Genomic DNA, 54201 nt, shown 5'->3' with positions numbered 1-54201 from the left:
ACGGAGCGTTTCGGTGAGTCACGTCGTGTGACGGCTCTGTGTCGTGTTCTCAGGCCGACATCCGGCCCAGAACACCCCGCGGGGTCAGGGGGGAGGCAGTTCTCCCGACCCCCTGGGGATGAGCCTGGTCGGCAGCTCGACGTGCTCGGCGGGACCGGGGTCGCCCTGGATGCGGCGGAAGAGCAGCTCGGCCGCGGTCCTGCCGAGCCCGGCCGGGTCCTGGGCGACCACGCTCACCCCCGGCACCAGCAGGTCGGCCAGTTCGAAGTCGTCGAAGCCCACCATGGGCAACCGGTGCCCGGTGCGCAGCACGGCCAGCGTCACCCGGCCGTTGCCGGTGAACAGCGCCGTCGGCGGGGTCCGCTCCGAGAGCATCCTGGCCAGTGCCGCCCCCGCCCGCTCGGGGGGACCCGTCGCGATGAGGGAGTCGTCGGCGGGCAGACCGGCCTCGGCCAGGGCCCGCCGGTAACCGCGCAGGCGCTCCGCGGCGGTGAAGATGGACGCGCTGTCGCCGATGAAGGCGACGCGGCGGTGACCGTACCTGATCAGGTGGGTCACGCCGGAGCACGCGCCGCCCGCGTTGTCGCAGATGACGGTGTCGGCCTCCAGGCCTCCCGGCCGGTCGGCGAAGACGGCGGGCGTGCCCGCCTCCAACTCCGGCCTGAGGTACTCGTGGTCGGCTCCGGCGGGCACGATGATCAGTCCGTCGACCCGCCGGGAGCAGAAGGTGAGGACGAGCTCGCGCTCCCGCCGGGGGTCCTCCCCCGAGGAACCGCTGAGCAGCAGCGAGCCGTACCCGAGGGCGACGTCCTCGACCGCCCGGCTGACACCGGAGTAGAACGGGTCGGCCACGTCCTCGATCACCAGGCCGACACTCGACGTACGGCCGCCGCGCAGCCCTCTGGCGCTCTCGTCGCGACGGTAGCCGAGCCGTTCGATGGCCGAGCGCACCCGTTCGGCGGTCACCGCGTTGACCCCGCGTTCGCCGTTGACGACACGGGAGACGGTCTTGAGCGCCACCCCGGCGGACGCGGCGACGTCCTTCATGGTGGGACGGCCTCGGGAACCGCCCGTGGCGGGACGGCGATGGGGGCGGTCGGTCACGGCCCGATCATCGCCCAGACCCATTTTTTCGACAATGTCGTCCCGCAACGGACACCCCCGCCCCCTGTGTCTAGATTATGGCTGTTATGGCCTGTCCGTGTGGGCGCGTAGCGCCCGGTTGACGAACGCCTCGGCCGATCCGAGATAGCCGGTCGGGTCAAGGGCTGCGTCCACCTCGCCGGGGGTCAGGGCGATCTCCGGATCGGCCAGCAGCGTCTCGCGCAGCGTGCCGCCTTCGTCGGAGGCCCTGGCGCACGCGGCGTCGACCAGCGTCCTGGCCCTCGGGGTGCCGCCGAGCCTGACGACGACGTGCTCGGCCATCATCAGCCCCCGCGTCGCGCCCAGGTTGGCCCGCATCCGCCCGGTGTCCACGGTCATCCCCTCAAGCGCCTCACGCAGCCAGGCCGCGGCGCTCCCGGTCAGCCTGAGCAGGTCGCTCAGCGTCTCCCACTCGGCCTGCCACGGCCCGGCCGCCCGCTCGTGCTCGTGGAGCATGCCGCCGAGCGCGGTGGCGACCAGCCCGGGGACGCGTTGTGCGCAGGCCAGAACCGACATCGCGGCGACCGGGTTGCGCTTGTGCGGCATCGCGCTCGAACCGCCCCGGCCCGGCGACGACGGCTCGGCCGCCTCGGCGATCTCCGGCTGGGACAGTAGCTTCACATCGGTGGCGATCTTCCCCAGCGTCCCGGCCACGGTGCCGAGGGCGCAGGCCAGCCGGGCGATCGGGGTGCGGTCGGTGTGCCAGGGCAGGACCGGCTCGGCCAGCCCGAGCTCCGCCGCGAGGTACGGCAGCACCTCGTGACCGCGTCCACGCAGCACGGCCAGGGTTCCGGCGGCTCCGCCGTACTGGACGGGCAGGCGCAGGTCGGTCAGCGCGGCCAGGCCCTGGTTCAACGCGTTCAGCCAGCCCGCCGCCTTCAGCCCGAAGGTGATCGGCACGGCGTGCTGCAGGATCGTGCGTCCGGCCATCACGGTGTCCCGGTGCTCGACGGCCAGCCGGGCGCACGCGCTCGCGCACGCCGACAGGTCGGCGGTGAGCGGTGCCAGGGCACGCGAGGCGACCAGCATCGAGGCCGTGTCGTTGATGTCCTGGCTGGTCGCGCCGTAGTGCACGAACCGCCGGACCTCCGGCTCGACCCGTTCGCGCAGGGCCGCGACCATGGGAATCACCGGATTCCCCGTCGGTACGGCCGCGCGGCCGAGCTCGGCCAGGTCGAACCGCTCGGGCTCGCAGGCCTCCCGTACGGCGGAGGCCGCCTCCCACGGCACCAGCCCCGCCTTCGCCTGCGCGGCGGCCAGCGCCGCCTCGACGTCCAGCATCGCGGCCAGCCACGCCGCGTCCGACACCTCGGGCGCCGCGCCGCCCCTGGAGAACATCCCCGAGAACAGTCCATGGCGCGCTGACGAGGTCATGGTCACCTCTAGAAATGTCATGGCGACAGCCTGTCACGCTCCGGAGGAGGCGTAGGGACAAATAGAGAAGACCTCTTTGACGGGGAAGTGCCTTCCTTCCCGGATGTCGGCACCCGGTGTGGTTTCGGGCTGTTGCTTTCGGGTGGTTCAGGAAGGATGTCGGCATGGATTGCCTGGAGATCCTCATCGGCAGGGCCGAGCGTCTCGACCATGTACTGATCCGGGTCCCCGGCCGGGCGTTCCCCGGTCACGACGTGGCGCGGGCCGCCCTGCTCGGGTCACGCTGAGGCGGTGCCGAGGATGGAGGCGATCACGGCCGGGGTGTCGGACAGGTCGGTGAGGACCAGTTCGGCTCCCACCTCGCGCAGCGCGGCCTCGTCGCTCGCCCCCGTGGCGACCGCAACGACCCTGGCGCCGCCGTGGTGCCCGGCCAGGACGTCGTGCGGGGTGTCGCCGACCAGGACGGTGCTGTGCTCGTCGAACCGCTCGCCGTACTTCTCGGCCGCCCGTAGTTGCGCGAGCCGTACCAGGGGCGGGCGGTCGCCGTGGTCGAGGCCGTAGGCGCCGACCTCGAAGTCCACGTACTCGTCCAGGGAGAACGCCGCGAGCTTGCTGACCGCGATGGGCCGCATGTTCCCGGTGAGCACCGACTGCACCACGTCGGTACGGCAGGCCAGGGCCTTGAGCGCCTCCCTGGCGCCGGGCAGGACACGGCCGTGTTCGCGGATCTCGTGGATGCGTGCGTCGAAGCCGGTGGCGAACTCGTGGCACAGGCGCTGGAGCAGCGGCTCAGACGTCTCGATGCCGTGCGTCAGCAGTGTCTCGGTGATGATGGCCCGGTCGGTCCTCCCGGCGAAGGAGGGCAGTCCGTGCGCGGCCAGGACCCGGCCCGTCACGGTGGTGAACGCGTTCTCGTAGATCGTTCTGGTCAACGGTCCGACGGCGAGCAGTGTGTGATCGATGTCCCACAGAACGAGAGTGCGCACGAATCACATCGTATGAGGTGCTATGCCCCATTGAAGAGAAGACCGTGGTCAGCATGCGTCCTGTATGTGTAAGTTCGTTCTGCGGACGAATGTTCATTTTTGAACATCCCGCCCACCACCATGTCGCGACGACAGGGAGACGACCCCATGACGCTGATGGACGCAAAAACATGGACGGGACTGGTCTACGGGGACGGCTGGACCACCCCGCGCGGCGGAGACGCCGCGGTGGTGGAACCCGCGACCGGTGCCGAACTGGGGCGGGTCGGCATGGCGAACGCGCAGGACGTGGCGGAGGCGGCCGCGCTGGCCGTACGGGCTCAGCGGGAGTGGGCGGCCACCTCCTTCGAGGAGCGGGCGGCGGTGCTGCGGCGGGCCGGGCGGCTGTTCGAGGAGCACGAGCGGGAGATCCAGGACTGGCTGGTCCGTGAGGCCGGGTCCGTCCGCCCGAAGACGGGCGTCGAGACGCACATCGCGGCCCAGGAGTGCTACGAGGCCGCCGCGCTGGCCTCCCAGCCGCTGGGAGAGATCCTGCCGACCGCGAAGAAGCGGCTCAGCATGGCCCGCCGCGTCCCCGTCGGGGTCGTCGGAGTGATCTCACCGTTCAACTTCCCGCTGATCCTCGCCATCCGCTCGGTCGCCCCCGCGCTCGCGCTGGGCAACGCGGTGATCCTCAAGCCGGACCCGCGCACCGCGGTCTCCGGCGGCTTCTCGATCGCCCGCGTCTTCGAGGAGGCGGGGCTGCCCAAGGGCCTGCTCCACGTGCTTCCCGGCGGCGTCGAGGCGGGCCAGGCACTGGTCGGCCACCCGCTGGTACCGGTGATCTCCTTCACCGGATCGACCGCGGCAGGACGCAGGATCGGCGAGGAGTGCGGGCGGCTGCTCAAGCGCGCCCACCTGGAACTCGGCGGCAACTCCGCGCTGATCGTGCTTGAGGACGCCGACCTCGACCGGGCCGTCTCCGCGGCGGCGTGGGGCTCCTTCCTGCACCAGGGGCAGATCTGCATGACGACCGGTCGTCACATCGTGCACTCCTCGATCGCGGAGGAGTACGTCGCGCGACTGGCGGAGAAGGCCGAGCGCCTGACGGTCGGCGACCCGGCGGGCGGACGGGTCGCGCTCGGCCCGCTGATCGACGCCGGGCAGCGCGACAAGGTCCACGCCCTGGTCACCGGTAGCGTCGAGGCCGGAGCGAGACTGGCGGCCGGAGGCACCTACGAGGGACTGTTCTACCGGCCGACGGTGCTCGCCGACCTTCCCGAGGGCGCCCCCGCCTACGCCCAGGAGGTCTTCGGCCCGGTCGCGCCGGTCGTGCCGTTCTCCACGGCCGAGGAGGCCGCCGCGCTGGCCGCCGACAGCGAGTACGGCCTGTCCCTGGGCATCCTCACCGGGGACGCGATGCGGGGCCTGGCGCTGGCCGACCTCATCCCCACCGGGATCGTCCACGTCAACGACCAGACGGTCGACGACGAGGCCGTCGCGCCGTTCGGCGGGCTGGGCGCCTCGGGCACCGGCTCACGCTTCGGCGGGGGCAGGGCCAACGCCGAGGCGTTCACCGAGACCCGCTGGGTGACGGTGCAGGGCGAGATCGCGGGCTACCCCTTCTGAACGTGACCGAGCGGCCGCCGGCGCGTTCAGTCGCAGAGGGCGCGGGCGGCCGCCGCGGTGACGGTTGAGGTGTCGGCGGCGTCGCGTGGCCGGTTGCCCGGCAGCAGGATGATCCTTGTGGAGGGGCCGTACGGGCCGCACGCCTCCTGAGCGCCGAGGGCCGTCTTCCGGGTTCTTCTGGGCGCCGGGGGTACGGACCCCGCGCGGGCGGTCCCTCAAGGCGGCGGACAGGGCTATGGGGGCACCGGCGCCGCCTCGCGCGGGGACATGGCCTCTCCATTCGGGTGATCGGGGAGTGGGCGGGTCGCCCCCGGCAGAACAGCGCCTCGCCTGTCCTCGGACAAGGGAGAAGGCGGTCGATCGAACAGCCGTCGACCGGCCTCGGACCACGTCTCGGCCATCGGCCGGAGTCCCGTGCGGACACCTGTGCGTGTGGTCCCGGTCGTGTCCCCGGCACCCGGCGGCCACCTTTCCGTCCTACCGTTCAGATCATGATCCGCAGGCTCTCGGCCGCCACGCTGGCCGTCCTCGTCACCGGTACCGCCGTGGCCCTGCTGCAGCAGCCCAGGCCCGCGGCGGCGGAACACCGGGACCGGAATCCCGTCGTCATCGGCCACCGCGGCGCCAGCGCCCACCGGCCGGAACACACCCTGCTCTCCTACGAGACCGCGATCGCGCTCGGCGCCGACTACATCGAGCCCGACCTGGTCTCCACCAAGGACCACGTGCTGGTCGCCAGGCACGAGAACGAGATCTCCGGGACCACCGACGTGGAGAGCCATCCCGAGTTCGCCGGACGCCGTACGACCAAGACCGTCGACGGGCGGGCCGTCACGGGATGGTTCACCGAGGACTTCACCCTGGCCGAGCTGAAGACGCTCAGGGCCAAGGAGCGCATCCCCGACCTGCGCCCGGAGAACACCGCCTTCGACGGGCTCGCCGAGATCCCGACCTTCGAGGAGGTCGTACGGCTGGCGCGCCGCAGCGGCGTCGGGGTCTACCCGGAGACCAAGCACCCCACCTACTTCGACTCCATCGGCCTGTCGCTTGAGGAGCCGCTGCTTGAGGTGCTCGGCCGGTACGGCTGGCGCGGGCGGCGTGACCCGGTGTTCGTCCAGTCGTTCGAGACCGCGAACCTGCGGGAGCTGCGGGGACGGACCAGGCTGCGGCTGGTCCAGCTGGTCAACGCCACCGGCGCGCCGTACGACTGGACGGCGGCGGGGGACCCGCGCACCTACGACACCATGCTCACCCCGGCGGGGCTGCGGGAGGTGGCGGGCTACGCGGACGGCGTCGGCGTGGACACCCGGCGGGTCGTCCCCCTCGACGCGGAGGGGCGAACCCGGCAGCCCACAACGCTCGTCCAGGACGCGCACCGGGCCGGGCTGCAGGTGCACGCCTGGACGGTCAGGCCGGAGAACTCCCAACTCCCGGTGGACTTCCGGGCGGGAAACCCGGCCAGTCCCGTCTACCCGCGCGCGACGGGTGACGTGGCCGGGTGGCTTGAGCGGCTCTACCGGCTCGGGCTCGACGGCGTCTTCTCCGACGACCCCGGCGTGGCCAGGGCGGTCAGGGACCGGGTCCGGTGAGAACGGGAACCGCCGGCCACCCGCCCCTTGGGTGACCGGCGGTGATCCTGGGGCGATCCTGGAGTGATCCCGGCGCCTCCTATGCGACGGCGACCTCGCCGTTCTCCGCGAGGTCGTCCATCGGGCGCAGCTCGTCGGCGTAGCTCACCGAGACACGGCGCATCACCCCGGTGTCGCTGATCGAGTACTGGCCCAGGCGCCACAGCGGCGGCGAGTAGGCGTGGATCGAGACGCTGCCGTTCACGGCCCCGGTCAGCCGGTGGATGTGGTCGGGCCCGAAGGAGAACGACTCACCCGCCGAGACCACCGTCTCCAGGTGCTCGCCGCCGATACGGGGATTGCACTCAAGCAGCGTGCCGGTCACCACGCGGACCGCGCCGGAGGAGATGTCGTGGTCGTGCCAGCCGGTGTCGTCCTCGGGGCGCCAGCACAGCAGCCAGACGTCCACGTAGGCGTCCCGGTAGAGGGAGGCGTAGTGGCGGCCCCCCTCCTCGGGGAAGGCCACCTGGTCCTCCCAGCGTGACGGGTCCGCCGCCAGCGCGTCGACCAGGTCGCGGAGCTCACGCCGGTCGAGGGCGCGCTCCGGCAGGGCGTCGAAGCTCATCGGATGCCTCCCAGGAGACGGCAGCGCCCGCTGCCCTGGGACTGATTCACGTTCACTTGCGCGACTCCTTTCGGTTCAACAGACGGCTGGGGTTGGTGACCGCGATGGCGTGCCCGGCGGCCTCGCCGAGCGCGGGGTCGGGTGCGGTCGCGTACGGCTGGTCGGAGCCGTTGACCACGACGTCGATACCGAGTTCGCGGATGACGGCGTCGATGGCCCGGGGACCGTAGGAGGAGGTCTCAAGGAAGGCGCCGGGGTCCACCTGGCCCCGGCTCTGGCCGCCCCGGCTGATCAGGCGCTCGGAGTGCAGCGGCGCGAGCCCGGCCAGCAGGGCGAAGCAGACCCGCAGGTCGGGGTGGCGGGTACGGCCGAAGGCGGCGAAGGCGTACCAGGAGGCGTGCATCTGCTGGACGTACGGCACGACGGCGGGCCACCAGCCGGGGCCGGTGGGCGTCCCGGCGGGGCCGGGGTGCACGAAGAGCGGCAGGTCGCGTTCGGCGAGCACGTCGAGCAGGGGCGCGACCCCGGCCAGCCCCGCCTCGTCGCCGATGGCCGTCGCGGGCAGCTGGAGCCCGGCGAGCCCCAGGTCGAGGGCCTTGGCGAGCCTGGCCGGGTCGACGTCGGAGAGGCAGGCCGCCGCCCACGCGCCGAAGGGGGCGGGCAGCGCCAGGGCGTCCTCGTGGTAGGCGTCGATGAGGGGCCAGGCCTCCTCGGGCGGCAGCGTCTCGATGCCGAGCGGGCTGGACAGCGAGACCAGCGCCAGCTCCAGGTCCTCGTTGCGCGCCAGCCGTACGGCGAGGTCGTGGTCGGCCGGGTCGACCTCGTAGGGGGGCTCGCCGTCCAGGTGCAGGGTCCAGCCGTCCAGGCGGGGAGGAGCCGTACGGCGGCGCAGCGCGTCCACGAACGCGGGCGCCCACAGGTGCTGGTGCACGTCGACGGCCATTTTTCTCCCCTTCCTTTCGTGGTATTCCCTACCTAGAATATAGGTAACAGCTCTGACCTTACTACGTCTCCCGGTGACACGGTTCAGTGAACCGATTCAGTGAATCGGTTCACCTTATGGGGGGCGATGCCCCGAACCATCCGGATGTACGGCATACCCCTGTTCAGACGGGGGTTCCGGCATAGGGTGGACAAGTGCCCCAGCCACGGAAACGAGCGACTATACGTGAGGTGGCGAAGGCCACCGGTCTCTCCCCGGCGTCGGTCTCCTACGCCCTGCGCGGCCTGCAGGTGTCGGAGGAGACCATCGAGCGGGTCCGGCGCGTGGCCGCCGAACTCGGCTACGAGGCCGATCCGATCGCCCGCGCGCTGGCCAGCGGCAGGACAGGGACGATCGGACTGCTCTGCGGCTCGCTTGAGGACCTCTGGCAGCAGGCCCTGGCGGTCGGCATCGGCAGGTCGCTGAAGGACAACGACCGGTACGCGCTGATCCTGGACGCCGCGGGCGATCCCTACCGGGAACGGACCCTGGCCAGGCAGCTGCGCGACCAGCGGGTGGACGCCCTGATCGTGCAGCCGGTCGACCCGGCGGCCGAGGTGTGGCCGGAACTGTGTGAGAGCCTGCCGGTCGTCTCGATCGGCGACGGCCTGGCGGGCGCGCGGACCGCCGGGGAGGTCGTCTTCGACAACCGGGCGGGGGTCACGCTGGCGCTCGAACACATGCGGGACCGGGGACACGGGCGCATCGCCGTACTCACCCCGACCAGGGCGAGCACCCCGGACCGCCCGGCGGACGTGCACGTGCTCGCGGAGGCGGGACGGCTGGGCCTGGACATCGAGGTGGTCACCGCGCCGCAGGCGCTCACCGCGGCGACCGGGGTGGCCGACGCGATGCTCGCGGACGGGCACCGGGCGTTCTTCTGCTTCGCGGACTCGATCGCCTACGGCGTCTACGCCGCCTCGACGGAACGGGGGCTGCGCATCCCCGCCGACGTGTCGGTGATGGGCTACGACGACCACCCGATGTCGGGGCTGCTCACCCCGGGGCTCACCACGGTCGACTGGGACATCGACGGCATCATCCGCGCCGCCGTGCGCACGGTGGTGGCCGCGGCCGACGGCAACACCCGCCGCCGGCGTATCGTCCAGGCCCCCGAGCTGCGCGAGCGCGGCTCGGTCGGCAGGGGGACGGCCGCGCCCGGCGCCTTCTGAACGCGGCGTCCGACACGCGAAAGGCCCGGCACCGTGGTTCGGTGCCGGGCCTTCCTGCCGAGCGGACGGCCCTGTCGGGAGGCCGTCCGCTCATTGGCCGGTCCGTGGGTCCTCACGCGGGCAGGCGCCGTCGAGGGGACCCGGGATGGCCCGGTGTCAGACGCGCTGCCAGAGGGCCGGGACGTTCGGCGGCTCCCAGCCGGGCATCGCGGTGTGGCCCTGGAGGCAACGGTAGGTCGAGCCGCCGTAGGTCACGGTCGCGCCCGCGCTGTAGGCGGTGCCGGCGGCCCAGGTGCCACCGGGGTTCTGGGTCGAGGTCGAGGTCGGCGTCGGGTTCGGGCCACCGTTGCTGGTGACCAGGGTGAGGCCGTTCGCCTGCAGGATCTCGCCGACCGGCTGGAAGTAGGTCGTGCCGCCGGAGGAGCAGTTACCCGTTCCGCCGGAGGTGACGCCCTGGGCCTGGTCGCCGGAGATGAACGAACCACCGGAGTCGCCGGGCTCGGCGCAGACGCTGGTCCGGGTCACCTCGTAGACGGTGCCCTCCTGGTAGGAGACACTGCTGTTGAGCTGCTGGACGGTGCCGCAGTGCCAGCCGGTGGTCGAGCCGGAACGGCAGACCGAGGAACCGACCTGGGCGACGGTCGAGCCGTTCACCGGGATCGTGGCACCGTTCTGGACCACGACGCCACGCGGGGTCCAGTTGGAGTTGGTGGCGATCCAGGAGTAGTCGCTGCCCGGGAAGACGGAGTTCTGGAAGGTGCCCTGCGCGACCCGGTTGGAGCCGCTGGTGGAGCTGCCGGTGCTGCCGCAGTGACCCGCGGAGACGAAGCCGCTCTGGCCGCCACGGGTGGCGGAGAAGCCGATCGAACAGCGGCTGCCGCTGCCGATGTAGTAGGCGTCGCCGCCGCGCAGGTCGTAGAACGTCCTGGCCTTCTCGCTCGACTGCTCGACCTTGACCAGCGCCTTGTCCACGCCGCTGGCCGCGACGAAGGACTGGCCCGCGGCGACGTCGGAGGCCAGCACGACCACCGAGTTGTTGCGGACGTCGAGGTACCAGGCGTTCACCGAGGAGGGGGAGGACTCCTTGGCCTGCCGGTTGAGGCCCTCCTGGGCCGCGGTGAGCGCGGCCAGCGAGTGCTTGACCAGCTTGGCCTGGGCGCCGGTCTTGAGGATGGCGGTCAGCTGCTTGGAGTCGCTGGTGGCGACCACAAGGTCGGAGGTCGGGCCGGTGACCCAGGTGCCGCCGTAGGCGACGCCGAGCTGCTTGGCGACGACGGGCTCGACCTTGGAGGCCGCGCTCTCGTTGACCAGACGGGTCGAGGCCTGCTCACCGGTGATGCCGAGGTCGCGGGTGAGCGCGGAGACCAGTTCGGGGGCGGGCTTGACGACGGCGGCGGCCTGGGCCTTCGCCTGAGCATAAAGGGGATCGGCGGAGGCTGCGCCGGTGGTTACGGAGGCGAGGGCGGGGGTCGCTACCAACGCGGCGGCGAGCGTGACGCCCACTGCCACGGCATTTCTGCGGAGCATGTGATCTCTCCTCGTGTCGGGGGGTGCGCCGTCAACGTAACGGTTAGGACACAAGGAGCGGCTCTCTCAGAACGGCCCTATCACTGTGCTATGAAGATTTAACCGACATGACTTGATAAAGGGTGACACCGTTAGTCAACTCCGTCATCCCTATCTGGTACGTAGGGCGGAGGACGTCGGTTCAACGGGGCCGCGTCCATTGTGGGCGCCCCATCAGATTCTTTCGAGGGGGCGGTCGCCTTTAGGTGACGGGAGAACCGGGAGCGGGAGGGCCGCCGAGACCCGAGCGTGCATTGACCCGCCTGGTCTGCGCATCGCGGATGTCCTTCCTGGTTTTGTCGGTGCCGGCCGATACCGTGACGGTGTCGTTGCCGAACGTGATGGGGGTGGGGTGTGCGCAGGTCGTTCACGTTCCTGTTGCGCCTCACCCGTCACCAGGAGATCGCGCTGGCGGCGTGCCTGGACGATCACCGGGTCCTGTACAACGCCGCGTTGGAGCACCGACGCACGGCTTACCGCAAGGCGGGCGTCACGATCCGCTACGGCGAGCAGTCGGCCGACCTGAAGCACATCCGGGCGCACCGGCACCGGCCGGTCAAGGGCCGAGTGAAGACGATCGGGGTCAAGCGGGAGGGCTCCCGCTGGTACGTGATCCTGTCGTGCGACGACGTGCCCGCCGAACCACTTCCCGCCACGGGCGCGGTGGCGGGTATCGACATGGGGGTCGCCTCGCTGGTGACCACCTCCGGCGGTGAGCACGTCGCCAACCCGCGCTATTTCGCTGTGACCGCTGATCGTCTCGCAGCGGCGCAGCGGGCCCTGGCCCATAAGAAGCGCGGCTCGCGGCGGCGCCGTAAGGCCGTGGCACGGGTCGCCGCCCTACACGGCAAGGTCCGCCGCTAGAGCCTCGACCACGGGCACAAGGCCGCGCTCGCCCTGGTCCGCGCCTATGACGTGATCGTGCACGAGGATCTGCGGATCGCGAACATGACCCGCAGCGCCTCCGGCACGGTCGAGCGGCCCGCAGGGAGCGGAGGAGTCACGTCATGGTGCGTTACCCGGGTCGTTCCCAGCGGGGGAACGGCCGTCCGCCGTTCCCCCGGCCCTGGTTCCGGCCTTCGGGCGCGGGTCGTCAGTCGCCGAGGACCAGGTCGAGCAGCCAGCTCACCAGACCGACGATGATCGCGCCCCAGAAGGCGGCGCCGAAGCCCTCCACATGGAACGACAGGCGGAGCTGCTCGGCGATCCAGCTCGTGAGCAGCAGCAGGCCGGCGTTCACCACCAGGGCGAACAGGCCCAGCGTGAGCACGTAGAAGGCGCAGCCGAGGACCTTGATGATCGGCTTGAGTACCGCGTTGACGACACCGAAGACCAGGGCGACCGCGATCAGGGTGACGATCTGACTGCTGGTGGACGTCGCGGACACCGTGATGCCGCTCACAAGCTGTGTCGCCGCCCACAGGGCGGCCGCCACAACCAGGATCTTGATGATGATTCTCACGTTCGGGCATCCTCGCATGGGGGTCGGACGGGCATACCTGGACACTAAACAGTCTGGGACGCGTCGGCGCGGCTGTTCGGTCACGGATTCGGGGTCACGCCGTCGCGGCGTGGTGGCGCACATGCATGGGCGATGCCGTACGCGGGCAGAACATGAATGATCGACGCGATCTGGGGGCAGAAGGGCGCGTGAGGGGGTGAGGAAGTTGGAGACGGACCAGCTTGAGGCGCTGTCGGCCCAGGAACTGCATGATCGGGCGGTCCGCTACGCCGTGCACCACGGAGACTTCGCCTTCCTGTGGGAACTGCTCAAGGTGATTCCCGCCGCGGAGGCGTCAACCGGGAACGAGGACGAGACGGCCAATGATCTGAGCCGGGTCTCGGCACTGCTCAGCGACGCCATGGCGTCCGGTGAGGGGGAGCTCGGCGACGCGCTCCGTCCCTTCTACATCGAGTACCTGTCGCAGCACCCCGACGCCTGAGACGCCCGCCCGTGCCGGGCGCCCGCCGTACCGGCCGCCTGGGTAGGGTTGGCCGGGGAACACGGGGAGGAGCGTCATGGCTCGGGTGAACGTCGAACGGACCGAGAACGGCTTCGTGGCCCGCAACGGCCGCGGGGCCGAGGTCGTCATGGGCGGCGGCGACGAGCAGGGGGTCTTCACCCCGGTCGAGTTGCTCCTCGCCGCGCTCGGCGGCTGCAACATCGTCACCGTCGAGCCCCTCACCGCCAAGCGCGGGCACCGGCTCGTGCGCCTGGCGATGACCGTCCAGGCGGAGAAGGTCGAGCCGACGCTGCTCGGCCCGATCACCGTCACCTACGACGTCGAGCTCCCCGAGGGGGACGACGCGGCCGACGAGGTCTTCCGCGCCGTGGCCAAGCGGGTCGAGGAGCGATACTGCACGGTGAGCCGGGCGCTGAGGGAGCAGACCGAGGTCAGGCTCGAACTGCCCGAGTGAGGCTCCTCCTTGAGGAGGACGTCCGGTGATACCGGGTCATCTCCGGGTGTAGGCCCAAAATCAACCCTTGGATGACGTGCTCGTTACGTTCGCTTCTGTACTGTTGAAGCAGGTCAAGGGGTTCTGCGAAGCCCGGGGGAGCTGCAGCAGGAGACTTTTCACCGGAAACGGACGCGAGGGGGATCGCGTCCTAGAGCGGAGCCGCCGGAGTCTTGGGGGAGGCGAAGGCGGGCCCGCGATGAGGCCGGGGCTGGATGGTTGGGGGACCATTCGGCCCCGGGACCTCTTTCCAGGCGAGGGCCGGGCGGTTGGGGGGCCGCCCGGTTCTCGTCTGTCTTCTCCGGGTGTAGCCGATGTGCGCCGCCGTGCGGAGGACTGCTAGAGTTACCTCCGTCGCAGGCGCCGCTAGCTCAGTTGGTTAGAGCAGCTGACTCTTAATCAGCGGGTCCGGGGTTCGAGTCCCTGGCGGCGCACCGCACAAGGCCTCAGGTCAGTGACACTGATCTGAGGCTTTTGATTTTGGCATCGCGCGTGCCTCATGTCCGGAACGCACCTCTGTGCCTCGCTTGGGCGGCTCAGGACCGGTCGGTTTCTGGATGGACGACTACGGCACCAGAGCAACTGATCAGCATTGTTTTCGGATCTGGAGGATTGAAAACTGCTGATTGTGTTGTGATGACGCCATGCACAGCACGCTCGGACCGGACTGGGCCATCAGGGGGCTCAACCAGCGGGCCGGTCGCTATCCGCTGTCGGTTGAGGCGCCGGTACTACGGGCTGTCGAAGCGCTCGTGCCCGGGGTGTCGACACTGACGCGCTACATCCGCTACTACGCCTTCTACGCCGCGCTGGCGGCTCACTGCGCTGAGAAGAACCTGGATGACGAGGGGTGTCGGCGGCTATTGCGGTGTGGTGAGGTGGTCTTCGCGGCAGCCCATCACGAGGTACCGGCGGAGACGCCCCCCGGCCCCGCTCACGGTATCGACCGCGTTCGTGCCTTCTACGGGGATCGGCTGGATCTCGCCCGGGCCGCGGCCGAGGGCAAGGACTCGTATTCACCACGTTCCCGAGGCTTCTGGGAACAGTACGGGGGACCTAGCGCGGTCCTTGGCACCACAACGCTTGACGAGGGGGCACTGCGGCCCGGACGACACTCCTGCCCTCACGACGTGCGGCTGCTGTTCCAACCGGTCTTCTCCCTGGCCGAGGCCGATTCGGTGTCTTCCGAGGAACTGGCGGCTCTCAAGGACGTGACCCTGCAGTCGGAACGAAGGCCCGAGGCGCCGTGGATGGTTGATCTATTCACCGCCTCATGGGCGGGAAGGCACGATCCCGCCGAGTGGGAACCCGATGACCTGATTCGACGGGCCAGCCTTCGTGTTCTCGCCCGAGCCGTTGAACTCTACGGCGCGGAAGGCGGTTCGTTCGAGGAGGTGTTGCGCTCGGCCGTGGCGTTCGGCGACCAGATCGACGTGGATCCAGTGCTGTCGTCGATCGAACAGAGCCAGGGATGGCGTGGCATCCTCCTGCGTCATTACTCGATCGGCGCCTGGCGGCGCCTGTGGGCTGCTCTGGTCGCCTCGATAGGAGGAGAGGACGGCGACGCGGATCGAACCCGGGATGAACTGCGCGCGTGGCTGGCTGACCAGCTCGATGACACGCCCGTCGGCGTCGTTCTGGATGAGCTGGGTCCCCTGCAGGACAGCTCAGGACACCCGCTGCCCCGGGAACGTCAGCTGCTGGCGGCAGGGGACCGGCGCGAGCCGCTCACCAACGTCAAACTGCTCCTGGCAGGCGCGCTGCGAGCGCAGGAGTTGACGGGCATAGCTCAGAAGACGTTTCTCGGCCCCAGACGACGTGGAATGGGCGAGATCCTTGATCCAACATGGGTGCGTTTCCTGGCGGAGGATTACCGCGCCCGCTCCTTTAAGGACCTGGGCGCTCGGTTGGTGGATGACATGCTCGCCCAAGCAGCCCGGATCGCACGGGCAAAGATGCGCCGTGACCCGGTGACCGGCAGGCTGCTGCTGTTCTCCCGTGTCCACGAGCGCAACGACCGCTTCTTCAAAACGAGCAACGAAGGCGACGGTGACATCGGCCTGCGCGTTCAGCAACTCGGCGACTTCTCCCTGCAGTTGAACCTTTTCGACACCATTGGGGGCGGATGGACCGTCACCTCCGAGGCCCGCACCGCGCTGGAGCTGGTATGACCGAGGAGACGTCGAGCTGGCGTTTCGCCTCCCCCCTATCGCTGGTCAACGACTGGCGCGACCGTGCCGACCAGGCGTCCCTGCGTGAGCTGGTGTTGTTCGGTTTCACCGTCGATCTGCCCTTTCTTGAGCAGGTCGTCGTCTCCACCGCCCGTGTGCTGGGCGCACGGATCACAGTTCTGGGCGACGCGGGCCAGGGGATGTACGACCCGATAGACGTTCGCCTGGCGGGCAGTTCCTACCTGCACAGCCTGGTCTCCTGCACCGGGGCGTTCCACCCGAAGCTCGCTCTGCTCATCGGCGAGGAAGACGTGTGGATGGCCGTCGGCTCCGGTAACCCCACCCTGTCCGGATGGGGGGCGAACGACGAGCTGTGGACCGTCGTCGCCTCCGATGACGGTGGCGTACACCCTGCGATCGCTCAGGCCGGGGAGTGGCTTTACCGGCTGGCCACCATGCCTGAGGTGAAGATGGCGCCGTGGTGCGCCGAGCTTCTGTGGCACATCGCCACGGACCTCACCGGTCGCCCGATCACAGACGGTATGACAGAGGTCAGACTTCTGGACAACCTTGATCTGGCGTTCTTCGATCAGCTTCCCCGGGGGCCTGTGGACGAACTGTGCTTGTACGCCCCCTTCATCGACCCTACGGGGGAGGCTGTCAGGCGTCTGATCGAGCGTTTCGAACCTCGGGAGACGATCCTTGCAGTGCAGCCCCGATGGACCAGCTATGACGGCAGCGCTCTGCTCAACGCCCTCGCCGGTCACGCGGTCCGGTTACGCCTGTTGTCCGAGACCCATCTGCGGCACGGCAAGCTGATCCAATGGCGTGTCGGGGACAGGCGGCTCGGGCTCGTGGGCAGCCCCAACCTCAGCCGTGGCGCCCTGATGCGCTCGACCGCTGAGGGCGGCAACTGCGAGCTGGCCGTACTCTCGCCTCTTTCCAAAGACCTGATGCCCTCGGGGGAATCCGCGAGCCGTGAGACTATGACAGGCCGCTCCACGATCAGGCCGTCACGGTCATCGCCGTCCCTGGTGTTGCTTGGCGCGTTGGTGCACAGCAACGGACTGGAAGTGACGCTGGCGAGGCCGCAATCGGTGGATGTCAGAATCGACAGTTCGCCGGACGGCTCCCCCCAGTCGTGGCGAGCAGTCGGCGTCATACCGGCTGGGGAGGTGGCTCTGTTACTGACGGTGCCCGAGGCTCCGGGCTCGGTTATCCGTGCGGTCATGCACCGGGTCGGCATCGGTGTGGTGGAGTCTCCACCAGTTTTCGCGGTCAGTCCGGCACGGTGCGCACCCCGCGTCGCGGGAGAGCAGGAGCCCCGCCTTCGCCGGGAGTACACCGTCGAGGAACTCTTCACCGACCCCGTGCTCGCACGGCGGTTCACCGCGGATCTCGTCCAGCTGGTGGAGGTCCTGCCGAGGGGCGTCCGCGTCCGGTCGGCGGCGGGCAGCGGTGACGGTGTCGCCGTCGGATCCTCGATCGAGGACAGGTGGACCGCTCATCTGGAGGAATGCAGAAGGATCCTCGGAACCTCGTTCACCAGGTTGATATATGGGCTCGGAGCCTCTGGACTGCCGGACTCCTCACGGCTGTCCCTCTGGAATCACGTCTCAAGCGTCAAAGATGAAGGAGAGGAGGAGGACGACCCCCAGGAGGGTGCCGACGCTCCGGGGGAGGTGGAATCCGCGGATCGCCATCTCTACCGGCAATGGGCTATGCGCTGGGTCGATGCGGTGACCCGCAAGGACGCCGAGCTTCCGCCGCTGCTGACGCGCATGCTGATAGCCGGCATCTACATCAAGCTGCTGGCCGCCGGTTTGTGGCGTCTTTCGGACGACTCCTGGCGAGAACCTCTCGGTCGGCTCGCCCAGGCCCTCGTACCCCACGATGGTGACAATGTGCCTGTCGAATCCCGCGGGCGGCTGTGTGCGGTGATTGCCACCTGTGCGGCCCTGCTGTGTCAGGACGTCTTCCTCACTGGTGGGAGACCGAACGATCTTCTCGCCGCTCGTGTCTGGGCCACCGTCAAACCCTTGATCGCCGAGGCGGACCCTGAGCTGGCGGAAGACATGCTTCTCCCGCCTGTTCAGCCCCGCGCTCGCGTGGTCTCGGCCGGGAGCCTCCGTCGTCTCATCGAGCTGGCCGCCACCGACGACCCTCTCGCCGAGATGAGAGCCGAGATCGACGCGGCCGGCTGGGAAGTCACCGAAGAAGGCGGGGTGTGGGAGATCACCGGGAGTTTCAGCAATCCCACCCTGGTCGCGGCACGCTTGGCCACAAAGATCGGCAAGTCAGGAAAACCAGCTGTGGTTCTGGCAAGGGCCGGGACGAAACAGACTCTGATCGTGTGGCGGTCACCTGAGTTGGTACTTCTGTCTGATCCTGGACGAACGTGGCGGGTCTACAACATCACGACATCGTTCTCACCCGAGTCCCGCTTCGCCTCGGCGGACATCGGTTCTGTTCCCGGCCTCATCGGTAAACCGCGGAGTGTCTATCTCGCGCCGTCCGCCGAGGTGGATCGTGTGATCAGTAGCTGCGGCTTCGAGACTGTCGCGCTGCGTGACCTGGTCCTCCGGGGTAGAACACACGATGACGCGCCCGAGGGCGGAAACGTGTCCCTGAAGTCGCTGAACCGGAGATCGAACGGTGGAGCTTCTCGGCAGGTGATGGGCGACTCCCGTTAGCGGCCGTCACTTTGGGAGTGAGGGCCCGGATGAGATGTCTACCGGGCGATCGGATCGGGGTTCGAGTCCCTGGCGGCGCACCACACACGAACGAGGCTCAGGTCATCTCGACCTGGGCCTCGTTCGTGTTTCCCGGCGGAGGGTCTCACCCCGGCGCCAGGCGTTCGGTGGACGGCGTGTTCCTTGGCGGTCCCACGACGGTGCGGATCGCCAGGTAGATCAGCAGTCCCATGGGGGAGAGCAGAAGCGTGAAGACCAGCAGCGGTCCCATCAGCAGCGGGTGGACCCGGCGCTCCCTGGAGTCGAGATACATCCAGCGGGCGATGAACACGTCGAAGGCGATGACGTGCGCCCACAGGATGGCGGCGCCGTCCCGTCGCCCGAAGAAGGCGGTGATCAGGTCCAGGTCGGGTCTGCTGACCACCTCCCACAGGTCGGGGAAGCGCGGGATGGCCAGCGTCAGGTAGATCGCCAGCTGCGGCAGGATGATCAGCGGCGAGGAGATGATCCGGTGGGTGATCGACCAGGTCGGGGCGAAGACCATCAACGCCCAGAACGGCACGGTCAGCGGGAAGGTGATGGTGAAGAGGGTGTCGACCGTCATGACAGCCCCTTCCCCACGGCCGCGCGTACGAGAGGTTGCCTGCGTCCGAACGTCACGACCAGCCCCGCGGCCACGACGACCGCGCCGGCCAGGGCGGCCAGGGCGGTCAGGGTGAGGGCGTCGGGGTGGATCAGCGGCTGGGCCCGGCGCGCCTGCCAGGTCAGCAGCACCACGAGCCCGGCGTAGCCGAGCCCGGCGGTCCACACCAGGCCGAGCCGTACACGCTCGGGGGCGAGAGCGGGCAGGCGGCGGGAGAGCGCGGTGAGCAGGAACGCGAGCACCGGCATGACCTGCAGCGCGTGCAGGCCGATGGCGTGGGGGACGCGCATGTCGCCTCCCGTGGTGCTCCAGCCGAGGATCGGCATGCCGGGGCCGCCGTCGGGGACGCCGACGCTGTGCGCGCCCGCGGCCAGGGTTCCCGCGGCGGCGGCCTCGGCGCGCCCGGTACCGCCCACCATGTAGTAGGCGACCATCATGCCCAGCAGACAGACCAGCAGCCCGAAGCGCAGCCCGGCCGTGGTCACCCGGTCACCGGTCTGCTGACGCAGCGCGAGCACCGCGACGACCATGGTGACGACCGCGAGCATCGTGACGAGCATGCCCATGACGCCGAAGACGGCGGCGTCCTGGGGAGTGCTGATGTTGAAGTGACTGTGCCTGCCCCGCGCGGCCTGCACGACGATGAGCCCGACCCCGACCGTGGTGAGCCCGACGATCGCGGTCCCGGTCTTCCTGGCCAGTTCGGGCGTACGGCCGAGCATCGGCAGCAGCCAGGCGAGCGTCAGGCTGTAGACCATGAACGACAGGGCGAACTTGAACGGCTTGAGCCAGACGGAGGCGCCGTCGAGGGTGCGCTCGTCGACGAGCATGCCGGCCGCGCTGAACACGGCGAGGCCGGTCAGCACGGCGCTGAACACGACGAGCGGGCGATGCCAGCCGGAAACGAGGCGGAGGGTGCGTGTCACGGCACCTCCCAGCAATGGATAATCATGTATCGATAGTAGCGCGATCCATAATTTGCTTCAGGCTGGTGAGAGGGGGCGGTGCGGCGTGCGCCGACCGCAGGAGCGGATGGGTGGGAGCCGTCCCGATCGCCTTGTTGACCGCGTCGATGCGGGAGACGGCCGACAGCTTGCCGAAGATGTTGCGCAGGTGCCGTTTGACGGTCCCCTCGGTGATCGCCAGCTGAACGGCGATCTGCCGGTTGCTGAGCGCCTTGGCGACCAGCGCCAGGACCTCCTGCTCGCGTTCGGTGAGGACGCCCTGCGGAGCGGCGCGCGGAGCCGGGGCGATCGCCTGGGAGACCAGCACCGTCACCCCGTGGCGCCCGGCGTGCACGCTGCGGATGGCCACCAGCAGCTCCTGGCTGCGGATGGCCTTGTGCAGGTATCCGTGAGCGCCGGCGGCCAGCAGGTCCTGGACCAGCTGGGGGTCGTCGTGCATGCTCAGGATGATCACTTTGGGCGGCGGCGATATCTCCAGGAGGCGAGGCATGGTCCGCGCGGGATGGTGGTTGGGCATCTCCACGTCGAGCAACACGATGTCCGGCCTGGTACGGGCGGCGAGCGAGATCACCCCGGGGCCGTCAGAGGCGTCCCCCACGACGTGGAAGTCGTCCTCGGCCCTCAGTACCTGACAGAGGGCGTCTCGGAACAGGGTGTGGTCGTCGGCGACGAGAATCCGAATCCGATCATTTGATTCCGGCATGACAAAGCTCCTGGAAGCGGGACCCATATCCGGAGCCGCGTGCCTGCGGACAGGCGGCTGGCGAGGTGGAAAACCCCGTGTAGTAGCTCGATGCGCTCTCTCATGGAGGAGAGCCCCGCGCTGTTCTCCTTGTCCTTGACGATCAGCCCCGTGCCGTCGTCGTCGACCGTCGCGAGAAGGTCTCCTGAGACGATGTCCACACGGGTGACGACCTTGCCGGCCTTGGAGTGCGCGAAGGCGTTGCGCATGCCCTCGCGGAGCACCGCGAAGATCTCGCTCCTGTAGTGGTCGGGCAGCAGGCGCTCGTCCCCGTGGACGGCGACGCTCACCTCGGTCTCCGCCGGTGCGGCGTCCCGGGCGAACTCCTTCAGGGCGACCGCGAGAGGAGGTTCGGCCACGCGCAGCCGGAGCCCGGAGACCAGCCTCCTCGCACCCTGGGAGATCTCGAAGAGCGCCTGGCGGATGTTTCTGATGTCCGCCTCCATGCCCTCGGCCTGCCGCTGGCTCTCGAACAGGTCGAGGTGGAGAAGGGCCATGCTGACGCCGCTGCCGATCCAGTCGTGGATGTCCCGCGCGAGCCGGTGACGGTCGTCGATCTGGGTCTCGTGGATGCGGTCGAGCGTCATGGCGTCCCGCTTGGCGGCCAGGACCTGGGTGAGGGCGAGAATGCCCCGGTTGAGAGTCGTCAGGAACGCCCTGCGCAGCTCCGCCTCGTCCGGATGGCCGTCCAGGATGGAGGGCAGGCGGTCGCACGCCGCGTCGAACAGCTCCGTCCAGCCGAGTGCGGCCTCCAGGGGGTCGATCTGGCTGGTGGCGTGGGCGGGCAGCTCGGTGAACCGCGGGGGGGTTCTCCGCTCCCCGCTCTTGAGCGTCTCAGCGCACTCCGTAAGTACCAATTCGGCCTGTAACCGACATTCCTCCCAGATCTCAGGGCTTCTGACCAGCGGGCTGGACAGCTCCCGCAGGCGGGCTTCGTACACTTCAAGTATTGCTGAACTGTTTAACGTGAATCGCTGGTGAGGTGTGAGCAGTGCGCCGATACTGGTCCCTTGCATCGTCATCCCCGTGCATTTCAATGGACGAACTTCGAGCATGTACGGACCGATCCGCTACGGCTGGTCTGGCTGCAATGAAGTAAGCGAACCATGGAATGCATTGCTGGACTCGTTCCCCCGAACGCCAGCGTAGCCGGTCCTGCTCCTAACATTATCTAGGCAAGGCGTATCCCGTGCAACGTTAATGACACTCCAAAAACAAAATATGACTGTATTCGAGGCACCACGGTCCGCACTGACTGGGGGTGCGGCCGTCGGCAAACATATAGGAAGGCTCACATTTCAATTGCCGACGACCGCTCCCAGCTGGGATTGTGCGCTTGTGTGCTATGTCATTAAGGCCGAATCATATTTCATGAAGTTTCAACGACGTCGTCTGGCCTGGTCCTCCAGTGCCGGATGGCGCCAACCGGCGTCGTGCGGGTTGAGCGTGACGCCGGGCGGAACGATCTTGTCGATCTCGTCGAGCACCTCCGCGGTGAGGGTCACCTCCGCCGCCGGAAGCTGGCTGTCGAGGTGCTCCGCCGTACGGGGGCCGATGATCACCGAGGTGACGGCCGGGTGCTGGAGCACGAAGGCGAGCGACAGCTCGATCAGGCTGACGCCCGTCCGCTCGGCGAGCCCGGCCAGCGCCTCGACCGCCTCCAGCTTGCGCTGGTTCTCGGGCAGCTGCATGTCGTAGCGCTCCGGCAGCACGAAGCTGCGGATGGTGAACGGCAGTTCCCTGTCCTTGCGGTAGGTCCCGCTCAGCCAGCCGCCCGCCAGCGGGCTCCAGGTGATGACGCCGGTGCCGAGGTCCTCGCACACCGGGAGCACGTCGCCCTCGATCCCGCGTACCAGCAGTGAGTACGGCGCCTGCTCGCAGACGAAGCGCTCCCTGGCCCGGAACTGCGAGGTCCAGTGCGCCTCGACGAGCAGGTGGGCCGGGAAGGTCGAGGTGCCGAAGTAGCGGATCTTCCCGGCGCGGACCAGGTCGGTGAGCGCGCCGAGGGTCTCGTCGATGTCGGTGGTGAGGTCGGGACGGTGGATCTGGTAGAGGTCGATCCAGTCCGTGCCGAGCCGGCGCAGGCTGTTCTCGACCTCCTGGAAGATCCACCGCCGGGAGTTGCCGCGCGAGTTCGGGTCGTCACCCATCGGCATGTGGCACTTGGTGGCGAGCACCACCTTGTCCCGCGCGCCCAGGTCGGCCAGGGCGCCGCCGACGAGCTGCTCCGACTCGCCCCCGGAGTAGTTGTCCGAGGTGTCGACGAAGTTCACGCCCGCGTCGAGCGCCGTACCGATGATCTTGGTCACCTCGCTCTGCTCCGAGGTGCCCCAGGAGCCGAACATCATGGCGCCCAGGCAGATCTTGCTCACCTTCAGCCCGGTACGGCCGAGCACGCGGTATTCCATGGTGGTCACGGGTCACACTCCTGCGGGGCGGGGCGCCAGGTCGATGTCGTCGGCGTCGCTGGCCTCGCGCACGCCGAATCTCTCCCACACCCGCTTGAGCGGGGCGGGCGCCCACCACGCGGCGTGGCCGAGCAGGCGCATCGTGGCGGGGACGAGCAGGCCGCGGACGATCGTCACGTCGACGACGACCGCGATGAGCAGGCCGACGCCGGCCATCTTCATGAACGTGATGCCGGAGATCACGAAGCCGCCGACGACCACGACGAGCAGCAGGGCGGCGCTGGTGATGATCCTCGCCGTGTGCTGGACGCCCAGGGCGATGGACTCGACCGGGTCGCCGGTGCGCTCCATCTCCTCGCGGATGCGCGACAGCAGGAAGACCTCGTAGTCCATGGCCAGGCCGAAGGCGATCGCCACGATCAGCACCGGGAAGTTGACGTCGATCGCGCCGACCGGGACGAAGCCCAGCAATCCGGACAGCCAGCCGTCCTGGAAGATCAGCTTGATGGCGCCGAAGGAGGCCGAGAGCGACAGGAGGTTGAGCACGATCGACTTCAGCGGCAGCACCACCGAGCCGAAGGCGAGGAACAGCACCACGAAGGAGACCACCGCCACGAACAACGCCATCCACGGCATCCGGGAGATGACCATGTCGACGATGTCCACCCGGGAGGCGGGCATTCCGGTGAAGGAGGCCTTGGTGCCGGGCGGCGGGGCGACCGCGCGCAGGTTCTCGACCATCGTGCGGGCCTCGGGGGACATCGGGTCGATCGAGTAGCCCATGGCGAGCCTGGCCTGGTCGGCCGCGGTGCCGGTCACCCGCGCGCTGTCCACGTTGGCGACCGCGTCGAGCCTGCGGGCGTAGGCGTCGAGGGCGGCGGTGTCGGCCTTGCCCTCGACGACCGAGGTCACCAGCTTGGCCGGGTCGTGTGAGAAGTCGGTGGCCAGCTTCTGGGTCACCAGGCGGGCGTCGGCCTGCATGGGCAGCACCCAGTCACCGGGACGCGCCCAGTTGACGCCGAGGAAGGGCAGGCCCAGGCCGACCAGCACGACCACGATGACGGCGGTGAAGGCCAGCGGGCGTCGCATGACGGACTGGGTGAGCCGGTACCAGCGGCCCTCGGTCGCCGGGACGGTCGTGACCTGGCCGCGGCGCTCCTTGCGGCCGTTCACCCGGGGCCCGGCGTAGCGCAGCACCGCGGGCAGCACGGTGAGCGTCGCCAGTACGGCCAGCAGCGTGACGCCCGCCCCCGCGAAGCCCATCGAGAGCAGGAACCTGGACGGGAAGACCGTCAGGCCGGCGAAGGACATGGCGACGATCAGGCCGGAGAAGGCGATGGTGCGGCCCGAGGTGACCATGGTGCGCCGTACCGCCTCGTCGACGGAGTGGCCGTTGCGCATCTCCTCACGGAACCGGTTGACCATGAGCAGGGCGTAGTCGATGGCCAGACCGAGGCCCAGGATGCTGATCACCTGGATCGCGAACGTCGAGATGTCGGCGAAGAAGGTGACGAAGCGCAGCACGGCGAACGAGCCGAAGGCCGCGGTGAAGCCGATGAGCAGTGGCAGCGCCGCCGCTATGAAGCTGCGGAAGATCAGCACCAGCAGGATGAGCAGGAGGGGGACCGACAGCGACTCGGCGAAGATCAGGTCGCGCAGCGTCTGCCGGTTCACCTGGTCGGTCATCGAGGTCAGGCCGCCGAAGCGGACGGTCAGGCCGTCGACCTTGAGTTTGTCCTGGATCGCGCGCAGTTGCAGCACGCGTTGCTGGTCGTTGCTGGAGTTGAGCTGGATCGCGACGTAGGTCGCGTGCTTGTCCTTGGAGACGAAGTCCGGGGACTTGGTCGTCCAGTAGGTCTCCAGGCGCAAGACGTTGTCACGGGGAACCGCGGCCAGGGCGCTCTGGAGGGGGCCGGAGAAGGCGGGGTCGTCGACTGTCTTGTCCGGGCTCTCGTAGAGCACCACGAGGTCGTTCGCGTACCGGCCGAGGGGGCCCGCGACGATCTCGTCCGCGTGCACCGACTCGCTGCCCGGGTCGTCGAAGCCCGCGCCGCCACCGAGCCTGCTCAGCACGCCCGATCCCCATCCGCCTGCCACGACGGTGAAGAGCAGGGTGCCGATGACGACCCATAGTCGGCGTCTCGCGGCGAACCTGCCAAGTGCGGAGAACATCAGTCCCCTCCCATTGGACGCCAGTGGATAGTGGATATCACTACTATCGATAAAAACCCGATAGTGATAATATCTACTATCTGTGCGAGTCTTCGCAAGGTCCTTTGAGATGGAGGCGTCTTGTGAATGTGCGAGGCGGCGGCCTGTCCACGTTCCTGATCACCGGGGTTGCGGCCTTCATGGCGTCGATGGACAACCTCGTCGTCACCACCGCGTTACCGACTATTCGTGACCGCTTCAACGCCTCACTTGAGAGCCTTGAGTGGACGGTGAACGCCTACACGCTGACATACGCGATCTTCCTGCTCACCGCGGCGATCCTCGGGGATCGCTTCGGGCGGCGCAGGGTCTTCGTCGGCGGCGTCACCCTGTTCACCCTGGCCTCGGCGGCCGCGGCCATGGCCACCTCCGCGGAGTGGCTCGTCCTGGCGCGGGCCGTGCAGGGCGTCGGAGCCTCGGTGATCTTCCCCCTCGCGCTGACCCTGGTGGTGCAGTCCGTGCCACAGGAGCGCAGGGGCATGTCCATCGCCGGGCTCAGCGGCATGAGCGGCCTGGCCATCGCCGTCGGCCCCTGGATCGGCGGCATGATCGTCGAACTCGGCGACTGGCACTGGGTGTTCTGGATCAACGTCCCCATCGGGGTGATCCTGGTGCCGCTCGCGCTGCGCATGCTGACCGAGAGCCACGGTCCCTACAGCCGTCTCGACGTCCGGGGAACCCTGCTGGTCACGCTCGGCCTGCTCGGCGTCGTCTTCGGCATGGTGCGCAGCACCACCCTCGGCTGGGGAAGCCCGCAGGTGATCGCCCCCGTCGCGGCCGGAGCCGCGCTGCTGGTCTGGTTCGTCCTCTTCGAGGGCCGGGTCCCCAACCCGGTCGTGCCGCCCAGACTGTTCCGCAGCAGGGGGTTCACCCTGTCCAACCTGGTCGCGCTGCTCGTCCAGGGCGGCATGTTCGGCGCGGTCTTCCTGCTGACGCAGTTCCTGCAGCACGTGCTGAACTTCTCGCCCATGGGGGCCGGGCTGCGCACGCTGCCGTGGACGATGATGCCCGTCCTCGTCGCCCCGCTCGCGGGCATGTTCGGCGAGCGGCTCGGCGTCAGGCGGCTCATGGTGGCCGGCGCGGTCCTTCAGGGCGGGGCGCTGGCCTGGTTCGCGCTGGTCGTCTCCTCCGAGGTCTCCTACCTCGTGCTGCTGCCCGGAATGGTGGTCGCGGGACTGGGCATGGGCCTGTTCTTCGCGCTCAGCGCCAGGCAGACGCTGGACTTCGTCTCCGTGGAGGAGGAGGGGGTCGCCTCCGGCGTCAACAGCTCCATGCGGCAGGTCGGCGTGGTCATGGGCATCGCCGTACTGTCCGGGCTCTTCGCCGCCACGGGCGGCTACTCGGGGCCTGAGGAGTTCGTCTCCGGCCTGCGGCCCGCGCTGTGGGCGGGCACCGTCATCCTCGCCCTGGGGGCCCTCGCCGCACTGCTCACCCCGGCCCGTCCCCCCGCTCCGGTCGCCCGGATCGAGGAAATCAAGCCGCTCAGAACCGTGGAAAGTGGATAGCGGAGGGTTCGCTGTCTATCCTGAATCGATTCGATGCGGTCAAGGCCGTTCCTCCGGTCGTCTCCGCCCACTGGGAAGACGGCCGGGGGACGTGGCAGGGGGAGGGGAGGAGAGGTATGCGGATCGCGGAGCTGAGCCGTCGCAGCGGAGTGCCGATCCCGACGATCAAGTACTACATGCGGGAAGGGCTGCTGCCGCCGGGTGAGCGGACCAGCCCCAACCAGGCGCAGTACGAGGAGACCCACCTGCGCAGGCTCAAGCTGGCCAGGGCGCTGGTGGAGGTCGGTGGCCTGAGCATCGCCGCGGCGCGCGACGTCCTCACCCTGATGGACTCGCAGATGAACAGCCTCAGCGCGCTCGGCAAGGCCCAGTACGCCCTGACGACCCGTCGCGATCACGTCGAGGACGAGGCCTGGGCCGAGGCGTCCCGCCAGGTCGAGGAGCTCATCGCCAAGCGGGAGTGGCGGGTCGGCCCCCGCAACCCGGCCAGGCTGAGCCTGACCGAGGCGCTGGCCACCATGCACCGCCTGCGGCAGGACGACTACTTCGCCCTGCTCGGGGAGTACGCCGAGACGGTCGGCCACCTGGCCGAGCTGGAGATCACCGCGATCATGGGCAGGCCCGACCTCGACAGCATGGCGGAGGCCGTGGTGATCTGGACCGCGATCGGCGACGCCGTGGTCTCCTCCCTCAGGCGCATCGCCCAGGAGGCGGAGACCGCCCGGCGCTTCGGCGGCTACGTGGACGACTGAGGAGCCCTCCCCCACGAGAGACGAACAGGCGCCGGACCCCGACGGGGTCCGGCGCCTGTCGTCGTTCGGGCTCCGGGTTCAGAAGGGCAGCAGGCAGGCCGCGCCGGGGACCTCGACCGCCGGGGCGCCGTCCAGCGAGAGCAGGCCGGTCTCGGGGTCGACGGTCAGGGAGACGACCGTCCCCGCCGACTGGTTGGCCAGGCGCAGCGTCGTGCCCGACGCGTCGAACACGAGGTCCCAGGGCATCGTGCTGAGCGGCTCCTCGGAGAGCCTGAGGTTCTGCACCGGCTCCAGGTGCGCGCCCTCCTTGTCGACCCGCAGCACGGTGAGGCTCTCGTGGCCCCGGTTGGCGACGTAGACGAACCGGGCGTCCGCCGACAGGACGAGCGCGGACGGGGCGTTCCAGCCGTCCTCCCCGTCGGGGAGCGTGGGAGCGGAACCGGCCGTCCACAGGGCACCCGTCGAGGGGTCATAGCCGCAGACCGTGACCGTGGAGACCAGCTCGTTGACCACGTAGAGGTAGCGGCCGTCCGGGTGGAAGACCAGGTGACGGGGGCCGGTGCCCGCGCCGAGGTGCACCTGGCTGTGCGGGACCAGCAGCCCCTCGTCGAGGCGGTAGACGTACAGCTGGTCGTTGCCCTTGTCCGGCACGAGCACGCGGTCGCCGGTCGGGTCGGGGACCGTCACGTGCGGGTGCGGGCCGAGCTGGCTCAGCTCGTTGGGGCCGGAGCCGAGGTGCTTGACGGACTGCCGCACCGGGCCGAGGCTCCCGTCGTCGTTGACCGGGAAGACCACGACCTCTCCCGAGTCGTGGTTGGTCGCGTAGACGTGGCCCGCGTGGACGAGGACGTGGATCGTCCCCGCGCCCTCGGTCGGCTGGTCGTTCAGCGGGGTCAGCGACCCGTCGTCCCCGACCGTCAGCGCGAACACCCGTCCCTCGGGGGCGTTGCTCGCGGCGTACAGGGTCCGGCCCGACGGGGACAGGGCCAGGTGGAACGGGTTGACGATGTCGGTGAACGTACCGGTTACCGCGCCCGCCTCGATGACCGTGATCCCCGTCGCGGGGACCTCGGTCCAGGAGTAGGCGCCCACGAAGGTCGGCATCGTGGAGTTCCTCTCTGTTGTCTGGGTCAGTTGAGTGCGACGACGGCCCGGGGACGGGCCAGGACCTTCTCCCCGCCGCAGCGGACGGTCAGGTCGACGCGGACCCGGGAGCCGTCCAGCTTCTCGGCGACCACGCCGTCGACGACGAGTTCGACGCCCGCCTCGTCGTCCGGGACGACGACGGGCCTGGCGAAGCGGCCCCCGCATTCGAGGACGGCCTGCCGTCCCGCCCAGTCGCTGACCAGCCGCATGGCCACGCCCATGGTGAGCATGCCGTGCGCGATGATCGTGGGCAGGCCCGCCTCCGTCGCGGCGCGCTCGCTCCAGTGGATGGGGTTGAGGTCGCCGGAGGCGCCCGCGTAGCGCACCAGGTCGCCCCGGCGGATCACGTGCGACAGCCGGGGCAGCGCGGTCCCCGGGGTGACGTCGTCGTATCGAGGCAGCGGTTCAGTCATCGCTCTGCGCAATCAGTGTCGAGGTGGTGGTGCACACGTGCTCGCCCGCGACGGTGCGCAGGTCGCTGGTGAGGGTGACCGTGTCGGTCGAGCCGACGCGGCCGACCTCGCTGATCGTGACCGTCACGGTCAGCTCGTCGCCGTCCCTGATGGGGCGCCTGTGCTCGAAGCGCTGGTCGCGGTGGAGCAGGCGCGTCAGGTCGAGCCCGAGATCGGGGTCGCTGACGACCTCGACCTCGGCGCGCAGGGTGAGCGCGATGGCGAACGTCGGTGGGGCGGCCGGGTCGTCGCTCGTGTCGCCGATCGCGGCGGCGAACTCGCGGATCTTCTCACGGCCGACCAGATAGGGAACGGTGGCCGGGTAGACCCGGCCGGCGAAGGCCGGATTCAGCGGCACCTCGACCTCCTCGGCTTGAGGGCGGTTGCGGGGGGAGACGTAAATCACGCCGGGCGGTCTGGACACGTCCCGACCTGCTTCTCATTGGTGGTGCTATGTCTCTTTGGAGACATCCGATGTGTCTTTAGCGCAGTATCACTATTTGCGGTGGCATATGCAGACTCTCCTCCGTCAGGTCATTTCCCTGGGGGGGAGAGAACATGATCAACTTTTCCATCCTCGGCTCCTTCGAACTGCGGACCGAACAGGGGGTCTGGGTCCCGCGCGGTCCCAAGGTCCGCAGGCTGCTCGCGTTGCTGCTGCTCAGGCCCGGTCAGGTGGTCGACATCGACACCCTGGCCGAGGAGCTGTGGGACGGGGCGCCACCGAAGACCGTGGTCGCGACGATCCGCACGCACGTCTACCACCTGCGCCAGATGCTGGCCAAGGAGAGCGGCGAACCGGGGCTCGCCGATCTGCTGATCACCGAGCCGACCGGCTACCAGCTCCGGGTGACGGAGGACCAGGTGGACATCCGTCACTTCCAGCGGCTGGTCGCCGACGGCAGGACCGCCCTGGTGGCGGGCCGTACGGCGGAGGCCGCGCGGCTGCTGCGCGAGGCGCTGGGCATGTGGCGGGGGGCGCCGCTGACCAACGTTCCGCTCGGCCCGGTCCTCACCCGTCACGTCGCCCACCTGGAGGAGAAGCGGATGAGGGCCATGGAGCTGTCCGTCGAGGCCGACATGCGCCTGGGCCTGCACCGCGAGCTGATCCCCGACCTGCGCGGCCTGGTGGCGAGCAACCTGCTCAACGAGTGGTTCCACGCCCGCCTCATCGAGGCGCTGCACCTGTCGGGCCGCCGGGGTGAGGCCCTGCTGGCCTTCCGCGACCTGCGCAGGGTCCTGCACGAGGAGCTGGGCCTGGAACCGTCAGCCGAGCTGCAGCGGCTCCACCACGAGATCCTGGCCGAAGCCGGGTGAGCCCCCGCCTCCTGTCCCGGCGACGACCGGGAAGGAGGCGGGCGCTACCGCAGCGCCACGATGGTCCTGGGCATGGTGAGAACCTTGCCGCCGTCGCTCCCGCCGAGCCGTACGGCCACGCTGAGCCTGAGCCTGGGCGGCTCCAGCTTCTCCATGACCGTGGCCTCGACCGTCAGCTCGACGCCGACACCGTCGTTGGGCACCGGGACGAGCCGGGGGAACCGGCCGCCGAAGTCGACGACCGCTCCCGCGTCGCCCGCCCAGTCCGTCAGCACGCCCAGCGCCAGGCCCATGGTGAACATGCCGTGCGCGATGGGACTCGGCAGCCCCATCGCCACCGCCGTCCTGTCGTCCCAGTGGATGACGTTGTAGTCGCAGGCGGCGCCGCCGTACCTGACGAGGTCCTTGCGCTCCACCCGGAACGTACGGCCCGGCAGCCGGAAACCCGGCTCGATGTCCTCGTAGCGAGGCCGTGCGGCCGTTTCGACCGTCACCGGACGTCACCCCCCTCCTGGCCGAAGATGACGAACGTCGACCGGCCGGTGCACACGTGCTCGCCGTCGGCCGCGGTGAGCGTGCTCTCGTAGGTGACGACGTCGTTGCCCGCCACCGAGTCCACGCCCGCGAGCCGTACCGTCACGGTCAGCACGTCCCCGGCGTGGATGGGCCGGTTGTAGGCGAAGCGCTGCTCGCGGTGGACGAAGCGGTTCTGGTTGGCCGCGCCCAGCTCGGGGTCGTGCACCGCGTCGTGCTCGGCCTCCAGGGTCAGCACCATGGGGAAGCTGGGCGGGGCGATGATGTCCGGATAGCCGAGGGCCCGCGCCGCCTCGGTGTCCCAGCAGGCGGCGTTGCCCTCCCGGACGGCGGCGGCGAACTCCCTGATCTTCTCCCTGCCGACCTCGTAGGGCGCGGTCGGCGGGTAGACCTTGCCGACACACCCCTCGTTCATCGGCATTCGCGCACCACCAGGCAGCCCGCGTTGCCGTCACCGCCGATGGAGGTCACCAGCGCGACACGGGCGTGCTCGGCGGGCTCGGCGCGCCACAGCGCCAGGACCGCGGCGATCTGCAGGGGGACGCTGGCGCTGTACAGCTCGCCGAGCGTCTCGGACACCCGGACCGTGGGCACGGAACGGCCCAGCACCTCGCGCAGCGCCCGCTCCTCGGTCTCCTCGGCGCCGAGCTGGCCGGCCGCGCCGACCGCGACGACGTCCACCTCGCCGGGGGAGACCCCGCTGCGCTCAAGCGCCCGCTCGATGCCCGAGCGCAGCCCCTCAAGGCGGCCCTCGGCGTCCCTGGCGCCGTAGTAGCCGACCTCGCAGGCCAGCAGGTCGGCCAGGCCGGTACGGCCCTCGGCGGCGACGGTCTCGCCGTCCTCGACGAGGAAGGCCGCGGCCCCCTCACCGACGGCCGCGTCCTCGCGGAGCGCGCCGGACTTGTGCCAGCCCCAGGCCGCCACCTCCGACAGCTCCTCGATGCCGCCGATCAGCAGCCTGCTCGAACGCCCGTCGCCGATCGTGGTGCGGGCGAAGCGCACCGCGGCCAGCCCCGCCGCCTGACCGCCCGACATGACCACGTTCACCCCGGTGAGGGAGTTGCGGATCGCGATCTGGCCGGTGCAGGCGTTGGTGACGACGTTGGGGAACCTGGCGGGGTTGACGAGGTAGGGCTTCTCCTGGAGGAGGGTGTCACGGCCCACCTCAAGCATGCTGACCAGACTGCCGGTGTTGGTCGCCATGACCACCCCGGTGTCGGCGCGCTCCTCGTCGGTGAGGGGCCTGCCGTACTCGTCCAGGGCCAGCTTGCAGGCGATCAGGCCGAGCAGGGTGAAGCGGTCGATGTGACGCAGCCCCTTGCGGCCCAGGTGCTCGGCGACCTTGAGGTCGGGCACCGCCCACAGGGGCCGCGGCGGGTAGCCGTCGGTCACGTCCTCGAAGCCGCTCACCGGCGCGGTGTGCGCCTCGACGCCGGAGCGCAGCGCGCCACCCAGGACGTCCAGGCCCAGGCCCGCGGGTGAGACGACCCCGCAGGCCGTGATCGTCAAAGGTCTGACGGCGACGGTCGTCGTCACGCCACCCTCCCGAAGATCGTAACGACGTTGTTCCCGCCGAACGCGAGACCCTGGTTCTGCACGATGTTCGGTGTGGCCGTACGGGCCTTGCCCGGGACCACGTCGAGCCCGTCGCCCAGCGCCGGGTCGAGCTTGTCCAGGTTCGCGGTCGGCGGCAGGAACCCGTCCTGCAGAGCCTTGCCGCAGACGATCGCGCCGAAGGCGCTGGCGGCGCCCATCGTGTGCCCGATCATCGACTTGATGGAGCTGATCGGCGGGATGCGCTCACCGAACACCTCACGGACCGCGCTGACCTCGGTGTAGTCGTTGGTCGGCGTTCCGGTGCCGTGCGCGCAGATGTAGTCGATCTGCTCGGGCTTGACCCCCGCGTAGCGGTGGGCGATGCGGATGCACTCGGCGATGCTCGGCGCGTCCGGGTTGACCATGTGCCGGGCGTCGCAGTTCACGCCGTAGCCCAGCACCTCGGCGTAGATCGTGGCCCCCCGGGCCACGGCGTGGTCCAGCGGTTCGAGCAGCAGGACCGCGCCGCCCTCACCGGTGAGGATGCCGGAGCGGTTGAGGTCGAACGGCCGGGACAGGTCCTCGGCCAGCGCGCCCAGCCGGTAGAACCCGGCGTGGCAGGCCCGGTTGACCGCGTCCGCCCCGCCGGCCAGCATGAAGTCGGCCTCGCCGGTGCGCACCAGGTCGTAGGCGTAGCCGAGCGCCATGTTGCTCGCCGAGCACGCCGTGGGGATGGTCTGGGCGTCACCGGTGAGCCGCAGCTCGTGGTTGACGGAGTTGGCGATCTGGCTGACCGGTGTCATGGCGGCGAGCCGCCCGTCCACCTCGCCGAGCCCGTCCGTGACCCACTGCTCGACCGCGGCCTGCAGGACCTGGGCCTCGCCCGCGGTGGTCCCCATGATGGAGCCGGCCCGCGAGGCGGACAGCAGCTCCGGGTCGAGCTTCGCGTCCTGTACGGCCAGCCGCGCCGCGGCCGCCGAGAACAGGCTGCTGCGCCCCCAGCGCTCGACGTCGAGCCTCTCCAGGATCGCCTCGGGCTGGAAGTCGTGGACCTCACCGGCCGTCGTGTACGGGAAGTTGCCGGCGTCGAAGCTGGCGATCTTCGAGGCGCCGTTGCGTCCCTCTCGGATGCCCTCGATGAAGTTCTCGACCCCGATGCCTATGCTGCTCACCGCCCCGAGGCCGGTGATGACCACCCGGTGGTGTTCAGACACCCTGGGACTCCCGGCTGTTGATGGTCCCCACGACGTCGAAGACGCCCTGGAGGTTGGGCATGTTCGGCAGCTCGTCCTGCGGCACCACGATCCCGAGCTCCTTCTCGATCCTGGCGAGGATCGTGATGAGCGAGAGGGAGTCGGCGTCGTATTCGTCGATGAAGTGTCCCTCTGCGGTGAGCTCGCCGTCCTCCAGTTCGAGCTCCTGGGAGATGATGCCGCGGATCTTTTCCTGCAGAACGTCCAGAGTCATTATCGGATTCCTTTCGTGAATGCGGATCACCGCTGGAAAACGACATTAGGGGGATGTGGATATAAGGGGCAAGGCGGCGGATCGAAAGTGGTATGCGGGCGCATTTTTATGGCACTTTTATTTGAATTTCATCGCGCCGTGCCACAGTGATCTCCGACTTATTCCGGCATTTTGTGGAGGTACGGATGACGACCGGGGACCTGATCTCCCCACGGGAGCTCAGCTTCGGCCGTACGGTGGAACGCCGCCTGGTCCACAGGGCCTCCGTCGCGGAGGTCTTCGTAACCGACCTGGTCCCGGCGGGGGAGTCCCGCTTCCTGGCCGCGGCACAGCTTCCGCTCAGTCACGGCTACTACAGCGACCATCTGTCGCGACCGGCCCACTTCGACCCGCTGCTCATCCTTGAGGCGGGCAGGCAGGCCGGCATCGCGGGCGCCCACCTTCTCGGGCTCCCCCCGGACACCACGATGATGGTCAACACCTTCTCGCTGGACCTGCCGGACCCGTCCGCGCTGCGGACCGGGCGCAGGCCGGGTGAGCTGCGGATCGACAACCACTTCGAGACCATCCGCGTCAGGGCGGGCAAGGTGCGCAAGGGCGCCGTCCGTCAGGACCTCTCCATCGGCGACGTCCCGATCGGCACGCACACCATGGAAGTGCAGATCGTCACGCACACCGAGCACGAGGCGCTGCGCAACGTGCTGCGCGGCACCCCCGCCCCCCTGACCGGGGACCTGGAGGACGTGCCCGCCCCCGACCAGGCCGAGCCGTACACGGTCGGCAGGGTCAGCCCGATGAACGTGGTGATCTCGCAGGTCGAGCGGGGTCCATCGGCGGTGAGCGCCAGGGTGACGCCGAGGTACGGCAACCGCGCGATCTTCGACCACGACTACGACCACCTGCCCGCCATGACCCTGACCGAGGCGGCCCGTCAGCTCGCCCTCGTCGTGATGGGCGACGTCACCGCCTGGCCGGCCACGGTCTCCGGATCCTTCGGGCGGTTCGCGGAGCTCGACCAGCCGGTGCTGGCCGCGGCGACCCGTACGGACTCGGGTGACGGCACCGCAACGGTGAACGTCGCCTTCATTCAGGAGGCGATCACGATCGCCGAATCGACCATGGTGATGGTGCCCCGATGACCCAACCCGTCCTGGCCGTGTGGACCGACTTCGGCGGCGTGCTGACGCCGCCCATCAGTCACACCCTGGCCGTCTTCTGCGAGAGGCAGGGCATCCGTCAGGAGCCGCTGATCGACGCGATCCTCAAGGTCACCGCGTCGTACGGCACGGACGACGTGATGCTGCCCATCGACACCCCGCTGGTCACCGAGCAGGAGTGGCTCGCCCAGATCGGGGAGCTGCTGCGCGCCGACCACGGCATCGACCTGCACATGACGACCCTCGCCGACGCCTGGTTCGACGGCAGGGAGCTGAACAAGGAGTGGGCCGACCGGCTGCGGGAGGTCAGGGCCGAGGGACTGTTCGTCGGGCTGCTGTCCAACATGGTCCCGGCCTGGGACGCGCACTGGCGCCGCATGCTCAGCCCCGACGGCCTCTTCGACGACGTCGTCCTGTCCTTCGAGGTGGGCCACCGCAAGCCGGCCAGGGAGATCTTCGACCTGGCGGTCGAGCGCTCCGGCATCCCCGCCGCGCAGTCCCTGTTCGTCGACGACCTCGCCAAGAACTGCGAGGGAGCCGAGGCGGCCGGGTGGCGCGCCATCCACTTCACCGACGCGCAAACCGCAATCAAGGCTCTGAACGAGCAGTTGGGAGTGTGAGCTCAAATGAGCCGTTCCGTACTGGTCACGGGTGGCAACCGGGGCATCGGCCTGGCCATCGCGCGGGCCTTCGAGGAGGCCGGTGACAAGGTCGCCGTCACCTACCGCTCGGGAGAGCCGCCGGAGGGACTGTTCGGCGTGCGGTGCGACGTGACCGACAGCGCGTCGGTCGAGGCGGCCTTCGAGGAGGTCAAGGCCCAGCAGGGCGCCGTCCAGGTCCTGGTCGCCAACGCCGGGACCACCCGCGACAACCTGTTCATGGCCATGTCGGAGAAGGACTTCGCCGACGTCATCGACACCAACCTGATGGGCGCCGTCCGCGCCGCCCGGTGCGCGGTGACCGACATGGTCAAGGCCCGGTGGGGACGGATCATCCTCGTCGGCTCGACCACCGCCTTCTGGGGCTCGCCGGGAGTGACCAACTACTCGGCCTCCAAGGCGGCCATGGCGGGCTTCGCCCGCTCCCTGGCCTGGGAACTCGGCCCCAGGAAGATCACCGTGAACGTGGTGATGCCCGGTCTCGTCGAGACCGACATGGTGGCGGGGCTCTCCGAGCAGCACCGCGCGTACCTGCACAGCATCACGGCGCTGCGCCGCTCGGGCAGGCCCGAGGAGGTCGCCCCCGCGGTGCGGTTCCTGGCCAGCGACGAGGCCAGCTTCATCACCGGCGCCCTGCTGCCCGTCAGTGGCGGCTCCGGGCTCGGTTACTGACCCCCCACATGCACCTCGCACATCTGAGAAAGGCGGATCATGCCGGACGAGGTTGAGAAGATGCTGGCCCCTCTGGCGGAGGCGCCACCGACCGCAACCGAGGAGATCATCGAGATCGCCATCGGCATCGCCAAGGTGTTCGGTGAACTCGACGAGGAGGCGGCTCACCGTTACATCGCCCCCGACTTCATCGACCACGAGGCCTCGCCGGGCGTCGCGGGCGGCCCCGAGGGCTACCTGTCGACGGCCCGCTACATGCGCAACGCGTTCTCCGAGGCGACCTGGCAGGTCGACGACTTCATCTCCGAGGGCGACAAGTTCGCCTGCCGGGTGACCTTCAGCGGCAAGCACACCGGCGACTTCCTTGGCGTGGCGCCGACCGGCGCCGAGGTCAAGGTCCAGCACCTGCACTTCTACCGGATCGCCGACGGTAAGGCGGCCGAGCACTGGGGAGCCCGTGACGAGCTCACCCTGCTGCGTCAGATCGGACAGTTCACCCCCGAGTACGCCACCCCCGCGGACGCGGGCGCGGCGATCGGCCGTCAGGAGGTCTCGTCATGAAACTGCCGGGCAAGATGTTGACGCGCGCCGCCGTCGGTGTGGGCGCGCTCCTGCTGGCGATGGGCGGCCTGGTGCCCGGCGCCCAGGCGCAGAGCGCGGCGCAGAAGACCTTCCCGAACCTGCCCTCGCCCGCCGACTGGTCGATGGGCGGCCACGACAACTTCAACTCGAAGTCCAACCCCTTCGAGCGCAGGATCGGCACCTCGAACGCCGACAAGCTCGCCGTCAAGTGGACCTACACCGCGCACGGTGACACCTCGGCCATCCCGGCCGTGGTGGACGGCGCGGTCTACATCCCCGACTGGGGCGGCTACTTCTCCAAGCTCGACGCCAAGACCGGCGCGGTCATCTGGTCGCGCAAGGTCTCGGACTGGAACGGCATCGCCGGCGGCATCGTCAGGGCCAGCCCGACGGTGGTCGGCGGACGCATCTACGTCGGCGACCAGAACGGCCCGCAGGGCGGTCAGGGCGCGCACCTGCTCGCCGTCGACGCCACCACCGGCGACCTGATCTGGAAGACCACGCTCGACGAGCACTTCGCGGCCGTCCTCACCGGTTCGCCCACGCTCTACAACGGCGTCCTCTACCAGGGCGTCTCCTCCAAGGAGGCGGCCGTCGCGGGCCTGCCCGGCTACAAGTGCTGCACCTTCCGCGGCAGCGTGAACGCGGTCGACGCCAAGACCGGCAAGGTGCTGTGGAAGAAGTACACCGTCCCCGACAACGGCGGACAGCCCGGCGGCTTCAGCGGCGGTGGCGTGTGGAGCACCAGCCCCATGATCAACCCGACCAACCACACGGTCGTCGTCGGCACCGGGCAGAACCTCTCGGTCCCCAAGAGCGTGAGCGACTGCCAGAGCTCGGGCAAGCCCGCCTCCGAGTGCCAGCCGCCGGACAACCACATCGACCAGCTGCTCGCCCTCGACCTGCGCACCGGCGACATCAAGTGGCAGGCCGGCGACATCGTGTTCGACGCCTGGACGGTGGCCTGCGAGCCCAACTTCCCGCCGGAGAACTGCCCGCCCAACCACGGCGGTGACTACGACTTCGCCGAGGGCGGCCACCTGCTGACCATCCCCGGCCGGTTCGGCCTGCCGCGCATGGTCATCGGCGCCGGGCAGAAGAGCGGCGCCTACTGGCTGCTCGACGCCCGCACCGGCAAGACCATCTGGAAGACCCAGGTCGGCCCCGGCGGCGTGCACGGCGGCATCGAGTGGGGCAGCGCCACCGACGGCAAGCGCTTCTACGTCAGCAACGCCAACACCAGCCACGTCGCCTACACCCTGCCCAACGGGCAGACCACGACCAACGGCATCTTCGCCGCGCTCGACGCCCGCACCGGCAAGATCCTCTGGCAGATCGCCGACCCGTCGAACGCCGAGACCATGGGCGCGGTCACGACCGCCAACGGGGTCATGTACGCCGGCTCGATGAGCGGCCACATGTACGCCATCAACGGCGCCACCGGCGAGATCCTCTGGGACTACCTCGGTGAGGGTTCCTCCAACGCCGGGCCCGCCATCGTCGGCGGCACGGTCTTCTGGGGCAACGGTTACAACAACCGCTTCATCCAGGGCAAGGGCAGCACCACCTTCTACGCCTTCTCCGTGAACGGCCGCTGACACGGCTGAACCTCGGACAAGCGGCGCCGGGTCCTCATCCCCACCCGGCGCCGCTTTCCGCGTGCCGCGTCAGGAGCGTCTCCGGACGTGAAACGGGCCGGGCCACCTTCTCCAAGGTGGCCCGGCCCGTTCGCGTGCTCGGGAAGGTCAGAGCGGCGGCTGCCGTACGAGGTGGCGCAGCTCCTCGTGCAGCGGCTGCAGTGCCTCGGGCGGCAGGTCGCCCGCCTGGAAGAAGGCGATGCTGGTGGCCAGGCCGCCGAACCGCTCCCAGATCTTGGCCGCAGCCTCCTTGGGCTCGCCCACGATGGCGAACGTCTCCAGGATGTGGTCGTCGATCGCGTCGACCATCTCCGCCGCGCGGCCCGCGCCCGCCAGGCGGTACAGCTCGTCCTTCAGGCCGCCGAGCCCCTCCAGTTCCAGGACCGGGGCGTAGCTGGGGATGGAGGCGTAGTAGGCGATGGACTCCTTGGCCTGCCGTACGGCCGCGCTCAGCTCCTCCTCGGTGTTGCCGGTGGCCACGATCGGCGTCGCGTGCAGCTCGAAGCCGTCCATCGACTTGCCCGCGCCCTCCCGGGCCTCACGCAGTGCCGGGATCGTCACGTCCTCGAGCAGCCGCCGGGTGGAGATGATGTGGGCCAGGAAGCCGTCGGCCAGCTCGCCCGCGAGCTGCGTCATCATCGGGCCGACGCCGGCCACGAGGATGGGCGGCTCACCGTAGGGGTTGGGACCCGGGTTGAAGAAGGGGCTCATCACCGTGTGGCGGTAGAACTCGCCGCGGAACCTGATCCTGCCGTCGGTGGCGAAGCACTTCCAGATGGCGCGCAGCGCCAGGATGTACTCCCGCATGCGGGGCGCGGGCTTCGACCACGGCATGCTGAACCGCTTGGTGATGTGCGTCTGGAGCTGGGAGCCGATACCGAGGGCGAAACGCCCCTTGGAGACCAGCTGCAGGTCGTTGGCGAGCATCGCGGTGGTCATCGGGTTCCTGGCGAACACGACGGCCAGGCCGGTGCGGACGGCGACCCGTTCGGTCTTCAGCGCCGCGGCGGTCAGCCCGACGAACGGGTCGTGCTGCGTCTCGGACATCCACACCGAGTCGTATCCGAGTTCCTCGGCCCGCGCCGCCCTGTCCCCGTATGCGTCCGGTGGCACGGTGATTCCGTGAAAGTCAATCTTCACAGGTGCTGTCCCCTCGTAAAAGGCATATGCCACGATCAGACCACCGACCGTGCCGCCCGGCCATGCCTCCTAAGGAATAGGCGGATACCACCTAGGGGGAAGAAGCCTTCCTATGGCCCCCGATGAATGGACAGAATTTACAGATCTGAATCCCATAGGAAGGGTAAACGGATATGACGGCGGTCGAAGAACGAAAGGTCGAGACCGCGACGCGATCCATGCGCGCGTACGCCGAGGAGCTCGCCAGGATCCAGGAGAGCGTCCGGGTCGGCCCGGGGGACGAGGCGACCAGGCGGCAGCACGCCCGGGGCAAGATGACGGTCAGGGAGCGCCTGGGGCTGCTCCTGGACGACGGCTCCTTCACCGAGGTCGAGGGTCTGCGCAGGCATCGGGCGAGCGGCTTCGGCATGGAGGCCAAGCGGCCGTACGGCGACGGCGTGGTCACCGGGTGGGGGACCATCGAGGGCCGGACCGTGTTCGTCTACGCGCACGACTTCCGCATCTTCGGCGGGTCGCTCGGCGAGGCCCACGCCCAGAAGATCCACAAGATCATGGACATGGCCTACGCCGCGGGCGCCCCGCTGATCGGGCTCAACGACGGCGCGGGGGCCCGCATCCAGGAGGGGGTCACGGGCCTGGCGGGCTACGGGGGGATCTTCCAGCGCAGTGTCCGCGCCTCGGGCGTGATCCCGCAGATCAGCGTGATCATGGGGCCGTGCGCGGGCGGGGCCACCTACTCCCCGGCGCTCACCGACTTCATCTTCATGGTCCGCGACACCGCCCAGATGTTCATCACCGGCCCCGACGTCGTCGAGGCGGTCACCGGGGAGAAGGTCACCCACGAGGAACTGGGCGGCGCGGGGGTCCACGGCACGATGACCGGGGTCGCCACCTTCGTCAGCGACGACGAGATCTCCTGCCTGGAGGACGTGCGTCACCTGGTCTCGATGCTGCCGGCGAACAACCAGGAGTTCCCGCCGGAGGCCCTGGCGGACGACCCCGAGGAGCGGCTGTGCGAGGCGCTGCTGGACATCGTCCCCGCCGACCCGAACCGCCCCTACGACATGCGCGACGTCATCGCCGAGGTGATCGACCACGGTGAGCTGGTCGAGATCCACGAGGGCTGGGCGGCGAACATCGTCTGCGGCCTCGGTCGCATCGGAGGTCACGTCGTCGGCGTCGTCGCCAACCAGCCGATGTCGTTCGCGGGTGTGCTGGACATCTCCGCCTCGGAGAAGGCCGCCAGGTTCGTCCAGTTCTGCGATGCCTTCAACATCCCGATCGTGACCTTCGTCGACGTGCCCGGCTTCCTGCCCGGCACCGACCAGGAACACGGCGGCGTCATCAGGCACGGCGCCAAGCTGCTCTACGCCTACTGCAACGCCACGGTCCCCCGCGTCCAGGTCATCGTGCGCAAGGCGTACGGCGGCGCCTACATCGTGATGGACTCCCGTTCCATCGGCGCCGACCTGTCCTTCGCCTGGCCGAGCAACGAGATCGCGGTCATGGGCGCGGACGGGGCGGCCAACGTGATCTTCCGCAAGGACATCGCCGCCGCGCCCGACCCCGCTGCCAGGCGCGCCGAGCGCATCGCCGAGTACCGCGAACAGCTCATGCACCCCTACTACGCGGTCGAGCGCGGCCTGGTCGACGACATCATCGACCCCCGCGAGACCCGGATGGTCCTGGCCAGGTCGCTGGCCATGCTCAGTGGCAAGAGCGCGACCCTGCCGCAGCGCAAGCACGGCAACCCCCCGATGTGATGGGCGCCGAGATGAGTTCGGAAGACCCGCTGCTGGTCATGCGCGGCAAGCCCTCAGAGGAGGAGCTCGCCGCCGTGGTCGTCGCGTTCCTGGTGTCCCGGCGGCAGGCGCGGGACGGTGGCCGTCCGCCCGCCAGGAGACCGTTCTGGGTGGTAGGCCCCGCCTACCGGGTGCCGTCGCGCCCGGTTTCCCCGCAGACGCAATCCCCACAGACAGTGCCGTCCCAGACAGTGCCGTCACAGACGGCGCGGAGAGGCTGAGCCAGTGCGCAAGGTTCTGATAGCCAACCGTGGGGAGGTCGCGGTCCGGGTCGCGCGGGCCTGCCGCGACGAGGGGATCGGCAGCGTGGCCGTCTACGCCGAGCCCGACCGGGACGCGCTCCACGTCGCGCTCGCCGACGAGGCGTTCGCGCTGGGCGGGGAGACCGCCGCGGAGAGCTACCTGGACATCGGGAAGGTGGTCGAGGCCGCCATCAGGTCGGGGGCGGACGCCGTACACCCCGGGTGGGGCTTCCTCGCGGAGAACTCCGCCTTCGCCCAGGCCGTGATCGACGCCGGACTGACCTGGATCGGGCCGCCGCCCAAGGTGATCGACGACCTCGGGGACAAGGTCTCGGCCCGCAGGATCGCCATGGCCGCCGGAGCCCCGCTCGCCCCCGGCACCGACGGGCCGGTCAGCGGCCCCGAGGAACTGGCCGAGTTCGCCGGGCGGTACGGCCTGCCGGTCGCCATCAAGGCCGCCTTCGGCGGTGGAGGGCGGGGCCTGAAGGTCGCCAGGACCCTTGAGGACATCCCGGAGCTTTACGAGTCGGCGGTGCGGGAGGCGGTCGCGGCCTTCGGCCGGGGCGAGTGCTTCGCCGAACGCTATCTCGACCGGCCCCGGCACGTGGAGACGCAGTGCCTGGCCGACACGCACGGCAACGTGGTGGTGGTCTCCACCCGTGACTGCTCGCTGCAGCGCAGGCACCAGAAACTCGTCGAGGAGGCCCCGGCGCCGTTCCTCACCGAGGAGCAGAACCGCGTGCTGTACGAGGCGTCCAAGGCCATTCTGCGGGAGGCGGGCTACGTCGGGGCGGGCACCTGCGAGTTCCTGATCGGCAGTGACGGCATGATCTCCTTCCTTGAGGTCAACACCCGGCTGCAGGTCGAGCACCCGGTCAGCGAGGAGGTCACCGGCCTCGACCTGGTGCGTGAGCAGTTCCGCATCGCCAGGGGGGAGGCGCTCGGCTACGACGACCCGCCGGTGCGCGGGCACTCCATCGAGTTCCGCCTCAACGGGGAGGACCCGGGCCGCAACTTCCTGCCGAGCCCGGGAACCATCACCGGCTGGCGTCCCCCCTCGGGACCCGGCGTGCGCCTGGACTCGGGGGCGGAGAACGGGACGGTGCTCTGGCGGGCCTTCGACTCGCTGCTGGCCAAGCTCGTCGTCACCGGCGCCGACCGCACCCAGGCGCTCGAACGGGCCCGCCGAGCGCTGGCCGAGTTCACGGTCGAGGGGCTGCCGACCACGCTGTCCTTCCACCGGGTCGTGGTCGAGGAACCGGCCTTCCAGGGCGAGGACGGGGCCTTCACGGTCCACACCCAGTGGATCGAGACGGAGTTCCGCGGCGGCATCGAGCCGTACCCGGAGATCCCCGCCGCCGCGACGCCGCACGCGAAGGGAGAGCCCGTCGTCGTCGAGGTGGACGGGCGCCGGGTCGAGATCGTGATCCCGGCCGGGTTCGCCGCCCCCGCCGCCCATCCCGCGACCGGCCCCGCCACGGCCAGGCGCCCCCGCAGGCAGGCGGCGAAGGGCGGCGGTACGGCGGGCGGGGCGGACGCCGTGACCAGCCCGATGCAGGGCACGATCGTCAAGGTCGCGGTCGGCAACGGCGACCGGGTCGCGACCGGGGACCTCATCGTGGTGCTTGAGGCGATGAAGATGGAGCAGCCGCTCTTCGCCCACAAGGCGGGCACCGTCGCCCAGCTCGACATGGGGGTGGGGGACGCTGTCACCGGTGGGCACGTCCTGTGTCTCCTGCACGACTGAACGGTCCGATCAGGACGGGTGTGTGCCGGTTCCGTCTCTCGCCGCGCCGCCACAGGTGCCGCCGTAGAGTGGGCGGGGCCCTTCGGCCCTCCCCTACGGAGAGGTCTGCATCCATGGAACGTGAACTGACGCTGATGGCCGTCCACGCGCACCCCGACGACGAGGTGCTCGGGACGGGTGGCGTCTTCGCCAGATACGCCGAGGAGGGCATCCGTACCGTCCTGGTCACCTGCACCAACGGTGAGCAGGGCGACGGGCCCGGCGGGGTGAAGCCCGGGGAGCCCGGGCACGACGAGGCGGCCGTCAGGGCGCGGCGGCTTGAGGAACTGAACGACTCGGTGGCCCACCTCGGGATCGAGCACGTCGAGTTGCTCGGCTACCGCGACTCGGGCATGGACGGCTGGGAGGGCAACCAGGCGAAGGACGCCTTCGCCAACGTGTCCTTCGAGGAGGCGGTCGGCAGGCTCGCCGCGTTGATGGAGCGCTACCGGCCGCAGGTCGTGGTCACCTATGACGAGAACGGCAACTACGGTCATCCCGATCACATCCAGGCCAACCGCATCGCCCTGGCCGCGGCCGAGGCGACCGGCATCCCGGACAAGCTCTACTACACCGCCGTGCCCAGGGAGCGCATCGCCGAGATGTTCGCCGCCCTGCGCGCGGCCGGTGCCGCCGAGATACAGGATCTGCCCGAGGACTTCGGCACCCCCGAGGAACTCATCACCACCGTCGTGGACGTCGCGCCGTACGTCGAACGCAAGCGCAAGGCCCTGCAGGCGCACGCCAGCCAGGGGGACAGCATCTTCCTGCTGCGCATGCCGGAGGAGGTCCAGCACAGGGCGCTGTCCTACGAGGCCTTCGTCCGTCACTTCAGCCGGGTGACCGCCGCCGCCGAGCGTGAGGACGACCTCTTCGACGGTCTCCGCGAGGCGTGAGCAGTTGACCTCAACATTGGTTGAGATTGCAGATTGGAGGTCCGCACCGGCGAGTGACTGAGTGAAGGAGTGTGCGATGAGGGTTGTGGCCGTCACCGAGTTCGGCGGGCCCGAGGTGCTCAAGGTGGTCGACCTGCCGACCCCGCAGGCCGGGCCCGGCCAGGTCAGGGTCAGGGTGAAGGCGGCGGGTGTGCAGCCGTTCGACGTGGCCGTACGGCAGGGCTGGCTGCCCGCCGGGGCCACGGCCGACCTGCCCAGGGTGCCCGGCAACGAGTTCTCCGGCGTCGTGGACCAGGTGGGACCGGGGGCCGACGGGGTGGCCGTCGGCGACGAGGTGCTGGGGTTCAGCCTGCTGAACTGCTACGCCGAGTACGTCGTCGTCCCCGCAGAGAACGTCACGGCGAAGCCGGAGAACATGCCCTGGGAGGTGGCGGGCGGCTTCACCGCCGGGACGCAGACCGCCTACATCGCCCTCAGGCAGCTCGGGGTCGGACAGGGGGACACCGTCCTGGTCCACGCCGCGGCGGGCGCGGTCGGCACCGCCGCGGTACAGCTCGCCAGGCTGTGGGGCGCCACGACGGTGATCGGCACCGCGCGGCAGGAGAACCACGACTACCTGCGCGCCCTCGGCGCCGTCCCGGTCGTCTACGGCGAGGGCCTGCTCGACCGGGTGCGCGAACTGGCCCCCGGCGGGGTCGACCTCGTCCTGGACGGCGCGGGCGGCGACGCCCTCGACGTCTCACTGAGCCTGGTGCCGGGGGAGCGGATCATCACGCTGGTCGAGCACGAAAAGGCGGAGAGCCTCGGCGTCCAGCTGACCAAGGGGGTGCGCCTGGCCTCCAGGCTCGCCGAGCTCGCCGAGCTGTACGCCAAGGGGGAGCTGACCTTCCCGGTGCGCGTGACCTACCCGCTGGACCGGGCGGCGGACGCCCACCGCGAGGTCGAGGGACGCCACGGTCAGGGCAAGGTCGTCCTGGTGACAGGGTGAATACCCGCGCGATGTAGCCGCACGGAAGGTGTTTTTAGTAAGGTTTCTTGTTAATAACGTGCTATCCGTCGGCCGTTGGACATGTCCTGCCTCCATCCCCCCATTCAGGAGGAGTCCACGTGCATCTGCGAAACAAGGCGGTGGCCGGTGCCACCGCGCTCACTTTGGGAACCGTGCTCGCGCTGATCCCGGCGACCGCGGCCGACGCCCACGGCAGCATGTCGAACCCACCGAGCCGCGTCTACCTCTGCAAGAACGAGGGGCCGGAGACACCCAAGTCCGAGGCCTGCAAGGCGGCTGTCGCGGCCGGTGGGACCCAGGCCATCTACGACTGGAACGAGGTCTCCCTGCTGGAGGCCGGCGGTAACCACCGCGCGCTCATCCCGGACGGCAAACTCTGCAGCGCGGGCCGCGAGAAGTATCGCGGCCTCGACCTCCCCAGGGCCGACTGGCCCGCGACGCAGGTCTCACCGGGGCCGCTGGAGATCACCTACCACGCCACGGCCCCCCACGGCGGGAGCAACTTCGAGTTCTACATCACCAAGCAGAGCTGGGACCCCACCAAGCCGCTGAAGTGGTCGGACCTGGAGCCCCTCAAGACGTTCAACAACCAGAACCCTGTCACGTTCACCAAGTGGACGCTCAACCTCCCGCAGCGTACGGGCCGCCAGCTCATCTACTCGATCTGGCAGCGCGTCCTGTACAGCAACGAGGCCTTCTACACCTGCTCCGACGTGGACTTCGGTGGTGGGACCAACCCCTCACCCACCCCGACCGTGACGCCCACGGTCACCCCCACCGTGACGCCGACGGTGACGCCGACCGTCACCCCCACGGTGACTCCGACGAAGCAGGAGGGCGCCTGGACCTCGGGCACCTCCTACACCGCGGGCGCGACCGTGACCTACAACGGTTCGACCTACCGTTGCCTGCAGTCGCACACCGCGCTGCCCGGCTGGGAGCCGCCGAACGTCCCCTCTCTGTGGCAGCGGGTCTGACCTCGTCGGACCGGGCCTGATCCTGCCGGGTGGGGCGGTCTCGCCGCCCCGCCCGGGCACCCCCCCAACAGGAGTTCCCCATGTTGAAACGCGTCGTCCCGCTCGTGCTGAGCGCCGTTCTCCTCGCGGGCTGCGGCTCACGCAGCCTCCAGGAACTGCAGGGCGGTGGCCAGCTGACGGTCGGGGCCGCCGCCAGCGCGGCACCCGGACTCGTCGCGGGCCCTGACTTCAACCCGGCCGATGTGATGTTCCTGCAGATGATGCTGCCGCACGACGCCCAGGGGGCGAAGCTGGCGAAGCTCGCCGCAGGCCGGAACATCAGCGAGAACGCCAAGGTCCTGGCCGCGGCGATCGCCACCACCCAGGACGCGGAGGTGACGATGATGACCGGCTGGCTGAAGGGCTGGAAGCGTCCCACGGCCGCTCCGGCGGGCGCGCACTCCGGTCACGGAGGCCACGGGCTGAGCGACGCCCAGATCCGGATGATCTCGAAGTCCCCGGACTCCGAGTTCGAGAAGCGGTTCCTCAACGCGCTGATCTCCCAGCAGGACGACGCCATCCAGATGGCCAAGGTGGAGAAGATGGCCGGTCAGAACGCCGAGACCAAGGCGCTGGCGGACCGGATCGAGGCCTCGCGTACCGCGCAGATCGACCAGATGAAGGCGATCGTCGGCACGTGACCGGCGGGTGACCGCGTTGTCCGTCGGCAGATGATCGGGTTGTCGGCGGACCTTCGCTGTGCCATATTTCCTACTAAACCTACTGGAATTTGGGGGAAGTATGCGCAGACTGCTGGGAGTCGTGACCGGGCTGATCCTGGCCGGAACCCTCACCGCGTGCGGCGGATCACAGACGACCACGTCCGCGGCCTCGACCGGCGGCGGATCGTCGCCGAAGGCCGACGCGCCGCTCAAGGTCGGCGTGAACCCCGTGCCCCACGGTCAGATCCTGAAGTTCGTCAAGGACACCCTCGCCGCCAAGGCCGGGCTGAACCTGGAGATCGTCGAGTTCACCGACTACGTGCAGCCGAACGTCCAACTCGACGAGGGACGGCTCGACGCCAACTACTTCCAGCACGTCCCCTACCTTGAGGAGTTCTCCAAGGGCAAGGGCGTCACCCTGAGCTGGGTCGCCCCGGTCCACATCGAGCCGCTCGGGCTGTACTCCAAGAAGATCGACGACATCGCCAAGCTGGCCAAGGGGGCCCAGGTCGCGCTGCCCAACGACGCGAGCAACCTGGGCCGCTCGCTCAAACTCCTCGCCGACAACGGGGTGATCACCCTCAAGGAGGGCGTGGGTGTCAAGGCCACCGAACGCGACGTGGCGGCGAACCCCAAGGAGCTGCGGTTCAGGCCGCTTGAGGCCGCCCAGTTGCCCCGCTCGCTCCAGGACGTGGACGCCGCGGTCGTCAACGGCAACTACGCCCTCGAAGCCGGGCTCCAGCCCGCGACCGACTCGCTGATCCTGGAGAAGGGCGAGGGCAACCCCTACGCCAACGGCCTGGTCACCGTCCCCGCCAAGGTCGGCGACCCCCGCGTCAGGAAGCTCGCCGAACTGCTCCAGGGCCCCGAGGTGAAGAAGTACATCCAGGACACCTACAAGGGCGCCGTCCTGCCGGCCGTACCGTAACGCTCACCTCCCCGGGTACGGCCGCACGACGCGGGGACGTTTGAGATCCGTACGGGGGATAGGGGATGGGGCGTTGGTTCAAAGGAGGGAACCCCCATGACCATCGCAGGTGGCATCATCCTCATCATGCTCGGCGCCATCCTCACCTGGGCGGTCGAGTTCGACATCGCGGGGCTCGACATCAACGTCGTCGGGGCCGTCCTGATGATCGGCGGCCTCGTGTGGCTGCTGTTCGCGATCTACCGGGTCAGGATCGCCCGCAGGGCGGTCGCGCCGACCACCACCGTGGTCGAGGAGGACCCGGTGACCCACCGTCGCGTCTACCAGGAGCGTCCCTACGACGACCCGCCGGTCGTGTGACGGCGCTTCCACGCCCCCGTCAGGTCATGGCGGGGGCGCTCGAATGTCTTTCTCAAGGAGAGGGTGAACGATGAGCAGGATCGTTTCCCGAGGGGCGGGCGTCGTGAGCGGAATGCTCGGCGGCGCCGTCGCGGGGGTCGTCTTCAAGCAGGTCTGGAAGCTCCTCGCGGGCACGGATGAGGCGCCCCAGGCGACCTCGGACGAGTACGGCTGGGGCGAGGTCCTGGCCGCGGCGGCCATCCAGGGGGCCATCTTCGGTGTGGTCAAGGCCGCCATCGACCGCTCGGCGACCAGGAGCGTGCACCGGGCCATCGGCGGATAGCCGTACGGCCTTCCCTTTCGTTTCCTGTCGCGTCGCGTGTTGAGTAGTTTGAGGAACGACAGGGAAGGGGTGGCGTGGTGTCGCGGCAGCCGTACACGGTTGAGCAGGTGGCCGACCTGCTCGGTCTGCACGTCAAGACGGTGCGTGGCTACGTGCGGGACGGCCGGCTGAGGGCGACGCGCATCGGCAGGCGGTACCGCGTCGCGCGGGAGGACCTTGAGGCGTTCACCGGGCAGCCGGTCGAGCCGCCGGCCGCTGAGACCGCCGGGACCGCCACGCGCTCCCGCCGCGTCGAGGTGTCCTGTGTCGTACAGGTCGACGCGATCGGCGTCGAGGAGACGATGCGGCTGAGCAACACCCTCATCGCCCTGGCCACCGGGGGCACCCACGACGACGGGCGGCTGCGCGTCGAGACGATCTACGACGAGGAACGGGCCAGCCTGAAGATCATCATTCTGGGCGGGGCGGAGAGCGGCGCCGAGATCCTCAGGGTGATCACCACGCTGGCGGGGGAGCGGACGTGACCGTGGGTCACTCCTCGTCGGCGGGCAGGGCGAACAGCCTGACGAACATGGGGCGCGCGTCCGGCGGGGCGTCCTCGGCCGGGCGGTTGTACTTCATCAGCAGCGCGATGTAGGCCTCGAAGAACTCCTCGAACTCCTCCAGAGTCATCCGCCCGAGGCCGCGTGAGAGCTTGGCCCACCGGGGGTCGCGCAGGTAGGCGGAGGGGAAGCGCTCGAACAGCTCGCGGTCCTCCGCGAGGTTGGCCCGGTGGAACTCGTTCAGCACGAGCCGGTCCTCCGGGGCGAGCTCCCCGGGCGCCGGCAGCCGGATGTCCCTGAGCGCCTGGGTCCTGCGCCACCAGCGCTCCCTGCCGGTCGAGCGTTCCGGGATCTCCTCGATGAACCCCGCCTTCTCCAGCTGGCGCAGGTGGTAGCTGGTCGTGCCGGTCTTGGCGTCGAGCAGCTCGCCGAGCGTGGTCGAGGTCGCGGGGCCGTGCACGCTGAGGTGCCGCAGCATGAGTCGCCGCATGGGGTGGGCCAGGGCCTTGAGCCTCACCGGGTCGAGCATCGGCGGCTTCTCATCCTTCATGATGATCAGTCTACTCCCGCAGAAGGAAATCTGCAGAGAACTCTTTGCAGAGGTTTCTCTGCAAAGTATGTTCGGCATATGCGAAGAATCCTCCTGACGGCGGCGGTTCTCAGCCTGCTCGCCGTCCCCGCGACCGCCCCCGTGGCGACGGCCGCGTCCCCGCCCGCCGTACCCTCCGACCTGACATCCGTCGAGGTGAGCTTCCGTGGCGCCGGGGGACTCGCCATGCACGGCACGATCATCACCAAACCCGCCGAGACCGACAGGACCAACGACAAGACCACCGGTGAGCCCGCCGCGGGGGCTGGGCTCACCGGTGGTACGGCGGGAGCCGGACGCCCCGGCGTCGTCCTGGTGCACGGCGCGGGCACGGGGACGCCGCGCACGAAGCTGCTGGGCGAGGCCGTCGAGTTCGCCCGCCGGGGCATGGCCGTGCTGATCTACGACAAGCGGTCGACGGGCTACTCGCTCGTCCACCGGTCCTATCCGCAGCTCGCCGATGACGCGCTCGGCGCCGTGGCGACGTTGCGCTCCCAGCCGGGCGTCGATCCGGCGAAAGTCGGCATCTGGGGGCTCAGCGAAGGCGGCTGGGTCGCCCCGATCGCCGCCTCCCGGTCCAAGGACATCGCCTTCGTCGTGCTCGTCGGCGCCAACGGGCTGCCGCCGCTGCGGCAGCAGACCTGGGCCGTGGCCGCCGGACTGCGCAAGGCCGGGGTCACGGGCTCACTGATCGACCGGGCCGAGCTGAACCTCTACCGGACGATCGCCGACGGCGGCATGTTCCCCGAGCCCTACTACGACCCCGCGCCGACCCTGGCCGCGGTCCGCCAGCCGGTGCTCGCCATCTGGGGCACCCACGACCTGCTGACCCCACCGCAGGAGAGCCCGCCGGTGTTCTCCCGGGCGCTCGGGGAGGGCGGCAACCGGTACTACACGGCCCGGTTCTTCCCCGACGCCGACCACGCCGCCCACCTGACCCCCGACGGGGGCGTCACCCGGCTGCCCGAGCTCGCCCCCGGCTACGCCGACCTGGTCGGCTCCTGGGTCGGGGAGGTCACGGCGGGCAGGCCACCTGCGACGAGTTCCTCGGGCCCGGCCCCCGTCCAGGCCTCGCTGACCGTGCCGGTCGACCCTCCCGCCTGGTGGGAGTCGGCGCCCGCGCAGCTCGTGGCGCTGGCGCTGTTCCTGGTCGCCTTCGTCTCCTACCCGGTGGCCGCGCTGGTACGGCGCCTGCGCGGCCGGTCGAGGGCCCCGGTGACCAGGGCGGTGTGGCTGCTCAGCGCGGGCGGTCTCGTCTCGGTCATCGGCTCGTTCTGCTACCTGGTCTATCTGATGATGACCGGCGGGAAACTGGCCGCCCCCGGCCCCGTACTGCTCGGCCGCCCGCTGATCTGGCTGGCGCTGCAGGCCGTCGCGGTCGTCTCGGTCGTCGCGACGGTCCGCCTCGCCGTGGCCTGGCGCCGTACCCGGGACTCCGTCGGCGGAGGGCAGCTCGGCCTGCTGCTGGCCGGCGGCGCGGTGTTCGTCCCGTGGGCCCTCTACTGGGGCCTGCTGCTGCCCTGACGGCCGGCCCTGAAGGCCGACACGGGCGGCCGGCACAGGCGGTACGGCTCAGCGCCTGGCCCGGTGCACGGCCGTCGCGGCGGCGGCCCCACCGGCCAGGGCGAGGGCGGCCAGCCCGCGATGCCGGGACAGCCAGGCCTGGACGCTGTGCGGACGGGCGCGCTTGTCGAAGACACCGTGGGCGCCGTAGTCCCGTTCCTCGTCCGCGGGCTCCCACAGGTTGGCCACGTCGGTGGGGAACAGCGACTCGGTCTGCTGGCTTCTCCGTCCGGTGCGGGCCAGGAAACGGTCTATCAGCCCGGGGGCCAGGCGCTCTCCGAGCAGGGTCATCGCCGTCGAGGCGCCGACCCAGTACTCCCGCCGCCGTGGGTGCTCGGCGGCGAAGACGAGCGCCTTGGCGGCGACCTCGGGCTGGTAGATCGGGGGGACGGGCTGCGGATGATGTCTGAGCCTGGACAACACCCAGGAGAACTGCGGGGTGTTCAGCGCGGGAAGCTGCACCATGGTGATCTGGACGCCGCTTCCCTCGCCCATCAGTTCGGTCCTGACCGACTCGGTGAACCCCTTGATCGCGTGCTTTGCCCCGCAGTAGGCGGACTGCAGGGGAATGCCGCGGTAGGCGAGCGCGGACCCGGCCTGGACGATCACCCCCCGGTTCCTGGGGCGCATCAGGTCGAGCGCCACCCGCGTCCCCCAGACGTAACCGAGGTAGGTGACCGCGGTCGTCCGCTCGTACTCCTCGGGCGTGATCTCGGTGAAGGGGGCGAAGACCGAGGAGAAGGCCACGTTGATCCAGACGTCGATCGGCCCCATCTCCTGCTCGACGCGCTCGGCGGCCTGCCTGACCTGCCGGTGGTCGGCGACGTCCGCCTCGTAGACCAGCCCGGTGCCTCCCGCGGCGCCCACGTCGGCCGCCGCGGAGCCCAGGCCGGCCGTCCCCCTGGCGATCAGCGCGACGGACGCGCCCCGCGCGCCGTACTCCTGGGCCACCGCCCTGCCGACCCCGCCACTCGCACCGGTCACGACCACGACCTTGTTCTTCACGGTGTCCTCCATGGTTGCCTCCTTCGCCGGTTCAGGCGCCTCCCGTACCCGAACGGCCACCGACCATGCCCTCGTCCTGGATCACCGCACGTTTCGCGGGGGCTTTCCCGGGAACGCGAGGTTTTTCGGAGGAAAGGAGTTCGACGATGGAGGCTCCGCAGTACGTCGCAGCGCGTGTGCAACGCGCACTGGCCGAGGACGACAGGACCAACGAGCTCGGCATCCGGGTCGACGTCCGGGGCGGACAGCTCTTCCTGCGCGGGCAGGTCTCCGGCGACGAACGCCGAACGCTCATCGCCGACGTGGCCCACGAGGCGGCCCCGGAGCTGACGCTCCGCAACGAGATCACCGTCCTCGACGTCAGGGGCCCGGGGGAGGAGGAACGGCTGTGAGGCAACTGCGCATCGCGGCTGTGGGAGACGTCCACCTGGACGAAAGGCTCAGGGGGAGTTACCGCAAGCGCCTTGACGACGTCGAGCAACACGCGGACGTGCTGCTGCTCGCCGGTGACCTGACCCGGCACGGCACTCTGGAGGAGGCGGCCGTGGTCACCGACGAGTTCCGTGACCTGCCGGTCCCGGTGGTCGCCGTGCTCGGCAACCACGACCACCACTCCGACCGCCCCGCCGAGATCGCGGCCATGCTGTCCGACGCGGGGATCACGGTCCTGCACGACGACGCGACCGTGCTCGACATCGACGGCGTACGGCTGGGCGTCGCCGGTGGCAAGGGCTTCGGCGGAGGATACGCGGGCAAGTGCGCCAGCGACTTCGGAGAGCCCGAGATCAAGGCCTTCGTGGGACACACCAAGCGGATCGCGGAACGCTGGCGGGTGGCGCTCAAGGAACTGCAGGCCGACCGCAGAGTCGTGCTGTCCCACTACTCCCCGGTCAAGGACACCCTCGCCGGGGAACCCCTGGAGATCTACCCCTTCCTCGGCAGCTACCTGCTGGCCGAGGCCGTGGACGCCGAGGGCGCCGACCTGATCGTCCACGGGCACGCGCACGCGGGCACGGAGAAGGGTGTGACCCCCGGCGGCATCAGAGTGCGCAACGTCGCGCTGCCGGTGCTCGGCCGGGCCTACGGGGTCTACTGCCTGTAGGGCCCGAGAAGCGGCGGGCCGGACGAATCCGGCCCGCCAGGGCTTCCAGGCGCCTGCACGGCGTTCGGCGTGCGGCGTCGAAGATGGTGCGGGCGAGGCCCGCATCAGACGTTGAAGATGCTCACACCTCCGGGGCCGACGAGGAATCCGAGGACGATGAGCACGATCCCCCACAGGAGGTCGCGACGGGCCAGGATCACATAGATCCCGGAGATGACGAGAACGACTGCGATGATCCAAAGCAAGGTAGCCATAACGGGCCCCTGCCCTCACGATTCATCACATAACATCCCTGGTCCTGTGAAGATCGATGATCGGCTGGAGAATCCAGAACCACGCGCTGGACAGCGCCACGGCGCCGCCGAACAGTACGGCGGGCCAGGCGTTGATCACGGTCTCGGCCACCAGGGCGACCGAACTGGTCATCGCGATCGCCAGCCCGACGGCCCCGGCGATGCCCAGCTTGTTGGCCCGGTGCAGCATCTTCTCCTTCAGCGGGGTGCGGAA

The 54201-nt window shown here is 69.6% G+C and carries 57 protein-coding genes, 1 tRNA gene and 1 pseudogene (1 of these 59 cut by a window edge); 33 read left to right on the top strand and 26 right to left on the bottom strand.

Translation table 11 applies throughout. The annotated features are described in order from the left end of the window. Window positions 1–84 precede the first annotated feature (84 nt). Both ABZ470_RS01880 and pcaB read right to left on the bottom strand, forming a co-directional pair. Complete coding sequence (locus tag ABZ470_RS01880) at window positions 85–1047, bottom strand: LacI family DNA-binding transcriptional regulator (RefSeq protein ID WP_362774295.1); 963 nt, start codon at window positions 1045–1047, stop codon at window positions 85–87. A 141-nt stretch (window positions 1048–1188) separates the two neighbouring features. Next, window positions 1189–2538, bottom strand: a complete 1350-nt coding sequence (gene pcaB / locus ABZ470_RS01875; protein WP_362909349.1) for a 3-carboxy-cis,cis-muconate cycloisomerase — start codon at window positions 2536–2538, stop codon at window positions 1189–1191. A gap of 143 nt (window positions 2539–2681) precedes the next feature. On the opposite strand from pcaB, the gene ABZ470_RS01870 reads away from it, so the two are divergent. Beyond that, window positions 2682–2804, top strand: a complete 123-nt coding sequence (locus ABZ470_RS01870; protein WP_352010328.1) for a hypothetical protein — start codon at window positions 2682–2684, stop codon at window positions 2802–2804. Here ABZ470_RS01870 and ABZ470_RS01865 read toward each other — a convergent pair. After that, complete coding sequence (locus ABZ470_RS01865) at window positions 2796–3503, bottom strand: haloacid dehalogenase-like hydrolase (protein WP_362774039.1); 708 nt, start codon at window positions 3501–3503, stop codon at window positions 2796–2798. The genes ABZ470_RS01870 and ABZ470_RS01865 overlap by 9 nt on opposite strands. A gap of 147 nt (window positions 3504–3650) precedes the next feature. Between ABZ470_RS01865 and ABZ470_RS01860 the strand changes: the two genes are divergently transcribed. Further along, a complete protein-coding gene (locus tag ABZ470_RS01860; protein ID WP_362774036.1) occupies window positions 3651–5111 on the top strand; it encodes a benzaldehyde dehydrogenase in 1461 nt (486 codons plus the stop codon). A 491-nt stretch (window positions 5112–5602) separates the two neighbouring features. Then, window positions 5603–6700 carry a glycerophosphodiester phosphodiesterase gene (locus ABZ470_RS01855; RefSeq protein ID WP_362774033.1) on the top strand — a complete coding sequence of 366 codons (1098 nt, stop codon included), beginning with the start codon at window positions 5603–5605 and terminating at the stop codon, window positions 6698–6700. A gap of 79 nt (window positions 6701–6779) precedes the next feature. On the opposite strand, the gene ABZ470_RS01850 is transcribed toward ABZ470_RS01855, so the two are convergent. Together ABZ470_RS01850 and ABZ470_RS01845 are read right to left on the bottom strand one after the other, a co-directional pair. Further along, window positions 6780–7304 carry a cysteine dioxygenase family protein gene (locus tag ABZ470_RS01850; protein ID WP_362909347.1) on the bottom strand — a complete coding sequence of 175 codons (525 nt, stop codon included), beginning with the start codon at window positions 7302–7304 and terminating at the stop codon, window positions 6780–6782. Between the two features lie 52 nt (window positions 7305–7356). Next, window positions 7357–8247, bottom strand: coding sequence for an amidohydrolase family protein (locus ABZ470_RS01845; RefSeq protein ID WP_362909345.1), 891 nt, complete (start codon window positions 8245–8247; stop codon window positions 7357–7359). Between the two features lie 230 nt (window positions 8248–8477). On the opposite strand from ABZ470_RS01845, the gene ABZ470_RS01840 reads away from it, so the two are divergent. Beyond that, entirely contained in the window at window positions 8478–9458 is a 981-nt protein-coding gene (locus tag ABZ470_RS01840) for a LacI family DNA-binding transcriptional regulator (protein WP_352010334.1), read from the top strand. Between the two features lie 156 nt (window positions 9459–9614). Here the strand turns inward: ABZ470_RS01840 and ABZ470_RS01835 are convergent, their stop codons facing one another. After that, window positions 9615–10985 (bottom strand): carbohydrate-binding protein, encoded by a 1371-nt coding sequence (locus ABZ470_RS01835; protein ID WP_362909343.1) that lies wholly within the window; start codon window positions 10983–10985, stop codon window positions 9615–9617. 393 nt (window positions 10986–11378) lie between these two features. Here ABZ470_RS01835 and ABZ470_RS01830 point away from each other — a divergent pair, with 393 nt between their 5' ends. Further along, window positions 11379–11888, top strand: coding sequence for a transposase (locus ABZ470_RS01830; protein ID WP_362909340.1), 510 nt, complete (start codon window positions 11379–11381; stop codon window positions 11886–11888). A 229-nt stretch (window positions 11889–12117) separates the two neighbouring features. Here the strand turns inward: ABZ470_RS01830 and ABZ470_RS01825 are convergent, their stop codons facing one another. Next, a complete protein-coding gene (locus tag ABZ470_RS01825) occupies window positions 12118–12486 on the bottom strand; it encodes a phage holin family protein (protein WP_352010336.1) in 369 nt (122 codons plus the stop codon). Window positions 12487–12682: 196 nt separating this feature from the next. Here ABZ470_RS01825 and ABZ470_RS01820 point away from each other — a divergent pair, with 196 nt between their 5' ends. The 6 genes and pseudogenes from ABZ470_RS01820 (at window position 12683) to ABZ470_RS01795 (ending at window position 18428) form a co-directional block, all read left to right on the top strand. Next, a complete protein-coding gene (locus ABZ470_RS01820; protein WP_352010337.1) occupies window positions 12683–12967 on the top strand; it encodes a hypothetical protein in 285 nt (94 codons plus the stop codon). 76 nt (window positions 12968–13043) lie between these two features. Continuing rightward, window positions 13044–13442 carry an OsmC family protein gene (locus ABZ470_RS01815; protein WP_362909339.1) on the top strand — a complete coding sequence of 133 codons (399 nt, stop codon included), beginning with the start codon at window positions 13044–13046 and terminating at the stop codon, window positions 13440–13442. Between the two features lie 399 nt (window positions 13443–13841). Continuing rightward, a tRNA-Lys gene (locus ABZ470_RS01810) sits at window positions 13842–13915 on the top strand. A 210-nt stretch (window positions 13916–14125) separates the two neighbouring features. After that, complete coding sequence (locus tag ABZ470_RS01805) at window positions 14126–15652, top strand: hypothetical protein (RefSeq protein WP_362909337.1); 1527 nt, start codon at window positions 14126–14128, stop codon at window positions 15650–15652. After that, window positions 15649–18345 carry a hypothetical protein gene (locus tag ABZ470_RS01800; protein ID WP_362909335.1) on the top strand — a complete coding sequence of 899 codons (2697 nt, stop codon included), beginning with the start codon at window positions 15649–15651 and terminating at the stop codon, window positions 18343–18345. Before ABZ470_RS01805 ends, ABZ470_RS01800 begins: the two co-directional genes overlap by 4 nt. Further along, a pseudogene (locus ABZ470_RS01795) lies at window positions 18345–18428 on the top strand. The gene ABZ470_RS01800 and the pseudogene ABZ470_RS01795 overlap by 1 nt, the downstream one beginning before the upstream one ends. A gap of 62 nt (window positions 18429–18490) precedes the next feature. Here the strand turns inward: ABZ470_RS01795 and ABZ470_RS01790 are convergent. From ABZ470_RS01790 to ABZ470_RS01765, 6 genes are all read right to left on the bottom strand, one after another. Continuing rightward, window positions 18491–18949 carry an ABA4-like family protein gene (locus tag ABZ470_RS01790; protein ID WP_352010341.1) on the bottom strand — a complete coding sequence of 153 codons (459 nt, stop codon included), beginning with the start codon at window positions 18947–18949 and terminating at the stop codon, window positions 18491–18493. After that, window positions 18946–19914 (bottom strand): hypothetical protein, encoded by a 969-nt coding sequence (locus ABZ470_RS01785; protein ID WP_352010342.1) that lies wholly within the window; start codon window positions 19912–19914, stop codon window positions 18946–18948. The genes ABZ470_RS01790 and ABZ470_RS01785 overlap by 4 nt, the downstream gene beginning before the upstream one ends. Before the next feature lie 22 nt (window positions 19915–19936). Beyond that, window positions 19937–20656 (bottom strand): response regulator transcription factor, encoded by a 720-nt coding sequence (locus tag ABZ470_RS01780; protein WP_352010343.1) that lies wholly within the window; start codon window positions 20654–20656, stop codon window positions 19937–19939. Continuing rightward, window positions 20575–21636, bottom strand: a complete 1062-nt coding sequence (locus tag ABZ470_RS01775) for a histidine kinase (RefSeq protein WP_362774012.1) — start codon at window positions 21634–21636, stop codon at window positions 20575–20577. The genes ABZ470_RS01780 and ABZ470_RS01775 overlap by 82 nt, the downstream gene beginning before the upstream one ends. A 438-nt stretch (window positions 21637–22074) precedes the next feature. Further along, on the bottom strand, window positions 22075–23103 hold the full coding sequence (locus ABZ470_RS01770; protein ID WP_352010733.1) for an aldo/keto reductase: 1029 nt from the start codon (window positions 23101–23103) through the stop codon (window positions 22075–22077). A 12-nt stretch (window positions 23104–23115) separates the two neighbouring features. Further along, window positions 23116–25275, bottom strand: a complete 2160-nt coding sequence (locus ABZ470_RS01765) for an MMPL family transporter (RefSeq protein WP_352010345.1) — start codon at window positions 25273–25275, stop codon at window positions 23116–23118. Between the two features lie 122 nt (window positions 25276–25397). On the opposite strand from ABZ470_RS01765, the gene ABZ470_RS01760 reads away from it, so the two are divergent. Continuing rightward, window positions 25398–26819 carry an MFS transporter gene (locus ABZ470_RS01760; RefSeq protein ID WP_352010346.1) on the top strand — a complete coding sequence of 474 codons (1422 nt, stop codon included), beginning with the start codon at window positions 25398–25400 and terminating at the stop codon, window positions 26817–26819. A gap of 116 nt (window positions 26820–26935) precedes the next feature. Next, window positions 26936–27571, top strand: a complete 636-nt coding sequence (locus ABZ470_RS01755; RefSeq protein WP_362909331.1) for a MerR family transcriptional regulator — start codon at window positions 26936–26938, stop codon at window positions 27569–27571. 78 nt (window positions 27572–27649) lie between these two features. Here ABZ470_RS01755 and ABZ470_RS01750 read toward each other — a convergent pair whose 3' ends face one another. From ABZ470_RS01750 to ABZ470_RS01740, 3 genes are read right to left on the bottom strand one after another with little or no spacing between them, the layout of a single operon-like run. After that, on the bottom strand, window positions 27650–28675 hold the full coding sequence (locus ABZ470_RS01750) for a lactonase family protein (protein ID WP_362909329.1): 1026 nt from the start codon (window positions 28673–28675) through the stop codon (window positions 27650–27652). Window positions 28676–28701: 26 nt separating this feature from the next. Continuing rightward, window positions 28702–29130, bottom strand: coding sequence for a MaoC/PaaZ C-terminal domain-containing protein (locus ABZ470_RS01745; protein ID WP_362909327.1), 429 nt, complete (start codon window positions 29128–29130; stop codon window positions 28702–28704). After that, a complete protein-coding gene (locus ABZ470_RS01740) occupies window positions 29123–29593 on the bottom strand; it encodes a MaoC family dehydratase N-terminal domain-containing protein (RefSeq protein WP_362909325.1) in 471 nt (156 codons plus the stop codon). Before ABZ470_RS01740 ends, ABZ470_RS01745 begins: the two co-directional genes overlap by 8 nt. Before the next feature lie 134 nt (window positions 29594–29727). On the opposite strand from ABZ470_RS01740, the gene ABZ470_RS01735 reads away from it, so the two are divergent. Further along, entirely contained in the window at window positions 29728–30486 is a 759-nt protein-coding gene (locus ABZ470_RS01735; protein WP_352010351.1) for an AfsR/SARP family transcriptional regulator, read from the top strand. A gap of 44 nt (window positions 30487–30530) precedes the next feature. On the opposite strand, the gene ABZ470_RS01730 is transcribed toward ABZ470_RS01735, so the two are convergent. From ABZ470_RS01730 to ABZ470_RS01710, 5 genes are read right to left on the bottom strand one after another with little or no spacing between them, the layout of a single operon-like run. Beyond that, complete coding sequence (locus tag ABZ470_RS01730; RefSeq protein ID WP_352010352.1) at window positions 30531–30980, bottom strand: MaoC/PaaZ C-terminal domain-containing protein; 450 nt, start codon at window positions 30978–30980, stop codon at window positions 30531–30533. Next, window positions 30977–31441, bottom strand: coding sequence for a MaoC family dehydratase N-terminal domain-containing protein (locus ABZ470_RS01725; protein ID WP_352010353.1), 465 nt, complete (start codon window positions 31439–31441; stop codon window positions 30977–30979). The genes ABZ470_RS01730 and ABZ470_RS01725 overlap by 4 nt, the downstream gene beginning before the upstream one ends. Beyond that, complete coding sequence (locus ABZ470_RS01720; RefSeq protein ID WP_362909323.1) at window positions 31432–32556, bottom strand: beta-ketoacyl synthase N-terminal-like domain-containing protein; 1125 nt, start codon at window positions 32554–32556, stop codon at window positions 31432–31434. Before ABZ470_RS01720 ends, ABZ470_RS01725 begins: the two co-directional genes overlap by 10 nt. Next, a complete protein-coding gene (locus ABZ470_RS01715) occupies window positions 32553–33770 on the bottom strand; it encodes a beta-ketoacyl-[acyl-carrier-protein] synthase family protein (RefSeq protein ID WP_352010355.1) in 1218 nt (405 codons plus the stop codon). The genes ABZ470_RS01720 and ABZ470_RS01715 overlap by 4 nt, the downstream gene beginning before the upstream one ends. Next, the gene (locus ABZ470_RS01710; RefSeq protein WP_184719879.1) at window positions 33763–34023 is read right to left on the bottom strand and encodes an acyl carrier protein; all 261 of its coding nucleotides are present in this window, start codon (window positions 34021–34023) and stop codon (window positions 33763–33765) included. The genes ABZ470_RS01715 and ABZ470_RS01710 overlap by 8 nt, the downstream gene beginning before the upstream one ends. Window positions 34024–34208: 185 nt before the next feature. Between ABZ470_RS01710 and ABZ470_RS01705 the strand changes: the two genes are divergently transcribed. Genes ABZ470_RS01705 through ABZ470_RS01685 form a run of 5 tightly spaced genes read left to right on the top strand, consistent with a single transcriptional unit; the run spans window position 34209 to window position 38691 of the window. Beyond that, entirely contained in the window at window positions 34209–35162 is a 954-nt protein-coding gene (locus tag ABZ470_RS01705; RefSeq protein ID WP_352010356.1) for an AfsA-related hotdog domain-containing protein, read from the top strand. Further along, on the top strand, window positions 35159–35800 hold the full coding sequence (locus ABZ470_RS01700; protein ID WP_352010357.1) for an HAD family phosphatase: 642 nt from the start codon (window positions 35159–35161) through the stop codon (window positions 35798–35800). Before ABZ470_RS01705 ends, ABZ470_RS01700 begins: the two co-directional genes overlap by 4 nt. A 6-nt stretch (window positions 35801–35806) precedes the next feature. Further along, a complete protein-coding gene (gene fabG, locus ABZ470_RS01695) occupies window positions 35807–36511 on the top strand; it encodes a 3-oxoacyl-ACP reductase FabG (RefSeq protein ID WP_352010358.1) in 705 nt (234 codons plus the stop codon). Window positions 36512–36550: 39 nt separating this feature from the next. Beyond that, window positions 36551–37072 carry an ester cyclase gene (locus ABZ470_RS01690; RefSeq protein WP_362909321.1) on the top strand — a complete coding sequence of 174 codons (522 nt, stop codon included), beginning with the start codon at window positions 36551–36553 and terminating at the stop codon, window positions 37070–37072. Beyond that, the gene (locus ABZ470_RS01685) at window positions 37069–38691 is read left to right on the top strand and encodes a PQQ-binding-like beta-propeller repeat protein (protein ID WP_352010360.1); all 1623 of its coding nucleotides are present in this window, start codon (window positions 37069–37071) and stop codon (window positions 38689–38691) included. The genes ABZ470_RS01690 and ABZ470_RS01685 overlap by 4 nt, the downstream gene beginning before the upstream one ends. A 147-nt stretch (window positions 38692–38838) precedes the next feature. Here ABZ470_RS01685 and ABZ470_RS01680 read toward each other — a convergent pair whose 3' ends face one another. Beyond that, the gene (locus tag ABZ470_RS01680) at window positions 38839–39843 is read right to left on the bottom strand and encodes a TIGR03617 family F420-dependent LLM class oxidoreductase (protein ID WP_362909319.1); all 1005 of its coding nucleotides are present in this window, start codon (window positions 39841–39843) and stop codon (window positions 38839–38841) included. A gap of 200 nt (window positions 39844–40043) precedes the next feature. Here ABZ470_RS01680 and ABZ470_RS01675 point away from each other — a divergent pair, with 200 nt between their 5' ends. The 11 genes from ABZ470_RS01675 to ABZ470_RS01625 all read left to right on the top strand — a co-directional run bounded on the left by ABZ470_RS01675 (window position 40044) and on the right by ABZ470_RS01625 (window position 49417). Then, on the top strand, window positions 40044–41633 hold the full coding sequence (locus ABZ470_RS01675) for an acyl-CoA carboxylase subunit beta (protein WP_362909317.1): 1590 nt from the start codon (window positions 40044–40046) through the stop codon (window positions 41631–41633). A gap of 11 nt (window positions 41634–41644) precedes the next feature. Beyond that, window positions 41645–41893, top strand: coding sequence for an acyl-CoA carboxylase epsilon subunit (locus ABZ470_RS01670; RefSeq protein WP_362909315.1), 249 nt, complete (start codon window positions 41645–41647; stop codon window positions 41891–41893). 4 nt (window positions 41894–41897) lie between these two features. Then, a complete protein-coding gene (locus tag ABZ470_RS01665; protein WP_362909313.1) occupies window positions 41898–43661 on the top strand; it encodes a biotin carboxylase N-terminal domain-containing protein in 1764 nt (587 codons plus the stop codon). 113 nt (window positions 43662–43774) lie between these two features. Continuing rightward, window positions 43775–44596 (top strand): PIG-L family deacetylase, encoded by an 822-nt coding sequence (locus tag ABZ470_RS01660; protein WP_352010365.1) that lies wholly within the window; start codon window positions 43775–43777, stop codon window positions 44594–44596. 76 nt (window positions 44597–44672) lie between these two features. Continuing rightward, complete coding sequence (locus tag ABZ470_RS01655) at window positions 44673–45584, top strand: NADP-dependent oxidoreductase (protein WP_362909311.1); 912 nt, start codon at window positions 44673–44675, stop codon at window positions 45582–45584. A 119-nt stretch (window positions 45585–45703) separates the two neighbouring features. Beyond that, window positions 45704–46582 (top strand): lytic polysaccharide monooxygenase, encoded by an 879-nt coding sequence (locus ABZ470_RS01650; RefSeq protein ID WP_362909309.1) that lies wholly within the window; start codon window positions 45704–45706, stop codon window positions 46580–46582. 80 nt (window positions 46583–46662) lie between these two features. Further along, window positions 46663–47262 (top strand): DUF305 domain-containing protein, encoded by a 600-nt coding sequence (locus ABZ470_RS01645; protein ID WP_352010368.1) that lies wholly within the window; start codon window positions 46663–46665, stop codon window positions 47260–47262. Window positions 47263–47362: 100 nt separating this feature from the next. Further along, the gene (locus tag ABZ470_RS01640; protein WP_362909307.1) at window positions 47363–48211 is read left to right on the top strand and encodes a MetQ/NlpA family ABC transporter substrate-binding protein; all 849 of its coding nucleotides are present in this window, start codon (window positions 47363–47365) and stop codon (window positions 48209–48211) included. Window positions 48212–48307: 96 nt separating this feature from the next. Further along, the gene (locus ABZ470_RS01635; RefSeq protein ID WP_352010370.1) at window positions 48308–48571 is read left to right on the top strand and encodes a DUF6458 family protein; all 264 of its coding nucleotides are present in this window, start codon (window positions 48308–48310) and stop codon (window positions 48569–48571) included. 70 nt (window positions 48572–48641) lie between these two features. Continuing rightward, window positions 48642–48893, top strand: a complete 252-nt coding sequence (locus tag ABZ470_RS01630; RefSeq protein ID WP_352010371.1) for a DUF4235 domain-containing protein — start codon at window positions 48642–48644, stop codon at window positions 48891–48893. Window positions 48894–48967: 74 nt separating this feature from the next. Continuing rightward, window positions 48968–49417, top strand: coding sequence for a helix-turn-helix domain-containing protein (locus ABZ470_RS01625; RefSeq protein WP_362909305.1), 450 nt, complete (start codon window positions 48968–48970; stop codon window positions 49415–49417). A gap of 7 nt (window positions 49418–49424) precedes the next feature. On the opposite strand, the gene ABZ470_RS01620 is transcribed toward ABZ470_RS01625, so the two are convergent. Beyond that, entirely contained in the window at window positions 49425–49985 is a 561-nt protein-coding gene (locus ABZ470_RS01620) for a helix-turn-helix domain-containing protein (RefSeq protein WP_362909303.1), read from the bottom strand. 78 nt (window positions 49986–50063) lie between these two features. Between ABZ470_RS01620 and ABZ470_RS01615 the strand changes: the two genes are divergently transcribed. After that, entirely contained in the window at window positions 50064–51548 is a 1485-nt protein-coding gene (locus ABZ470_RS01615) for a prolyl oligopeptidase family serine peptidase (protein WP_362909301.1), read from the top strand. A 48-nt stretch (window positions 51549–51596) separates the two neighbouring features. On the opposite strand, the gene ABZ470_RS01610 is transcribed toward ABZ470_RS01615, so the two are convergent. Beyond that, window positions 51597–52604 (bottom strand): SDR family oxidoreductase, encoded by a 1008-nt coding sequence (locus ABZ470_RS01610; RefSeq protein WP_362909299.1) that lies wholly within the window; start codon window positions 52602–52604, stop codon window positions 51597–51599. Between the two features lie 134 nt (window positions 52605–52738). Here ABZ470_RS01610 and ABZ470_RS01605 point away from each other — a divergent pair, with 134 nt between their 5' ends. Both ABZ470_RS01605 and ABZ470_RS01600 read left to right on the top strand, forming a co-directional pair. Beyond that, on the top strand, window positions 52739–52984 hold the full coding sequence (locus tag ABZ470_RS01605; protein ID WP_352010376.1) for a BON domain-containing protein: 246 nt from the start codon (window positions 52739–52741) through the stop codon (window positions 52982–52984). Further along, window positions 52981–53694 carry a metallophosphoesterase gene (locus ABZ470_RS01600; RefSeq protein ID WP_352010377.1) on the top strand — a complete coding sequence of 238 codons (714 nt, stop codon included), beginning with the start codon at window positions 52981–52983 and terminating at the stop codon, window positions 53692–53694. The genes ABZ470_RS01605 and ABZ470_RS01600 overlap by 4 nt, the downstream gene beginning before the upstream one ends. Window positions 53695–53798: 104 nt before the next feature. On the opposite strand, the gene ABZ470_RS01595 is transcribed toward ABZ470_RS01600, so the two are convergent. Then, the gene (locus tag ABZ470_RS01595) at window positions 53799–53948 is read right to left on the bottom strand and encodes a GPGG-motif small membrane protein (protein WP_184719841.1); all 150 of its coding nucleotides are present in this window, start codon (window positions 53946–53948) and stop codon (window positions 53799–53801) included. 25 nt (window positions 53949–53973) lie between these two features. Beyond that, window positions 53974–54201, bottom strand: the final stretch of a protein-coding gene (locus tag ABZ470_RS01590) for a DUF6328 family protein (RefSeq protein ID WP_352010378.1). It continues 273 nt past the right edge of the window; only the last 228 of its 501 coding nucleotides appear in the window; the start codon falls outside the window, past its right edge; it ends in the stop codon at window positions 53974–53976.

It is taken from the genome of Streptosporangium sp. NPDC020072, assembly GCF_040631445.1.
In the GTDB taxonomy this organism is placed as follows: Bacteria; Actinomycetota; Actinomycetes; order Streptosporangiales; family Streptosporangiaceae; genus Streptosporangium.
The sequence above is the reverse complement of the archived record's forward strand: the minus strand, read 5'-3'. Positions and strand labels throughout refer to the sequence as shown.

Excerpts from the sequence above, each read along its gene's own strand:
- ABZ470_RS01655 (WP_362909311.1), top strand. The coding sequence starts at position 44,673 with ATGAGGGTTGTGGCCGTCACCGAGTTCGGCGGGCCCGAGGTGCTCAAG.
- ABZ470_RS01800 (WP_362909335.1), top strand. The coding sequence starts at position 15,649 with ATGACCGAGGAGACGTCGAGCTGGCGTTTCGCCTCCCCCCTATCGCTG.
- fabG (WP_352010358.1), top strand. The coding sequence starts at position 35,807 with ATGAGCCGTTCCGTACTGGTCACGGGTGGCAACCGGGGCATCGGCCTG.
- ABZ470_RS01725 (WP_352010353.1), bottom strand. The coding sequence starts at position 31,441 with ATGCCGATGAACGAGGGGTGTGTCGGCAAGGTCTACCCGCCGACCGCG.
- ABZ470_RS01735 (WP_352010351.1), top strand. The coding sequence starts at position 29,728 with ATGATCAACTTTTCCATCCTCGGCTCCTTCGAACTGCGGACCGAACAG.
- ABZ470_RS01860 (WP_362774036.1), top strand. The coding sequence starts at position 3,651 with ATGACGCTGATGGACGCAAAAACATGGACGGGACTGGTCTACGGGGAC.
- ABZ470_RS01750 (WP_362909329.1), bottom strand. The coding sequence starts at position 28,675 with ATGCCGACCTTCGTGGGCGCCTACTCCTGGACCGAGGTCCCCGCGACG.
- ABZ470_RS01690 (WP_362909321.1), top strand. The coding sequence starts at position 36,551 with ATGCCGGACGAGGTTGAGAAGATGCTGGCCCCTCTGGCGGAGGCGCCA.
- ABZ470_RS01635 (WP_352010370.1), top strand. The coding sequence starts at position 48,308 with ATGACCATCGCAGGTGGCATCATCCTCATCATGCTCGGCGCCATCCTC.
- ABZ470_RS01595 (WP_184719841.1), bottom strand. The coding sequence starts at position 53,948 with ATGGCTACCTTGCTTTGGATCATCGCAGTCGTTCTCGTCATCTCCGGG.
- ABZ470_RS01845 (WP_362909345.1), bottom strand. The coding sequence starts at position 8,247 with ATGGCCGTCGACGTGCACCAGCACCTGTGGGCGCCCGCGTTCGTGGAC.
- ABZ470_RS01675 (WP_362909317.1), top strand. The coding sequence starts at position 40,044 with ATGACGGCGGTCGAAGAACGAAAGGTCGAGACCGCGACGCGATCCATG.
- ABZ470_RS01660 (WP_352010365.1), top strand. The coding sequence starts at position 43,775 with ATGGAACGTGAACTGACGCTGATGGCCGTCCACGCGCACCCCGACGAC.
- ABZ470_RS01855 (WP_362774033.1), top strand. The coding sequence starts at position 5,603 with ATGATCCGCAGGCTCTCGGCCGCCACGCTGGCCGTCCTCGTCACCGGT.
- ABZ470_RS01780 (WP_352010343.1), bottom strand. The coding sequence starts at position 20,656 with ATGCCGGAATCAAATGATCGGATTCGGATTCTCGTCGCCGACGACCAC.
- ABZ470_RS01630 (WP_352010371.1), top strand. The coding sequence starts at position 48,642 with ATGAGCAGGATCGTTTCCCGAGGGGCGGGCGTCGTGAGCGGAATGCTC.
- ABZ470_RS01640 (WP_362909307.1), top strand. The coding sequence starts at position 47,363 with ATGCGCAGACTGCTGGGAGTCGTGACCGGGCTGATCCTGGCCGGAACC.
- ABZ470_RS01700 (WP_352010357.1), top strand. The coding sequence starts at position 35,159 with ATGACCCAACCCGTCCTGGCCGTGTGGACCGACTTCGGCGGCGTGCTG.
- ABZ470_RS01605 (WP_352010376.1), top strand. The coding sequence starts at position 52,739 with ATGGAGGCTCCGCAGTACGTCGCAGCGCGTGTGCAACGCGCACTGGCC.
- ABZ470_RS01765 (WP_352010345.1), bottom strand. The coding sequence starts at position 25,275 with ATGTTCTCCGCACTTGGCAGGTTCGCCGCGAGACGCCGACTATGGGTC.
- ABZ470_RS01880 (WP_362774295.1), bottom strand. The coding sequence starts at position 1,047 with ATGAAGGACGTCGCCGCGTCCGCCGGGGTGGCGCTCAAGACCGTCTCC.
- ABZ470_RS01850 (WP_362909347.1), bottom strand. The coding sequence starts at position 7,304 with ATGAGCTTCGACGCCCTGCCGGAGCGCGCCCTCGACCGGCGTGAGCTC.
- ABZ470_RS01815 (WP_362909339.1), top strand. The coding sequence starts at position 13,044 with ATGGCTCGGGTGAACGTCGAACGGACCGAGAACGGCTTCGTGGCCCGC.
- ABZ470_RS01755 (WP_362909331.1), top strand. The coding sequence starts at position 26,936 with ATGCGGATCGCGGAGCTGAGCCGTCGCAGCGGAGTGCCGATCCCGACG.
- ABZ470_RS01835 (WP_362909343.1), bottom strand. The coding sequence starts at position 10,985 with ATGCTCCGCAGAAATGCCGTGGCAGTGGGCGTCACGCTCGCCGCCGCG.
- ABZ470_RS01790 (WP_352010341.1), bottom strand. The coding sequence starts at position 18,949 with ATGACGGTCGACACCCTCTTCACCATCACCTTCCCGCTGACCGTGCCG.
- ABZ470_RS01770 (WP_352010733.1), bottom strand. The coding sequence starts at position 23,103 with ATGGAATACCGCGTGCTCGGCCGTACCGGGCTGAAGGTGAGCAAGATC.
- ABZ470_RS01705 (WP_352010356.1), top strand. The coding sequence starts at position 34,209 with ATGACGACCGGGGACCTGATCTCCCCACGGGAGCTCAGCTTCGGCCGT.
- ABZ470_RS01670 (WP_362909315.1), top strand. The coding sequence starts at position 41,645 with ATGAGTTCGGAAGACCCGCTGCTGGTCATGCGCGGCAAGCCCTCAGAG.
- ABZ470_RS01620 (WP_362909303.1), bottom strand. The coding sequence starts at position 49,985 with ATGAAGGATGAGAAGCCGCCGATGCTCGACCCGGTGAGGCTCAAGGCC.
- ABZ470_RS01645 (WP_352010368.1), top strand. The coding sequence starts at position 46,663 with ATGTTGAAACGCGTCGTCCCGCTCGTGCTGAGCGCCGTTCTCCTCGCG.
- ABZ470_RS01610 (WP_362909299.1), bottom strand. The coding sequence starts at position 52,604 with ATGGAGGACACCGTGAAGAACAAGGTCGTGGTCGTGACCGGTGCGAGT.
- ABZ470_RS01745 (WP_362909327.1), bottom strand. The coding sequence starts at position 29,130 with ATGACTGAACCGCTGCCTCGATACGACGACGTCACCCCGGGGACCGCG.
- ABZ470_RS01805 (WP_362909337.1), top strand. The coding sequence starts at position 14,126 with ATGCACAGCACGCTCGGACCGGACTGGGCCATCAGGGGGCTCAACCAG.
- ABZ470_RS01685 (WP_352010360.1), top strand. The coding sequence starts at position 37,069 with ATGAAACTGCCGGGCAAGATGTTGACGCGCGCCGCCGTCGGTGTGGGC.
- ABZ470_RS01615 (WP_362909301.1), top strand. The coding sequence starts at position 50,064 with ATGCGAAGAATCCTCCTGACGGCGGCGGTTCTCAGCCTGCTCGCCGTC.
- ABZ470_RS01870 (WP_352010328.1), top strand. The coding sequence starts at position 2,682 with ATGGATTGCCTGGAGATCCTCATCGGCAGGGCCGAGCGTCTCGACCAT.
- pcaB (WP_362909349.1), bottom strand. The coding sequence starts at position 2,538 with ATGACATTTCTAGAGGTGACCATGACCTCGTCAGCGCGCCATGGACTG.
- ABZ470_RS01710 (WP_184719879.1), bottom strand. The coding sequence starts at position 34,023 with ATGACTCTGGACGTTCTGCAGGAAAAGATCCGCGGCATCATCTCCCAG.